The organism is Tritonibacter sp. SIMBA_163 (assembly GCF_046535935.1).
Classification (GTDB): domain Bacteria; phylum Pseudomonadota; class Alphaproteobacteria; order Rhodobacterales; family Rhodobacteraceae; genus Epibacterium; species Epibacterium scottomollicae.
Genome location: NZ_JAWJBP010000001.1, coordinates 341,952 through 397,377 on the forward strand (window position 1 = coordinate 341,952; position 55,426 = coordinate 397,377).

Annotated in this window: 53 protein-coding genes and 1 tRNA gene (1 of these 54 running past the window's edge); 34 read left to right on the top strand and 20 right to left on the bottom strand. The window is 62.6% G+C overall.

The features are described 5' to 3' along the window. The 3 genes from glpX to R0J92_RS01555 form a co-directional block, all read right to left on the bottom strand. A protein-coding gene (gene glpX / locus R0J92_RS01545) for a class II fructose-bisphosphatase (RefSeq protein WP_106162211.1) crosses the window boundary here: on the bottom strand, positions 1-139 show its start. 845 nt of this gene lie to the left of the window's left edge; the window shows 139 of its 984 coding nt (coding positions 1-139); the start codon lies at positions 137-139; its stop codon lies beyond the left edge, outside the window. A 179-nt stretch (positions 140-318) separates the two neighbouring features. Further along, a complete protein-coding gene (locus R0J92_RS01550) occupies positions 319-1,605 on the bottom strand; it encodes a homoserine dehydrogenase (protein ID WP_106162212.1) in 1,287 nt (428 codons plus the stop codon). Between the two features lie 96 nt (positions 1,606-1,701). Next, on the bottom strand, positions 1,702-2,010 hold the full coding sequence (locus R0J92_RS01555; RefSeq protein WP_317386865.1) for a hypothetical protein: 309 nt from the start codon (positions 2,008-2,010) through the stop codon (positions 1,702-1,704). Between the two features lie 119 nt (positions 2,011-2,129). Between R0J92_RS01555 and R0J92_RS01560 the strand changes: the two genes are divergently transcribed. Together R0J92_RS01560 and R0J92_RS01565 are read left to right on the top strand one after the other, a co-directional pair. After that, the gene (locus tag R0J92_RS01560; RefSeq protein ID WP_165798083.1) at positions 2,130-2,717 is read left to right on the top strand and encodes a TetR/AcrR family transcriptional regulator; all 588 of its coding nucleotides are present in this window, start codon (positions 2,130-2,132) and stop codon (positions 2,715-2,717) included. A 5-nt stretch (positions 2,718-2,722) separates the two neighbouring features. Beyond that, positions 2,723-3,211, top strand: coding sequence for a GNAT family N-acetyltransferase (locus R0J92_RS01565; RefSeq protein WP_411050500.1), 489 nt, complete (start codon positions 2,723-2,725; stop codon positions 3,209-3,211). A 363-nt stretch (positions 3,212-3,574) separates the two neighbouring features. On the opposite strand, the gene R0J92_RS01570 is transcribed toward R0J92_RS01565, so the two are convergent. The 3 genes from R0J92_RS01570 to R0J92_RS01580 form a co-directional block, all read right to left on the bottom strand. Next, positions 3,575-4,486 (bottom strand): pirin family protein, encoded by a 912-nt coding sequence (locus tag R0J92_RS01570; protein ID WP_411050501.1) that lies wholly within the window; start codon positions 4,484-4,486, stop codon positions 3,575-3,577. 258 nt (positions 4,487-4,744) lie between these two features. Then, entirely contained in the window at positions 4,745-6,202 is a 1,458-nt protein-coding gene (gene nhaC / locus R0J92_RS01575) for a Na+/H+ antiporter NhaC (protein WP_106162216.1), read from the bottom strand. Between the two features lie 387 nt (positions 6,203-6,589). Further along, entirely contained in the window at positions 6,590-7,870 is a 1,281-nt protein-coding gene (locus R0J92_RS01580; RefSeq protein WP_411050502.1) for a D-amino acid dehydrogenase, read from the bottom strand. 108 nt (positions 7,871-7,978) lie between these two features. On the opposite strand from R0J92_RS01580, the gene R0J92_RS01585 reads away from it, so the two are divergent. Both R0J92_RS01585 and R0J92_RS01590 read left to right on the top strand, forming a co-directional pair. Further along, positions 7,979-8,584 carry a helix-turn-helix domain-containing protein gene (locus tag R0J92_RS01585; RefSeq protein ID WP_411050503.1) on the top strand — a complete coding sequence of 202 codons (606 nt, stop codon included), beginning with the start codon at positions 7,979-7,981 and terminating at the stop codon, positions 8,582-8,584. Positions 8,585-8,754: 170 nt separating this feature from the next. Next, on the top strand, positions 8,755-9,246 hold the full coding sequence (locus R0J92_RS01590; protein WP_106162219.1) for a hypothetical protein: 492 nt from the start codon (positions 8,755-8,757) through the stop codon (positions 9,244-9,246). 31 nt (positions 9,247-9,277) lie between these two features. On the opposite strand, the gene R0J92_RS01595 is transcribed toward R0J92_RS01590, so the two are convergent. Continuing rightward, on the bottom strand, positions 9,278-10,225 hold the full coding sequence (locus R0J92_RS01595; protein WP_411050504.1) for an SRPBCC family protein: 948 nt from the start codon (positions 10,223-10,225) through the stop codon (positions 9,278-9,280). Positions 10,226-10,585: 360 nt separating this feature from the next. On the opposite strand from R0J92_RS01595, the gene R0J92_RS01600 reads away from it, so the two are divergent. Next, the gene (locus R0J92_RS01600; RefSeq protein WP_411050505.1) at positions 10,586-11,971 is read left to right on the top strand and encodes an MATE family efflux transporter; all 1,386 of its coding nucleotides are present in this window, start codon (positions 10,586-10,588) and stop codon (positions 11,969-11,971) included. Continuing rightward, entirely contained in the window at positions 11,968-12,423 is a 456-nt protein-coding gene (locus tag R0J92_RS01605; protein ID WP_106162222.1) for a glyoxalase superfamily protein, read from the top strand. The genes R0J92_RS01600 and R0J92_RS01605 overlap by 4 nt, the downstream gene beginning before the upstream one ends. Before the next feature lie 60 nt (positions 12,424-12,483). On the opposite strand, the gene R0J92_RS01610 is transcribed toward R0J92_RS01605, so the two are convergent. From R0J92_RS01610 to R0J92_RS01620, 3 genes are read right to left on the bottom strand one after another with little or no spacing between them, the layout of a single operon-like run. Continuing rightward, on the bottom strand, positions 12,484-13,092 hold the full coding sequence (locus R0J92_RS01610) for a TadE/TadG family type IV pilus assembly protein (protein WP_106162223.1): 609 nt from the start codon (positions 13,090-13,092) through the stop codon (positions 12,484-12,486). Between the two features lie 3 nt (positions 13,093-13,095). Continuing rightward, on the bottom strand, positions 13,096-13,638 hold the full coding sequence (locus R0J92_RS01615) for a TadE/TadG family type IV pilus assembly protein (RefSeq protein ID WP_106162224.1): 543 nt from the start codon (positions 13,636-13,638) through the stop codon (positions 13,096-13,098). Beyond that, complete coding sequence (locus tag R0J92_RS01620) at positions 13,635-15,344, bottom strand: pilus assembly protein TadG-related protein (RefSeq protein ID WP_411050506.1); 1,710 nt, start codon at positions 15,342-15,344, stop codon at positions 13,635-13,637. Before R0J92_RS01620 ends, R0J92_RS01615 begins: the two co-directional genes overlap by 4 nt. Before the next feature lie 372 nt (positions 15,345-15,716). Here R0J92_RS01620 and R0J92_RS01625 point away from each other — a divergent pair, with 372 nt between their 5' ends. Continuing rightward, a complete protein-coding gene (locus tag R0J92_RS01625) occupies positions 15,717-17,147 on the top strand; it encodes a Glu/Leu/Phe/Val family dehydrogenase (protein ID WP_106162226.1) in 1,431 nt (476 codons plus the stop codon). Positions 17,148-17,269: 122 nt separating this feature from the next. Here the strand turns inward: R0J92_RS01625 and R0J92_RS01630 are convergent, their stop codons facing one another. Next, positions 17,270-17,812, bottom strand: coding sequence for a winged helix-turn-helix transcriptional regulator (locus R0J92_RS01630; RefSeq protein ID WP_411050507.1), 543 nt, complete (start codon positions 17,810-17,812; stop codon positions 17,270-17,272). A 39-nt stretch (positions 17,813-17,851) separates the two neighbouring features. Between R0J92_RS01630 and R0J92_RS01635 the strand changes: the two genes are divergently transcribed. The 13 genes from R0J92_RS01635 (at position 17,852) to ribD (ending at position 31,572) form a co-directional block, all read left to right on the top strand. Continuing rightward, a complete protein-coding gene (locus tag R0J92_RS01635; protein WP_411050508.1) occupies positions 17,852-18,232 on the top strand; it encodes a VOC family protein in 381 nt (126 codons plus the stop codon). Between the two features lie 306 nt (positions 18,233-18,538). Beyond that, the gene (locus tag R0J92_RS01640; RefSeq protein WP_411050509.1) at positions 18,539-19,804 is read left to right on the top strand and encodes a sarcosine oxidase subunit beta family protein; all 1,266 of its coding nucleotides are present in this window, start codon (positions 18,539-18,541) and stop codon (positions 19,802-19,804) included. A gap of 66 nt (positions 19,805-19,870) precedes the next feature. Next, positions 19,871-20,149: a sarcosine oxidase subunit delta gene (locus R0J92_RS01645; RefSeq protein WP_411050510.1), complete on the top strand. Its 279-nt coding sequence runs from the start codon at positions 19,871-19,873 to the stop codon at positions 20,147-20,149. Further along, positions 20,146-23,091: a sarcosine oxidase subunit alpha family protein gene (locus R0J92_RS01650; RefSeq protein WP_411050511.1), complete on the top strand. Its 2,946-nt coding sequence runs from the start codon at positions 20,146-20,148 to the stop codon at positions 23,089-23,091. The genes R0J92_RS01645 and R0J92_RS01650 overlap by 4 nt, the downstream gene beginning before the upstream one ends. Beyond that, on the top strand, positions 23,084-23,641 hold the full coding sequence (locus tag R0J92_RS01655; protein ID WP_411050512.1) for a sarcosine oxidase subunit gamma: 558 nt from the start codon (positions 23,084-23,086) through the stop codon (positions 23,639-23,641). The genes R0J92_RS01650 and R0J92_RS01655 overlap by 8 nt, the downstream gene beginning before the upstream one ends. A gap of 38 nt (positions 23,642-23,679) precedes the next feature. Beyond that, positions 23,680-24,039, top strand: coding sequence for a hypothetical protein (locus R0J92_RS01660; protein ID WP_106162233.1), 360 nt, complete (start codon positions 23,680-23,682; stop codon positions 24,037-24,039). Between the two features lie 38 nt (positions 24,040-24,077). Then, entirely contained in the window at positions 24,078-26,096 is a 2,019-nt protein-coding gene (gene dnaG, locus R0J92_RS01665) for a DNA primase (protein WP_411050513.1), read from the top strand. Positions 26,097-26,261: 165 nt separating this feature from the next. After that, a complete protein-coding gene (gene rpoD, locus R0J92_RS01670; protein ID WP_317386846.1) occupies positions 26,262-28,262 on the top strand; it encodes an RNA polymerase sigma factor RpoD in 2,001 nt (666 codons plus the stop codon). Positions 28,263-28,518: 256 nt separating this feature from the next. Next, on the top strand, positions 28,519-28,812 hold the full coding sequence (locus R0J92_RS01675) for a hypothetical protein (RefSeq protein ID WP_411050514.1): 294 nt from the start codon (positions 28,519-28,521) through the stop codon (positions 28,810-28,812). A 104-nt stretch (positions 28,813-28,916) separates the two neighbouring features. Further along, positions 28,917-29,375: a hypothetical protein gene (locus R0J92_RS01680; protein WP_411050515.1), complete on the top strand. Its 459-nt coding sequence runs from the start codon at positions 28,917-28,919 to the stop codon at positions 29,373-29,375. A 13-nt stretch (positions 29,376-29,388) separates the two neighbouring features. Then, on the top strand, positions 29,389-29,808 hold the full coding sequence (locus R0J92_RS01685) for a secondary thiamine-phosphate synthase enzyme YjbQ (protein WP_411050516.1): 420 nt from the start codon (positions 29,389-29,391) through the stop codon (positions 29,806-29,808). Between the two features lie 148 nt (positions 29,809-29,956). Next, a complete protein-coding gene (gene nrdR, locus R0J92_RS01690) occupies positions 29,957-30,424 on the top strand; it encodes a transcriptional regulator NrdR (protein ID WP_106162239.1) in 468 nt (155 codons plus the stop codon). Between the two features lie 47 nt (positions 30,425-30,471). Continuing rightward, positions 30,472-31,572: a bifunctional diaminohydroxyphosphoribosylaminopyrimidine deaminase/5-amino-6-(5-phosphoribosylamino)uracil reductase RibD gene (ribD, locus tag R0J92_RS01695; RefSeq protein WP_411050517.1), complete on the top strand. Its 1,101-nt coding sequence runs from the start codon at positions 30,472-30,474 to the stop codon at positions 31,570-31,572. Between the two features lie 77 nt (positions 31,573-31,649). On the opposite strand, the gene R0J92_RS01700 is transcribed toward ribD, so the two are convergent. The 3 genes from R0J92_RS01700 to R0J92_RS01710 all read right to left on the bottom strand — a co-directional run bounded on the left by R0J92_RS01700 (position 31,650) and on the right by R0J92_RS01710 (position 36,221). After that, positions 31,650-33,689, bottom strand: a complete 2,040-nt coding sequence (locus tag R0J92_RS01700; protein WP_411050518.1) for a capsular polysaccharide biosynthesis protein — start codon at positions 33,687-33,689, stop codon at positions 31,650-31,652. A 6-nt stretch (positions 33,690-33,695) separates the two neighbouring features. Beyond that, positions 33,696-34,823, bottom strand: a complete 1,128-nt coding sequence (locus tag R0J92_RS01705) for a polysaccharide biosynthesis/export family protein (RefSeq protein WP_106162242.1) — start codon at positions 34,821-34,823, stop codon at positions 33,696-33,698. Between the two features lie 105 nt (positions 34,824-34,928). After that, complete coding sequence (locus R0J92_RS01710; RefSeq protein ID WP_411050519.1) at positions 34,929-36,221, bottom strand: capsule biosynthesis protein; 1,293 nt, start codon at positions 36,219-36,221, stop codon at positions 34,929-34,931. A 205-nt stretch (positions 36,222-36,426) separates the two neighbouring features. Between R0J92_RS01710 and R0J92_RS01715 the strand changes: the two genes are divergently transcribed. The 7 genes from R0J92_RS01715 (at position 36,427) to R0J92_RS01745 (ending at position 42,994) form a co-directional block, all read left to right on the top strand. Next, complete coding sequence (locus R0J92_RS01715) at positions 36,427-37,032, top strand: riboflavin synthase (protein WP_106162244.1); 606 nt, start codon at positions 36,427-36,429, stop codon at positions 37,030-37,032. Further along, positions 37,032-37,640 carry a hypothetical protein gene (locus tag R0J92_RS01720; protein ID WP_411050520.1) on the top strand — a complete coding sequence of 203 codons (609 nt, stop codon included), beginning with the start codon at positions 37,032-37,034 and terminating at the stop codon, positions 37,638-37,640. The genes R0J92_RS01715 and R0J92_RS01720 overlap by 1 nt, the downstream gene beginning before the upstream one ends. 667 nt (positions 37,641-38,307) lie before the next feature. Continuing rightward, entirely contained in the window at positions 38,308-39,432 is a 1,125-nt protein-coding gene (gene ribB, locus R0J92_RS01725; protein WP_411050521.1) for a 3,4-dihydroxy-2-butanone-4-phosphate synthase, read from the top strand. A gap of 14 nt (positions 39,433-39,446) precedes the next feature. Further along, a complete protein-coding gene (locus tag R0J92_RS01730; RefSeq protein WP_411050522.1) occupies positions 39,447-39,971 on the top strand; it encodes a 6,7-dimethyl-8-ribityllumazine synthase in 525 nt (174 codons plus the stop codon). A 24-nt stretch (positions 39,972-39,995) separates the two neighbouring features. Further along, a complete protein-coding gene (gene nusB / locus R0J92_RS01735; RefSeq protein WP_106162248.1) occupies positions 39,996-40,478 on the top strand; it encodes a transcription antitermination factor NusB in 483 nt (160 codons plus the stop codon). A 409-nt stretch (positions 40,479-40,887) separates the two neighbouring features. Next, positions 40,888-41,304 carry a universal stress protein gene (locus R0J92_RS01740; protein WP_106162249.1) on the top strand — a complete coding sequence of 139 codons (417 nt, stop codon included), beginning with the start codon at positions 40,888-40,890 and terminating at the stop codon, positions 41,302-41,304. Positions 41,305-41,344: 40 nt separating this feature from the next. Next, positions 41,345-42,994, top strand: coding sequence for a BCCT family transporter (locus R0J92_RS01745; RefSeq protein WP_411050523.1), 1,650 nt, complete (start codon positions 41,345-41,347; stop codon positions 42,992-42,994). A gap of 74 nt (positions 42,995-43,068) precedes the next feature. On the opposite strand, the gene R0J92_RS01750 is transcribed toward R0J92_RS01745, so the two are convergent. Further along, positions 43,069-44,619, bottom strand: coding sequence for an adenylate/guanylate cyclase domain-containing protein (locus tag R0J92_RS01750; RefSeq protein ID WP_411050524.1), 1,551 nt, complete (start codon positions 44,617-44,619; stop codon positions 43,069-43,071). Positions 44,620-44,787: 168 nt separating this feature from the next. On the opposite strand from R0J92_RS01750, the gene R0J92_RS01755 reads away from it, so the two are divergent. Beyond that, a complete protein-coding gene (locus tag R0J92_RS01755; protein WP_317386836.1) occupies positions 44,788-45,108 on the top strand; it encodes a hypothetical protein in 321 nt (106 codons plus the stop codon). Between the two features lie 419 nt (positions 45,109-45,527). Next, the gene (locus tag R0J92_RS01760) at positions 45,528-46,058 is read left to right on the top strand and encodes an MmcB family DNA repair protein (protein ID WP_411050782.1); all 531 of its coding nucleotides are present in this window, start codon (positions 45,528-45,530) and stop codon (positions 46,056-46,058) included. Positions 46,059-46,166: 108 nt separating this feature from the next. On the opposite strand, the gene R0J92_RS01765 is transcribed toward R0J92_RS01760, so the two are convergent. Both R0J92_RS01765 and R0J92_RS01770 read right to left on the bottom strand, forming a co-directional pair. Next, positions 46,167-47,201, bottom strand: coding sequence for a chemotaxis protein CheA (locus tag R0J92_RS01765; RefSeq protein WP_411050525.1), 1,035 nt, complete (start codon positions 47,199-47,201; stop codon positions 46,167-46,169). Positions 47,202-47,464: 263 nt separating this feature from the next. Further along, positions 47,465-47,653 (bottom strand): DUF6324 family protein, encoded by a 189-nt coding sequence (locus R0J92_RS01770; protein ID WP_106162254.1) that lies wholly within the window; start codon positions 47,651-47,653, stop codon positions 47,465-47,467. Between the two features lie 284 nt (positions 47,654-47,937). Between R0J92_RS01770 and R0J92_RS01775 the strand changes: the two genes are divergently transcribed. Next, a tRNA-His gene (locus R0J92_RS01775) sits at positions 47,938-48,014 on the top strand. 224 nt (positions 48,015-48,238) lie between these two features. Here the strand turns inward: R0J92_RS01775 and R0J92_RS01780 are convergent. Beyond that, the gene (locus tag R0J92_RS01780; protein WP_106162340.1) at positions 48,239-48,547 is read right to left on the bottom strand and encodes a DUF6476 family protein; all 309 of its coding nucleotides are present in this window, start codon (positions 48,545-48,547) and stop codon (positions 48,239-48,241) included. Between R0J92_RS01780 and R0J92_RS01785 the strand changes: the two genes are divergently transcribed. Beyond that, entirely contained in the window at positions 48,546-49,583 is a 1,038-nt protein-coding gene (locus tag R0J92_RS01785; protein WP_411050526.1) for an RluA family pseudouridine synthase, read from the top strand. The two genes, R0J92_RS01780 and R0J92_RS01785, sit on opposite strands and share 2 nt — an antisense overlap. 220 nt (positions 49,584-49,803) lie before the next feature. On the opposite strand, the gene R0J92_RS01790 is transcribed toward R0J92_RS01785, so the two are convergent. Next, positions 49,804-50,217 (bottom strand): hypothetical protein, encoded by a 414-nt coding sequence (locus R0J92_RS01790; protein ID WP_411050527.1) that lies wholly within the window; start codon positions 50,215-50,217, stop codon positions 49,804-49,806. Positions 50,218-50,315: 98 nt separating this feature from the next. Between R0J92_RS01790 and R0J92_RS01795 the strand changes: the two genes are divergently transcribed. Further along, positions 50,316-51,146, top strand: coding sequence for a LysR family transcriptional regulator (locus tag R0J92_RS01795; RefSeq protein ID WP_411050528.1), 831 nt, complete (start codon positions 50,316-50,318; stop codon positions 51,144-51,146). A gap of 181 nt (positions 51,147-51,327) precedes the next feature. After that, a complete protein-coding gene (gene rpoH, locus R0J92_RS01800; protein WP_106162258.1) occupies positions 51,328-52,224 on the top strand; it encodes an RNA polymerase sigma factor RpoH in 897 nt (298 codons plus the stop codon). Positions 52,225-52,991: 767 nt separating this feature from the next. Here rpoH and R0J92_RS01805 read toward each other — a convergent pair. After that, positions 52,992-54,164 (bottom strand): dipeptidase, encoded by a 1,173-nt coding sequence (locus R0J92_RS01805; protein ID WP_411050529.1) that lies wholly within the window; start codon positions 54,162-54,164, stop codon positions 52,992-52,994. A gap of 160 nt (positions 54,165-54,324) precedes the next feature. On the opposite strand from R0J92_RS01805, the gene R0J92_RS01810 reads away from it, so the two are divergent. After that, complete coding sequence (locus tag R0J92_RS01810) at positions 54,325-55,314, top strand: Gfo/Idh/MocA family protein (protein ID WP_411050531.1); 990 nt, start codon at positions 54,325-54,327, stop codon at positions 55,312-55,314. Positions 55,315-55,426: the final 112 nt, after the last annotated feature.

Consider the following 55,426-nt stretch of genomic DNA (forward strand, 5'->3'; position numbering starts at 1 on the left):
CGGCGGCCTGGTCGGCGGCCTTTTCGTCGCCGCGCCCGATCAGCGGGGCAGAGGCCAGGGCGGCCTGTTCGGCAACCCGGGCCAGGCCCAGGGACAGCAGGCGGTCGTGAAACGGCGCGTCGGCGGTGGTCGAAGTCATTCCCAGTATTCCTATCTCAAACTAGCGCGATCCCATTTGGCATAGCCCGGCCGCCCCCATCGGGGCAAGGCGCGGGCGAAGCTGGTGTCGCTAACAGTTACGCATATGGTTCGGTCTTGCGCGGGCTGCCGCCGAGGCGATCAGGGCCCGCGCGCTTTGCCCCCTATAGAGGGGAAATGTCACAGTTCTTCGATGCGCAGCGCCACCGGTGCGCCCTCGACAACGCCGGTTGCAGCCAGCCCCTCCAGTGCCTGTTCCAGCATTGCGGAGGTGCATTTGTGGGTCACGATCAGCACCGGCGCGATGGTGGTGGCATGGTCGTACTGGCGCATGCGGTGGATCGACACGCCCGCATCACCAAGCGCCGATGCCACCTTGGCCATGGCACCGGGCTTGTCCTGCAGCGCCATGCGCACGTAATGCGGCGCGGGCAGGCCGGTCTGTGCCGCCGGGGTCTCTTCCAGCGTTGCGGCAGGCTGGCCAAAGGTTGCGATGCGCAAGCCGCGCGCAATGTCCAGAACATCGCCCATCACCGCGCTGGCGGTGGGGCCTTCACCGGCACCGGGGCCGCGCAGCACCACCTGTTCGATGGCGTCGCCTTCGATCACCACCATATTGGTGCCGCCCTCCAGCTGGCCCAGCGGCGAATTCGCGGGCACCAGACAGGGGGTCATACGCTGCTCCAGCCCGCGGGCAGAGCGCTGCGCCACGCCCAGAAGCTTGATCCGGTAGCCCATGTCGGCGGCGTGGCGGATGTCCTCGATGGCGATGCGCTGGATGCCTTCCAGCTTCACATTGTCAAAGGCTGGTTTGGTGCCAAAAGCGATGGAGGCCAAGAGCGCCAGCTTGTGACCGGCATCGATGCCGCCCACGTCCAGCGTCGGGTCGGCTTCGAGAAAGCCCAGATCATCGGCCTCCTTGAACACGGTCGCATAGGGCAGGCCGGCGGTTTCCATCCGGGTCAGGATGTAGTTGCAGGTGCCGTTCATCACCCCCATGACGCGGGTGATCTCGTTGCCCGCAAGCCCCTCTGTGAGGGATTTGATCACCGGGATGCCACCGGCCACGGCAGCTTCAAAGCGGATCACGCGGCCATTGGCCTCGGCCTGTTCGGCCAGCGCCTGACCGTGAATGGCCAGAAGCGCCTTGTTGGCGGTGACCACATCCTTGCCCGCCGCCAATGCGGCCTCGGTGGCGCGTTTGGCGGCGCCCTCGTGGCCGCCCATCAGTTCGACAAACACATCCACGTCATCGCGGGTGGCCAGCGCCACCGGGTCGGTCTCCCAGGCGTAGTCCTTCAGCGAGACGCCGCGATCCTTGGTGGCGTCTCGGGCGGAGACGGCGGTAATCACCACCGGGCGTCCCGTGCGGGCCTCCAACAGGGCAGCATGGCGGCGGATGATTTTCACCACGCCCATGCCGACCGTGCCCAAACCTGCAATCCCCAGTCGAAGCGGTTCAGTCATAGTGGAGGTCCTTATTGTATTGGCGGTCTATGGGTTCGCAGTCGCCTTAGCGGCTCTGGCCCGCTGGTGCAATGTTCAACGCGGCCAAACCCTGCCTCAGGGCTGACGGCGGCGTAATTCCTCGGCCCGTCGGCGCAAACGGGCCGCACGGGCATCAAGCGTATCCGACAGCTCGGCGCTTTCCTCTTCGGGCAGCGGCTGCTGTGCCAGGGCGGTGTCGAGCGGCAGCAACCTGGGGTAGGGCTGTTGGCGCAGATCCGCAGGCAAGCGGTCCTCAAGCTGCGGCACGCGCGAACAGCCCGCCGTCAGGGCCAGCAGTGCGCAGGCCGACAGAACCACACGGCGCGCCGCCACAGGTGCAGGCGCAGAGAGCATCAGGGTGGTCAGTTTGGCGGGGATGGACATACCAAGCTTTCTGTCTGGAGTTTCGCCCTTGATGCACAAATGCGCCTGTGGGTACAAGTTAATCTGCGCGGGCTGCCATGCCGCTTTTATCTGAACAAATGTTCAGTTACCTTGGGCATATGGCACGTACTCAAGGTTCCCATTCCGACATCACCGGCCCCCGCATCCGTGCGGCCGCGCAGGAGCTGTTTGCCCGCCACGGCTATGCCGCCGTCTCCATGCGCCAGATTGCGGGTGCGGTGGGGGTGCAGGCAGGCGCGCTCTATAATTATACCGCCGACAAGCAGAGCCTGCTGTTCGATCTGATGCAGGCACATATGGAGGGGCTGTTGTCCGCATGGGCGACAGAGCAGGTGCCTGAGGATGTGATGGGGCAGCTGGAGGGATTTGTGCGGTTTCACATCCGCTACAACCTCGAACGCCCGGATGCGGTGTTCATCGCCTATATGGAGCTTCGCAATCTCACCGAGGAGAATTTTGCCCATATCGAGGACCGCCGCCGCGCCTATGAGGACCAGCTTGAGGGTATCCTGAAGGCCGGCGTGGCGCAGGGGCTGTTTCGGGTGCCGGATACCAAGATCGCTGCCTTGGCGGTGATTGCGATGCTGAACGGGGTATTGACCTGGTACCGCGACGGTGGGCGCTTGTCGCTGGTGGAGGTCGAGACGCTCTACTGGGACATGGTGCGCAAATCGGTGGGGGTGTAGGCCACATGGCACTGTTGGCCTTGCAGTCGGAACGGTTACGGGCGGTCCCCGTCGCGCGACTGTCGCCACAGGATCGCGACGCGCTGTTCGAGCCCGAAGTGGTTACCTATCTGCCGGATGGTTTTCAGGGGCTGGAGACGGATGCCGCACGTTGTGTGCTGCTGGACGGCGTGCAGCAGGAGGCCGAGGTGGTGGCGCTGTCAACCCGGGCCGGCGAGGTGATCGGACTGTTGATCCTGTCGCATGGGGCTGCGGGAGATCGCCTGCGTCATCTCGGGTATCTCTTTGTCCGAGCGACCTGGGGGCAGGGATACGCCAGCGAAATGCTGCGCGCGCTTCAGGACCTGTATCGTGGCCAGCCTGTGGTCCTATCCGGTGGTGTAATGGCGGACAACGCCGCCTCTGCCCGGGTTCTGCAAAAGAACGGCTTCGTGCGGGGCGCGCCGAGCGAGGCAGGTGAGGTCACCTATACCTGGGATGCGGAACGCGGTTGAGGGTGCCAAGCGGAGCGCTTCCGCGCGCTTTTATTCTGCAGGGGGCGAGGTGATGGCTGTTGGCGGGCGCGGTGTCTGGCGCTGGTGTTGTAAAACAGGGCTGCTGAGACGGTCCTGAGGGGCAGGTCTGCCCTCAGGAGCCGCGTTCAAGTTTTTTGAGGTTGGGCGCGTCAAGGGCACGCCGCCCGTGCCGGGCGGGGCCGTTGGCCCCCTTGACCCGATGGGCGGGTGTTGTGGGTGATTGCGACATAGAGAGTGAGCAGCGCTGGAGCGCCGCTCACAGGGAAAAGTGGGCACCGGTTTTCCCCGATCAGTGGGCGGGCCGCGCCGCTCACAGGGAAAAGTGGGTACCGGTTTTCCCGATCAGTGAGCGGGCCTAATAAACGTCCCGTTGCGCAGCTCGGCAAAGGCTTTTTGCAGCTCGGCCTGGGTGTTCATCACGATGGGGCCGTGCCAGGCCACCGGCTCCTCGATCGGGGCGCCGGAGATCAGCAGGAAGCGCACGCCCTCGGGGCCGGCCTGAACGGTGACCTCGTCGCCGGTCCCAAAGCGCACCAGCGTGCGGTCCCCGGACATGTCGCGGATGTTGACCTCGTGGCCTGCGACCTCCTTTTCCAGCAGCACGCCGGTGGGGCGGGAGGCATCGGCAAAGGCCGCCTGACCATTGAAAACATAGGCGAAGGCGCGGCGGTAGGTGTCGATCTTGAAGATCTTTTTCACGCCTGCGGGGATATAGACATCGAGATATTGCGGATCGGCAGCAATGCCGTCGACCGGGCCGCGTTTGCCCCAGAATTCGCCCACGATCACCTTCACCCGTGTGCCGTCGTCGTCGATGACCTCGGGGATGTCCTTGCCCTGCACGTCCTGATAGCGCGGTGCGCACATCTTCTGGCTGCCGGGCAGGTTGCCCCAGAGCTGAAAGCCATGCATCTGGCCCTTGGTGTTCCCGCTTGGCATCTCCTGATGCAGGATGCCGGACCCGGCGGTCATCCACTGCACATCGCCCGCGCCAAGGCTGCCGGTATTGCCGAGGCTGTCGCCATGCTCGACAGCGCCTTCCAGCACATAGGTGATGGTCTCGATGCCGCGATGGGGATGCCAGGGAAACCCCTGTTGGTAGAGCTCCGGGTGGTCGTTGCGAAAGTCGTCAAACAGCAGGAACGGGTCCAGCTCGCTGGGGTCCTGAAAGCCGAAGGCGCGGTGCAGATGCACGCCAGCGCCCTCCATCGTGGGTTGGGCGGCGCGTGTTTCCAGAATGGGGCGCAGTGACATGTGGATCTCCTGATGAGAGGTTTCATCACAGAAGATAGGCTGCGCGGGGCGATGGGAAAATCTGCGGAGGCTCACCGGGGCTGTGCGTATGCGCAGGGCTGGAGAGGTGCGTGGCGTCGCCGAAGCCATTGGGGCGCTGTTGATGGCCGGATCGGTGGCTGTGCCTGGCGATCGATGCCGGGGGCCGCGTCAGCAATCGCGGCTAGGTGGCCGCCCCCGGCCTGAACCGGGAGCAACCAATGATGGGTGTCGTGAGGGTTACTCTGCCGGACGTTCTGCCGCGTCGCCGGTGGCGGGCAGATCAGCCGGATCCGCCTTGGGTGTGAACAGGCCGGTCCAGGCGTAGAAAATGCCAAACACCGGGGCCAGCCAGCAGGCGAAGGACAGCGGAATATAGAGCAGGTTCTCCAGGTTGCCCTCGGAGATGCCCAGCGCCAGCGCCGAGATCACGAATGCACCGCCTGCGTTCCACGGGATCAGCGGCGAGATGATGGTGCCGCCTTCTTCGGTGGCGCGTGCAAGGTTCAGGCGCGAATAGCCCATACGGTCATAGACCGGCTTGAACATGCGGCCCGGCAGTGCGATCGACAGATAGGGGTCGCCCGCGACGGTGTTGGTTGCCATCGACGACAGGATCGCCGAGGTCTGCAGGCCTGCGATGGTCTTTACCCGTCTGGTCAGGACCTCGATGATCGCCGCCAGACAGCCGGTGCGCTCCAGCGCGCCACCAAAACCAAGCGCGATCAGGATCAGCGAGATGGTCCACATCATCGACTGGATACCACCCCGGTTCATCAGCGCATCCATCGCCTCGACCCCGGTTTCGACGGAGTAGCCGTAGTTGGCGTAGGTAAAGATGTCATGCACCGATGCGCCCTGCACGAAGATCGCGATCAGCGAGGCCACCACCACGCCGATGAACAGGGTCGGGATCGCCGGCATTTTCATCATCGCCAGCGTCACCACCAGCAGCGCCGGAAGCAGCAACCATGGGGTGATGTCAAACGATCCGTCCAGCGCGCCCTTGAAGCTTTCGATGCGCTCGAAGGAGGGCTTGCCCTCACCGAGGCTGAAGCCGACGATCGTGTAGATCAACAGTGCGATCAGCATGGCCGGAACCGTGGTGGGCAGCATGTTGCGAATGTGGTCGAACAGATGCGTATCCGTCACAGCAGGGGCCAAGTTGGTCGTGTCCGACAGCGGCGAGACCTTGTCGCCGAAGAACGCGCCGGAGACCACGGCGGCGGCGGTCCAGTAGGCCGGGATATCAAATCCCTCGCCAATGCCCATCAGCGCCAGGCCAACGGTGCCGACGGTCCCCCAGGAGGTCCCAAGCGCCAGTGACACGATCGCACATAGGATCATGCCGGCGGCCAGGAACAGCTGTGGCGATAGGATCGACAGGCCATAGTAGATCAGGGTTGGAACCGTACCCGACGCAATCCAGGTGCCGACGATCATGCCGACAAGGATCAGCACCGACACCGCCGGAAAGGAGACCGCGATGACGTGGAACGCGCCTTTTTCGATCTCGTCCCAGGTCAGACCCTCGATGAGCCCGACAACCGCGGTCAGCGCGATGCCGATCGCCAGCGGAATATGCGGCGTGAAATCCCCGAAGTAGAAGATCTGAACCGCAAGTATGCCCAGCGTCAGAATGATCGGCACCAGCGCCAGCCCGATCGATGGGCGGATATCTGTTTTTTGTAATGGCATTAAGTATGTCCTCTCTGTTGTTGTCCGACCCGGTGTCATCCGCAGATAAGACCGGAGCGGGATTGCGCGTTCTTGGCGTCAGTTTGTCCGGGGCAAGGCCGGTGTAGTCACGGAAACATCTTCAAAGGCTTGGCCCGCACGGTTGGCCGGGCGAACGTCGCCCACTGATGCGTGCTCTGCCCATGGCCTGCCGTCGCGGCGCCCTAAAGGCATCGCGCGCAAGAGTGCAGCGGCGTGCAGCGGCACCATGCTGTTACCATGGACCCCACTGGCCGATGTGTCCAATGTGCCTATTCGCGTGTCTCTGCGCGCAGCAGAGTGCGGGGCGCTGCGGGGCAGGTGCTGGCCGAAAATGTTCATCAGATCTTCCTCAGTCGTCGTGCCGGGTTAGGCGCTCTTGAGCCAGCTGGCTGTCTCGGAAACGTCGGATGGGGCAGGGCGCACGCCATCGACAAGGTCACTCAGCACCTGCGCGGCCCCCGCCGCCATGGTCCAGCCAAGTTGCCCGTGCCCGGCGTTGAGCCAGACATTTGGCGTGTTGCGCAACTGGCCGATATAGGGACGCCCGCTTGGTGTGCTGGGGCGCAGCCCGGCCCAGTGGCGGGCCCCGTCAAGATCCACGGCGCCGGTAAAATGCCGGGCCACGTAACCGTCCAGATGTGCTGCGCGGTCGGCCCGTGGGCTGCTGTCATGGCCCGCAAACTCGGCAATCCCCGTCACCCGCAGCCGATCCCCAAGCCGGGTCACCGCCACGAGGTTGGTTTCGTCCACAAAGGGGCGCTGCGGGATGCGGCTGTCGTCAAGGATTGTATAGGTGGCGGAGTAGCCCTTCACCGGGTAGATCAGCGGCCGCACGCCAAGTGATGAGGTCAGCGCCGGGGTGCCGGTCCCGGCCGCGACCACCAGCTGATCGCAGGCAATCTCGCCGGATGGGGTCTGGACCGCCTGCACCCGCCCCTCTGCGCGCCGATACCCGGTCACGGATGTTTCGTAGCAAAAGGTCACGGTGGTGTTCTGCTGCAACCATTCCGCCAGGGCCTGGGTGAAACGATGGCAGTCGCCCTTGCTGTCGACGGATGACACCAGCCCGCCCTGCAATGTGCCCTCAAAGGTGCGCAGGGCAGGGTCGCGCTGGATCAGCTCTGACGCGCTCAGCGGCACAAACCCCTGATCCCCGTTCGACAGGCTCTTGACCCGCGCATGATAGGCCGCGCGATCCCCGTACAGATAATACGCCCCGTCATGATCCTGATCGAAGTCCAGACCCGTGGCCTGTTCGAGATCTTGCAGCATCCGACGCCCATGGCGAGACAGCCGTGCCATGGCATTGGAATTGGTCGCATGGGCGCGGGCGGTGCAATGGCGCAGGAAGGCCAGCCCCCAACGCCAGAGGTCCGGGTCCAGCAGCTTGCTGATTTTCAAACTGGGCGCGCGCCCCAGTACCGCACCAAGCATCTGGCGCGGGGCCGCAGGCGCGGCCCAGCTTTCCGCATGGCCGACAGCGATGATCCCGGCATTGGCATAGCTGCAACCGGACGCCGGTGCCTCCGCCTGATCTATGACAGTCACCTGATGGCCTCGCATGGCAAGGTGGTAGGCGGTGGTCAGCCCCACAACGCCCGCGCCAATCACGGCAAAACGCTGGCCACTGTCCTGTTGGTCATGCATACTTTCATCCAAATCGCTCAGAGCCGGTGCATATAGGCAGTTTTTGGTAAAATAAGAAAAATCATGTCTCAAACAACAAAAAAAGACTCATCTTCTCTTTCAACTGCATTGGCCCCCTTGCTCGACGACAGTGAAAAAGAGCGCATCCGCAGCGAACTCGGCAGGCGTGTCAAAGGTTTACGCAGCTCGGCAGGGATGACGTTGGAACAGACCTCCGAACGCACCAGCCTTGCGGTTTCGACCATCTACAAGATCGAAAACGGCAAAGTGTCCCCCAGTTTTGAGAATCTCTTGCGACTCGCGCGGGGTTACGGCGTCGGCTTGGAGAAGCTGATCGCAGAGCCGGAGGATGAGGTCAGCACCACCCGTCTGACCGTCACCCGCGCGGGGCAGGGCCGGTCTGTCGAAGGCAAGGTCTACGACTACGAGGTGCTCTGCAACGGGCTGACAGGCAAGAAGATCATTCCGCTGATCGGCACCATCAGCGCCGCCGGAGACACATCGCCCGCGCATCTGGACCGCCATGACGGCGAGGAGCTGCTGTTTGTGCTCTCGGGCGAGGTCGAACTGCTGGTGGAGCATTACGAGCCGGTCATTCTGACCGCCGGGGACTGCGCCTATTACGACAGCACCATGCGGCACGGTGTGCGCAGCACCGGGCCCGAGGAGGCGCGCGTGTTCTGGGCCTGCACCCATATCAACGGTCTGGACTAAGGCGCGGCCCGGAGGGAGGTCGGATCTGCGCGGGCGAACCGATGCGGGCGGTCGCCCTCCATACCATGATCAGGCCGCTGAACGCGTATCGCCCGTACAGGCGCAAAAGGGCTGTTAGATCCGGCTGTTTTTCGCTAACCCTCCGTCATTGACCTGAGGGAGAGCAATCCATGACCAGCCTGCACGGCTCTGACGAGATTTTTGCCACGGTGGAGGCGTCACCGTCGCGCCGCGTGATCGGTGTGTCGCTGCTGGTCGGATTGGGGTTGATGACCCTCTATGTCGCCATGTCGAGCACGCCGGGTCTGGCTTGGCAGGCGTTCCTGCTGGCGGTTTCCGGCGGGTCGCTGTGGATGGGCTATCGCATGTGGCAGGCCACCGCCCACCGGATTGAGCTGACCGCCGAAGGGCTGCGCTGCTCTGACGGGACCGAGATCATCCGGATCAAGGACCTCGATGTGCTGGATCGCGGCTTCTTTGCGTTCAAACCCTCCAACGGGTTTCTGATGCGCAGCAAGATCACCGGCGAGCGCTGCTGGTACCCCGGCCTCTGGTGGCGCATGGGACGGCGCATTGGTATCGGCGGTGTAACACCGGGCTCGCAGACCAAAACCATGACCGAAATCCTCGCCGCGATGATGGTAGAACGCGACGCGGGCTGAGGGGCTGGTCGTTGCTGGCAGACCTGTCGGGTTATCCGGCCAAGCTGCGTTCCGTGCGCGCCTTGACCAACTCCAGGATCACGTCATGGAAATCGTCAAAGAAGAAGTTGTGCCAGAATTCCGCGTAAGCCCCCATGCCTGATCCATCATAGGTCCAGGTGGTCAAGGAAAGCCGCGTTTTGCCGCCGTGGTCTTCGAGGACATATGCGCCGCGCAGGACATCAAAATGCTGGCCGCCCACCTTTACATGCGGGTCTTCGATATCCTCGGGGGCCCAGCCGTCTGGAAACTCAAAATCCCATGCAATGCGCCGATCAGGTTCATATGCGGTGATCCGCTCCAGAAAATGAATGTCGTCTCCCCAGTGGGAATGCCGCACGGCACCGTCTGATCTCTCCTCCCAAACCGCCGCCGTGGGTTTGGGCACCCCAAGCAGATGTGAGCTGCGCGTGGGGATCTCGTTTGGCGAAATATCCGGAATGGATTTGAGCATCTGAAACACCACCGCAGGCGGCGCGTCGATCAGGATCGAGTCCGAGATCTCATATACAGTTGGACCCGTTGGCAGCATATCCAGCAGAACGATGGCCAAAACCGGCAGGCTTGCGGCGCTCAGGGTGCTCTTCGAGAATGTCTTCCAGCGGTCATAGCTGAGATATAAAACGCCCCCGAGCAACGTGCCAAACAGGATCGGGATCAGGGCCATTGTGATGCAGATCAGCCCCTCAAGACCGCTCACCAAAGAGCCGAGCAGGGACAGGAGCATGACGAACAACAGCCATGCGATCGACTTGCCAAACGTCTTGAGCGAATTCTTGGGGCGGAACCACATGATGATGAAGCCCGCCAGGGCGGGAAACCCCAAAAGATACGTAAAACCGACAGGGTTGATCATGACCACGGTAATGGCGGCAAGGCCCAATATGCCTGCGGCCAGCGCAATGGCGGGTGCCAGTATCCGGAGTGTATTTGACAGCATCTCTAATGCGAACTTTCTCTGACCTGCTGAAAACAGACATAAATTCATACGGTTCAATATACGCCCAACGCCTGAAATCAGCCCGGACTGAACGCGGCGGCCACCGTTCATGCATGTGTTAAACCAAAACCCATGAGGAGGGAACGCGACCTTTGGCGCGATCATCGGGACTTGACGCACGCCCGGACTCAGCCTAAGCGAGGCTTCAGGGGCGCAGACCCCCGCCGCCCGCTGGCCTTTGGCCTTGGTGAAGTTCTGCAGACATCTCTGTCTATCGATCATCCTCCACGCATTTCGCGCGGGTGGTAATGCGGGTCCCATCCTGTTCTTGCGCGACACCTGCAAGAGGAGATCGGGGATATGACATCTTCCCCCACCAACCATTTTCTGACCGGACGATTGGGTCCGATCTATGCCAAGACCGCTCTGCCCATCATTTTTGTGATGGGGATGAACGGCTGTCTGACCGTGGCAGATGCTTTGTTTCTGGGGCATTTCGTTGGGCCGGAGGCGCTGGCCGCCGTGACACTGATGTTTCCCGCCTACATGCTGGTCGTGGCGCTGGCGACGCTGGTGGCCAGCGGTATGTCCAGCCGCCTTGCCCGGCACCTCGGCGCGGATGAGACCGCGGCGGCGCAGGCGGATTATGCCGGCGCGCACGGTCTGGCGCTGGCGGTCTCGGTCGCGCTGATGCTGGCCTTTGTGCTCTGCGGCAATGCGGTGACGCAGGCCGCAGCCGGGGGCGATGCGGCGCTGGCCGCCATGGGCCACACCTACCTGCGCATCACCGTGGGCTGCACGCCGTTGTTGTTTGTGCTGTCGGTCAATTCCGACGCGCTGCGCAACGAGGGGCGCGCGGGGCTGATGGCGCTGATGAGCCTTGTGGTCTCGCTTTCCAACATCGCCTTCAACTACCTGCTGATTGCCGAGGCTGGGCTGGGCGTTGCAGGCTCGGCGCTGGGCACCGCCCTGGCGCAGGCCTTGGCGCTCGCCCTGATCCTGGTGTTTCGCCTGCGCGGCCAGTCCGTATTGACCCCCGCCGTGTTGCGACAGCAGAGCCTTCTGGCAGGCTGGGGGCGGATGCTGGCGCTTGGCGCGCCACAAAGCCTCAATTTCATCGGCATCGCGCTGGGGGCGGCGGCGATCATGGCGGCACTGCAATGGGTTGAGACGCCGGATTACGCGCAGATCGTCACCGCCTACGGGGTGATTACCCGGCTGCTGACCTTCAGCTTCCTGCCGCTTTTGGGGCTGTCCTATGCGATGCAAAGCATCACGGGCAATCTTTATGGCGCAGGCGCGCACGGGCGGGTGCGTCAGAGCCTCAGGCTCGCCTGCATGATGGCGCTGCTCTATTGCGCCACCATGCAGGCCACGCTCAGCCTCGGCGCGGCGCATATCGCGGGCTGGTTTGTCACTGACCCCGGCGTCATCGCGCAGGTTGCGCGCATCCTGCCCATTCTTGGCGGCTTGTTCACCCTCGCGGGGCCGCTGATGATGGTGGCGATGCATTTCCAGGCCATCGGGGACGCGGCGCGTGCGGCGCTGTTGGGACTGGCGAAACCCTATCTCTTCTCGATCCCGCTGACGTTTGTTCTGGCGGCACACTGGGGGGAACTGGGCATCTGGCTGGCCGCACCGATGGGGGAGGCGGCGCTGTTGCTGCTGACGCTTCTGGTGGTGCTGGACCTTCGCCGTCGTGGCAGAGTGCTGCCAATCAATCAAGCGCCGGAGGGCACCCCATGAGACAGGACTTGCCAACCCTTGCCCAAGCCAAGGCAACGGCGCGCGAATGGCGCCAAGAACGGGCGCAGCAGGGCGAAGCCCACAGCCACAGCGCAGCGCTTGAACATGTCGCACAACAATTGGGGTTTCGCGACTGGAATGCCTGCGTTGCCACATTGACCCAAGCGGATGCGCGCCAGTTTGCTCCGGGGGAGCGCGTCTCGGGCCGGTATCTGTCGCAGCCTTTCACCGCCCGGATCCTGCGCGCCACTCCGGCGCCGGGGCACCCCGGCTGGTTGCGGCTGGAGCTGCATCTGGACGTGGCGGTGGATGTGGTGACCTCGACGCGGTTCTCGAACCTGCGCCGTCGGGTCACCGGCGTGATTGGCCCCCAAGGCTTCAGCCAGGAAAAGACGTCGGACGGGCAACCGCATCTGGTGATCGACGCAAAAAGGCCTCAGCCCGACCCGTGATGATCACGGCCGGGCTGAGGCAGGACAGACCGCCGTTGCAGCAACAACGGCGGTCTGCTCTTAACTCTCGGCGTTGTCGACCACCTCGTCGTCATGGATGGTGCCATCGCTGACCACAGATCCCTCAAATGCGATCTGCGAGGCAAAGCGCGGGCGGGAGAAGACGAGATTGTAGATATTGCGTGTGCCAAGACCCACATTGAACGCCGGTTCCACGTCATTCCAGGTTTCGACAACGATGATCCGTTCCTCATCCGGCATCGTCGGCAGCTTGTCCTCGATGTCGACCACCGTCGCGTCGGTCCAGATGTCCATCTGCGCGCCACGTTCCACGGACCAGTCCACATAATAGCGCGCATCATCCGCGTCCCAGCGGATCACCGAGACCCGCATCGACATGCCAGAGTCGGCGCGTGCCATCATCCGCCCCAGCGTGTAGATGCTGTTGATGTATTCGTCGTTCAGCGCGGTGGTTTCACGCGAGATGAGGTCGGAGACCGTATAGGCGGCCTTGGTGTTCACGGTTTCCTGCCGGAACAGGTCGAACAGGGTAAAGGTGACTGCAAAGACGCCCAGCAGGAAGGGCAGGTAAATTGCAGTTTCGATCGCGATATTGCCGTCTTCGCGGTGCCGAAATCGACGCAGGGTATCTGATAGCATCTTGAACATGGCTTACTTTGGCTCCTGAACAAAGGCGCTGGAGGCAAACAGGCGGACCCGCCCGTCATCATCTTTCTGCATGCTGCCGCCCAGGCCCCAGAGCGGGAACAGCGGATCAAAGCTCATGCAGGCGCGCAGGAACATCAGATCGTTGGATGCGCCATTGACGAAGGTGTTGACCGGGTCGACCTGCTCGATCGAGTCCACGCAATCCGGGACCGACGTGACACCGGACCAATTGAACGGGTCCAGCTGGACCATCTCCAGCTTCAGCGACACCGCGCAATCGTCGATCATGCCGGTGCGGTCGCAGATGCGGTCACGAATGTCGTCGTGTTGCATGTTTCCACCCGTTCCGAGGCGAATATCGCGCACCGTCATATCCATGGCGCGGTCCAACATGACCTGACGCAGGGTGATCATGCCCAGTTCGACCGTGGCAAACAGGATCATCAGCATCAGCGGAAACAACACGGCAAACTCGACCGTTGCGTTGCCGTCCTCGTTGCGGCGGAAGGCCCGCAGGGTTTTTATGGGATTTGGCCAGTTCATCATTCCGTCAACCTCAGCTGGCGGATGGCGGTGGCGATGGACGCAAAGGCATCCGAGATCTCCAACCCATCCACGTCATAGTAATGCGAGGCGGAGCTTGCGCATTGCTGCAAGACCTGCTGGCCGCGCCAGGGTGCCTCGAAACCGATCGTGAAGACGACGATACCCTCGTCCTTGGCCGCGTCGCATACCGCCAACGTGCGGGAATCTTTGCTGTTTGAGCCGACGTAGGAATAGATGCGGTCATACCAGTAGTATCTGGCGTTGTTCATCCAGTCGCCGAAGAGCCTGTTGTAGACATACTTCAGAGAGGTGTCGGCAAAGAGCTCGTTGTAGGTCAGTTCTTCTGCCTGGCCCGGCTCTTCTACGGTCTTGGTCTGCCAGGACCCGTAATAGCAATTGCCGTAGTAAATTGTGCCGGTGCAGGTGGTCTCCTCATAGGTTCCGTTCCCATAGGCATGATCTTCCCATGTTCTGGTGTGGTCCCAAAAGAACCTGTCGTAGCTGCGGTTGGGATTATATGTGGAGTAGACGTCGGCATCTTCATTATACCAGACCGTCGACAGGCCATCGCGATAGCTGTTGTTGACGTAGTATTGCGAGGTGTTCTGCCCGTCGGTCATCATCACGATCACCTTCAGCGTTTCGGTGTCCGAGTATGCCACCGGGCGGTCGGCGTAGATCGAGTCGATCGACTGGTTCGGGTTCTCACTGTCGGCAAGCTGCGCGATGATCGGCTGCACAGATGGATCCAGCAGCGCGGTGCCCCATTTCATGCCCAGGTCGATGGATGTGTTCTCGGAGGGGCTGAAGCGATCAATGTAGTTCTGCAACTGCGCGACATTGTCCGACATCAGAAGCGCCGTGCGCTCCGGGTTGTCATCATGCGAGGCGCAGGTGGGTTGACGCACATGCTGGTTTCTGTCGCGATAATCACCGCTGTTCCAGATCGTGAAATGCATCGCGCGCTGATAGGTCTGCTGCAGATCAAGGTTCGCGGAGTTGAAGTCGGACTGGCCGAAGTTCAGGCAATGGGAATAGCGGTTCTCACCGCTGACCTGCATCCGGTCGAGAAAGGCCTCGGGCATCGACACCTGTGTCGAATAGGGCACGATGGAGATCGTCATATTGCCGTCTTCGGTGTTCTCGTCCATGGTCTGGACGAACTCCTTGGCGGCCCGTTTCAGGTTCACCAGCCGGGAATTGTTGCGCATCGAGCCGGACACGTCGAGCACCAGTGAGATTTCCACGTTGCCGATGCTCTCGATCGCAGTGGCGGCGGCGTTCAGCGGCAGGACGCTCTCGTAGCCGGCGAATTTCATCCAATAGGGATCAAAATCCGCGTCCACGCTTGCGGAAACGCGTCGAGACGAGACCGAGACCTCGGCGTCCACGGCGGTGGTATATTCGCCGAGACCGGATTTGGTCATGTAGTCGATCACCACCTCTTTGGCATCCAGCGGCTGATCCAGGTCGGCCGCCGCCAGCACGGAGCGGTCAAGCGTATATTGCAATTCGGTGCGATCCCGTTCCAGGCGCACGACATCCATGCCGATCCCGGCCACAGCAAGCATGAGCAACAGCGTCGCGACCATCGGCTTTGCCAGCACACCGCTTTCGTCTTCGCGAAAGCGCTTCAGTCGGCACATCAGACCCGACCGCGATTGCGGTCCGGTCAGAGCAGATGAATTCCAGAAGTTTACCTTCATAGTTCATTCGTTCCTTCGGTCCGATGCGCGCAGACTCAAACCTGAGAGGCCTGGGCACTTGTGGACATGAATATTCTCTTAATTTTTGTTGAGGAAGATGGCCGAACTTGGGCGGAACCACGCCTAACTTGGTGCTTCTTATGAAATTTTGATCTTAATCCGCGCCCGGCTGTCGCGGTTGTTCCACGCTTGGAAACAATCACGGTTGGGGCCATGCGCAGGCCCGCTCTGAACGATTCGTGATCGCTAACGTTCTTAAACTGCCAGTTTTTTGTGCAATTTCCGGGGATAAACGGTCGCAGTCGGTAACGTTCTCTGCATAGATGGGGAGCATACTCACTTGAGTCGTTTCAGAAGGACGGGGATTATCCCATGAGCAATCTCAAAGAACCCAGCTTCCGCGAAAGTGTGGATCTCATGTTCAACCGCGCGGTGGCGCTGATGGACCTGCCGCCCGGGCTGGAGGAGAAAATCCGCGTCTGTAACGCCACCTACACGGTGCGTTTCGGGGTCCGCCTGCGCGGCCAGATGCACACGTTCACCGGCTACCGTTCGGTCCATTCCGAACATATGGAACCGGTCAAGGGCGGCATCCGCTACGCCATGGGCGTGAACCAGGACGAGGTTGAGGCGCTGGCGGCGCTGATGACCTACAAATGTGCCCTGGTCGAAGCACCCTTTGGTGGGTCCAAGGGCGGTCTGCGCATTGACCCCCGCCAGTATGAGGAGCACGAGCTGGAGCTGATCACCCGCCGCTTTGCCTATGAGCTGGCCAAGCGCGACCTGATCAACCCCTCGCAGAACGTGCCCGCCCCCGACATGGGCACCGGCGAGCGCGAGATGGCGTGGATTGCGGACCAATATGCCCGCATGAACACCACCGACATCAACTCCCGCGCCTGTGTCACCGGTAAGCCGCTCAACGCGGGCGGCATCGCTGGCCGGGTCGAGGCCACGGGCCGCGGCGTGCAATATGCGCTGCAGGAATTCTTCCGCTACGAGGAAGACAAGGCCAAGGCCGGTCTCTCCGGCACCCTCGATGGCAAACGCGTCATCGTGCAGGGTCTCGGCAACGTGGGCTACCACGCGGCCAAGTTCCTCTCTGAGGAGGACGGCTGCAAGATCGTCGGCGTGATCGAGCGGGACGGTGGGCTGTTTGATGAAAACGGTCTCGATATCGAGGATCTGCGCGCCTGGATCGCCAAGCACGGCGGCGTCGATGGCTACCCCTCGGGGCAATATATCAAGGACGGTGCAAAGTACCTTGAGGAAGAATGCGACATCCTGATCCCGGCGGCGCTGGAAGGGGTGATCAACCTTTCCAACGCGGCCAATGTGAAGGCCAAGCTGATCATTGAGGCCGCAAACGGCCCGGTGACCGCCGGTGCGGACGAGATCCTGCGCAAGAAGGGCGTGGTCATTATCCCCGACATGTATGCCAACGCCGGCGGTGTGACGGTCTCCTACTTTGAGTGGGTCAAGAACCTGTCGCACATCCGCTTTGGCCGCATGCAGCGCCGTCAGGAAGAGGCGCGCCACCAGCTGGTGGTCGATCAGTTGGAAATGCTGTCGGAAAGCATGGGCAAGGCCTGGTCGCTCGATCCCAAGTTCAAGGAGAAATACCTCCGCGGCGCGGGCGAGCTGGAGCTGGTGCGCTCCGGTCTCGATGACACCATGCGCATTGCTTACCAGTCCATGCGGCAGGTCTGGCACGAGCGTGATGATGTCTCCGACCTGCGCACCGCCGCCTATCTGGTCTCCATCGACAAGGTGGCCTCCAGCTACCGCGCCAAGGGCCTCTGACGCGCCTGCACAGCAATCAACAAAAACGGCGGGTCTCCACCCGCCGTTTTTTGTTTTGTCTCCCAAGGGAGATGTGCCGTTGTCGCGCAATGGCGATATCCCCTCAACCCGGGCCCGCGCGTCTAAGCAAAACCCACGTCGGGCGCGATGACCTGACTGATCCGGCCCCCGGTGTTCACCGCGCTGTAGATGGATCTTGGCGGGCGGGCGACGCTATCAACGCTGCGGCAGACCCAGTCCCGGGCTTCCATTGATTTCAACGACTGCGACAGCGCCCGATCTGTAATCGTCGGCAGCTGTTGCTTGATCTCCGTGAAATGACTCGGCCGGTGCAGCGATGTCAGAACCGGCAACGTCCATGACCGGCGCAGCAGGGGCCAGTCTTCCTCTGTTGCAACATCGCGGATTCTATCGGCAAGGGCCGCGACCGTCTTTCCCAGAGGTGTCAGCCGGAATTCCGGACGCAGCGGGTGGCCGTAGCCCGGGTTTCGCTCAAGAAGGCCCAACTGGATCAGGTGATCCATGCTTTGCGCGAAGGCAGTCCTGCTGGCGCCAGTGGCAGCCAGCAGCGGCGCCTGCCGCCCGGCGACACCCGAATGCAGGCTCGACAATATCGGCAGTGCCCAGGCCCGTGAGGTGATGTTGACAAACAGCTTAATGTCCATAAAGTATAGTTAGTATATTTTGAATCATAAGGAAAGCCCATGTCACTCATTTCCGTCGATCAGACCATAACCCTCGCCATGTCCGTCACCGACCGTCATGCCAGCGCCAAATGGTACCAAAGCATGTTGGGGTTCGAGCTGCTCTATCATGCTGATGACGCGGGCTGGTCCGAGATCCGGACAAACACGCCCGGTGTTGTCATCGGGTTTGGCGAGCACACCAAGCCCGCACCCGGCAATTGTGTGCCGGTCTTCGGGATCGCGGATCTGGACGCGGCGCGGCAGAAGCTGGAACAGGCCGAGGTGACATTTGATGGCGAGACGGATGTCGTCGAGGGCATGGTCAAAACCGCGACCTTCTACGACCCTGATGGCAATGCGCTGATGCTGGCGCAGGATCTGACCGGTGGGAATGGGTAACACGCTGATGCTGTGTGGCATCCCTGCTGTGCCTTGGCCTTGCAGGCACGGCTTCATTTTCACCTGACGCGTGGCGCGGTACCTTCGGGTGTCGCGCCCTGCTGTATTGCCAGCGTCGGCAGGGGCGCGATGGTTTTGCTCTGAAATTGCACTGGACATAAGTGCCCAGTTCGTGGCCATCTGCGCAAGAGAATGCCGCGGTGCTGGAGGCGGGGCTATGACCGGGCGCGCAAACCCGCTAGCACTAGGGCGACAGGGCGTGCCATCGGGCGTGGTGCGGCGTGAAACACCGTTTGGGAGTGGGCCATGGGGATTTCGGATCGATTTTCGGGCTGGCGGGTGCTGAAGGAAGGGCTGACCGGCAACAAGGGCTGGACCTCGCATTGGCGCGACCTGGAACCGAAGCGCGACTATGATGTGGTTATCGTGGGCGGTGGCGGTCACGGGCTGGCCACCGCCTATTATCTCGCCAAGGAACATGGTCTGCGCAATATCGCGGTGCTGGAAAAGGGCTACCTCGGCGGCGGCAATGTCGGGCGCAACACCACCATTGTGCGCGCCAATTATTACCTGCCGGGCAATTCGGAGTTTTATTCCCATTCCCTGAAGCTCTGGGAGGGGATGGAGCAGGATCTGAATTATAACGCCATGATGTCCCAGCGCGGCATCTTGAATGTGTTTCACAACGATGGCCAGCGTGATGCCGCGGTGCGCCGTGCCAATTCCATCATCAATCAGGGCGACGATGCGGAGATCCTCTATCGTGATCAGCTGAAGACGCTGGTGCCTTTCCTCAACTACGACAACAACCGTTTTCCGATCATGGGCGCGCTGTTGCAGCGCCGGGCGGGCACCGCGCGCCATGATGCGGTGGCCTGGGGCTTCGCGCGCGGGGCGGACCAGTTCGGCGTTGATTTGATCCAGAACTGCGAAGTGACCGGCATCGATGTCGAGGGCGGCAAAGTGGTGGGCGTGCAGACCGCGCGCGGACCGATCCGGGCCAAAAAGGTGGCGCTGGCGGCGGCGGGCCGGTCGAGCCAGGTGGCGGCGATGGCGGGGCTGACCCTGCCCATCGAGAGCCATGTGCTGCAGGCCTTTGTCACCGAGGGGCTGAAGCCGGTGATCGACCATGTGATCACCTTCGCCGAGGGGCATCTCTACATCAGCCAGTCCGACAAGGGCGGGCTGGTGTTTGGCAGCTATCTGGATTTCTACAGTTCTTATGCGGCGCGGGGCAACCTGCCGATGCAGGAACACACGATGGAGGCGATTGCGGCCATGGTGCCCGCCGTCACCAAGGCGCGGCTGCTGCGCAGTTGGGGGGGCATCATGGACATGACGCCGGATGGATCGCCCATTATCGACCACACGCCGATCGAGGGACTCTACCTCAATGCGGGCTGGTGTTACGGCGGCTTCAAGGCGACGCCGGCCTCGGGGCATTGCTTTGCGCATTTGATCGCCACCGACCGCCCGCATGAGGCGGCCACGGGGTTCAAGCTGGACCGGTTCCACAGCGGCTATGGTCTGATGGATGAGGAGGGCACCGGTGCGCAACACAATCTGCACTAAGCGCCTGTCGCGCAGATGGGGAGCCTCCGGCGGAGGTATTTTTGAAAAGATGAAGGGGCGGTTGTCATGAGGATCACCTGTCCGCTGTGCGGCGCGTGCGATCGGCGCGAATTCACCTACAAGGGCGCGGCCTTGCCGGTGCCTGCTTTGGAGGCTGGGGTGGCGGAATGGGACGCGCATGTGCATCTGCGCGACAACCCGGCCGGGCCGTTGGAGGAGTTGTGGCAGCATGACATGGGCTGTGGGGCCTGGCTGAAGGTCACGCGCAACACCGCCACCCATGAGATGCTGGGCGTGGCGCTGGCGCAAGACGCGGGCCTTGCGATCAAGGAGGGCCAGTCATGAGGATTTCCGGCAAGGGGCTGGTGTCCGGCAATCGGACCGTCAATTTTTCGTTTAATGGCAAGGATTACATGGGGCTGGAAGGCGACACGCTGGCCTCGGCCCTCTTGGCCAATGACGTGCATCTGGTGGGGCGTTCGTTCAAATATCACCGTCCGCGTGGCATCCTGACCGCAGGTTCCGAGGAGCCCAACGCGCTGGTCAGCACCGGCAAGGGCGCGGCGCGAGATCCCAATATCCGGGCCACCCAGCAGGAGCTGTTCGAGGGCCTGGCGGCGCAGAGCCAGAACTGCTGGCCCTCGGTTGAGCGCGATGTCATGGCGGTGAACGATCTGGCCGCGCCCTTTCTTGGGGCGGGGTTTTATTACAAGACCTTCATGTGGCCCGCGCCCCTGTGGGAGAAGCTCTATGAGCCGATCATTCGGCGCGCGGCGGGGCTTGGGGCCTTGTCCGGGGCGGCCAACAAGGATCCTTACGAGAAGGCCTTTGCCTTTTGTGACCTGCTGGTGATCGGGTCTGGCCCGGCCGGGCTGATGGCGGCACTGACGGCGGGGCGTGCGGGGGCTGATGTGATCCTCGCCGAAGACGATAGCCGCATGGGCGGGCGTCTTCTGGCAGAGGTTGAGGAGATTGACGGCAAGCCCGCGCATGTCTGGGTGGCAGAGGCTCTGGCTGAGCTGGAGGACATGGACAACGTGCGCCTGATGCCGCGCACTGCGGTCACCGGCGTCTATGACCAGGGCACCTATTCGGCGCTGGAGCGGGTCTCGCACCACCTGCCGCCGAGCCAGTCGCTCAAGACCGCGCATCGCCCGCGCGAGTGTTTCTGGCGCATCGCCGCCAAAGCCTCGGTGCTGGCGGCGGGGGCGATCGAGCGTCCCATCGCCTTTCGCAACAACGACCGCCCCGGCATCATGATGGCGGGGGCGGTGCGGGCCTACCTTAATCGCTGGGGGGTGGCTCCGGGCGCGCGGATCACCGTGTTTGCCAACAACGATGACGCCCATCGCACCGCGCGGGATCTGGTGGCGGAGGGGGTGCATGTCACCGCCGTGGTCGACAGCCGCCATGACGCGCCCGACAGTGGCGAATTCCCCGTCATCAAGGGCGCGATGATTTGCGACAGCGCCGGGCGGCAGCGGCTGGAGAGCGTCACCATCCGCAGCGTCAATGGCGAGGAAAAGCTGCAAACCGATTGTCTGGCCGTATCTGGCGGCTGGAACCCCTCGGTGCATCTGACCTGCCACATGGGCGCGCGCCCGGAGTGGAACCGGGAGCTGGCGGCCTTCCTGCCAAAACCGGATGCGGTGCCGGGCATGGTGGTCGCAGGGGCCGCCAATGGGGTGTTTTCCACCCATGGTGCCTTGCAGGATGGCGCGCAGGCCGCCGTCACCGCACTGGCCAGCATCGGCACATCGGTTGATCCTGCGCCTCTGCCAGAGGCCACCGATGCGCCCTACCGGATCAGCCCCTTGTGGGCGGTGCCGGGCAAGGGGCGGGCGTGGCTCGATTTCCAGAACGACGTCACCGTCAAGGATGTGGCGCAGGCGGCGCGGGAGAACTTCCGCTCGGTCGAACATATGAAGCGCTACACCACCCAAGGCATGGCCACCGATCAGGGCAAGAACTCCAACGTGGCCGCATTGGCGGTGCTGGCCGATGCCACCGGGCGCAGCATTGCGGAAACCGGTGTCACCACCTTCCGCCCGCCTTTCGTGCCCACGTCCATTGCTGCGATGGGGGCAGGGGCCGAGGATCAGGGGTTTATGCCGCAACGCTATCTGACCTCGCATAAGGCATCGCTGCAGCGTGGTGCCGCCAATATCGAGGTCGGCCTGTGGTATCGCGCCAGCTATTTCGCCAAGGACGGCGAGAGCACCTGGCGGCAATCCTGCGACCGCGAGGTCACCATGGTGCGCAATGCCGTGGGCGTCTGCGATGTCTCGACACTGGGCAAGATCGACATTCAGGGACCGGATGCGGCAGAGCTGCTGGATCTCGCCTATACCAACCTGTTCTCTACCCTGAAGCTGGGGCGCGTGCGCTATGGTCTGATGTTGCGCGAGGATGGCTTTGTCATGGATGACGGCACCACCGCGCGGCTGGGGGAAAACCACTATGTGATGACCACCACCACCGCGGCGGCGGGGCAGGTGATGGCGCATCTGGAGTACCTCACGCAGGTGGTGCGCCCGGATCTTGATGTGCGCTTCACCTCTGTGACCGATCAATGGGCCCAGTTCTCGGTGGCTGGCCCCAAGGCGCGCGATCTGATCGACGCGCTGGTGGACGAGGACGTCAATAGTGAGACCTTCCCTTTCATGGCCTGCGGGGCGATCACCGTGTCGGGCGTGGCCGGGCGGCTGTTCCGGATCTCGTTCTCGGGCGAACACGCCTATGAGATCGCGGTGCCCGCGCGCTATGGCGACGCACTCTATCGCCTGCTGCTGGAGCGGGCTGAACCCCTCGGCGGTGGCCCTTACGGGATGGAGGCGCTGAATGTGCTTCGGATCGAGAAGGGCTTTATCACCCATGCTGAGATCAACGGCACCGTCACCGCCTTTGACCTCGGCATGCAGGGACTGGTCTCGAAAAAGAAATCCTGCTGGGGCAAGGCTTTGTCGGAACGAGACGGGCTGATGGATGACGACCGGATGCGGCTTGTGGGCCTCAAACCCGTGGGCGCGATGCAGGCGCTCAGCGCCGGGGCGCATCTGTTTGACCCCGATGACACCGTGGAGCGGGTCAATGACCTTGGCTATGTGACCTCGGTGGGGTTCTCGCCGACGCTGGGACATATGATCGGGTTGGCGATGCTGTCGGGCGGGCCGGACCGGATGGGCGATACCATCCGGCTGGTGGATCATACGCGGGGCATCGACACCCTGTGCGAAGTGGTGAACCCTGTGTTCTTTGACCCTGAGGGAGGGCGCGTTCGTGGCTGAAACTGAGATGCAACTTGCCGCACACTCCCCCTGCGCGGGGCTGCTGCCGCTGACCATTGGTGACGTGACCCTCACAGAGGACATGCCCGCCGCCATGACCCTGATCGCGCCCTACAAGGGGCAGGAAAAACCGCTGAGCGATGCGTTGAACGCCGCGCATGGCATGGGGTTTCCCGCGCCCAACCGCTCCACTGGCAAGGCGGAGGCTCGCGCGATCTGGTTTGGCCGGGCGCAGGCGCTGCTGGTCGGCCCCGTGGCCGATCCTAACCTCGCGGCACATGCAGCGCTCACCGACCTCAGCGATGGCTGGGCGGTGGTGCGGCTGGAGGGCGCGCGCGCCGAGGAGGTGATGGCCCGTCTGGTGCCCATTGATCTGCGGCCACAGGTGTTCAAACGCGGCCACACCGCGCGCACGGAGCTGAAACACATGATGGCGTCTATCACGCGGGTCGGACCAAAAGCCTTGCAAATCATGGTGTTCCGCTCTTTTTCGGCGACGCTTGTTCACGATTTGAAAAGAGCCATGGAAGCCGTGGCAGCACGGGGCTAGATTGACAGGGATCACGAAACTGATTCCGGAGCTGATCCATGATCCGCAACATCTTCGCAGCCGCACTTGTGGCCGCGCCCCTCTTCGCCACCCCCGCGTTCTCTGCCGCAGACCTCGGCAAGGAGGAAAGCTGCAAATATCAGGGGCAGGTGATGGCCGCCGTGCAAGCCGCGCGTCTGGACCGGGTGCCCGAGGGCAAGGTCGAAGAGACCATCCGCGCCGCCGAACCGGAGTGGCCGGAGAACTTCTCCAACGCCATCCCGCAGCTGACGCAACACGTCTATCAGATGAAGCGTCGCGACCTGAAGAACATCGACCTGGGCGAGATCTTCGAGACCCAATGTGTGGAAAACTGGGATCAGATTCAGGAAATGAAAAAGAACCTCTCCGGTAGCTGAACCAGCACCTGATGCGCCCCCTGACTGGAGAGATGTGAATGTCGTTGCCGCCCGGATTCCTGGATGAATTGCGCACCCGCGTCAGCCTGTCTGACGTGGTCGGGCGCAAGGTCATGTGGGACCAGCGCAAGAGCCAGCCGGGCAAGGGCGACCTGTGGTCCCCTTGTCCCTTTCACCATGAAAAAACCGCGTCTTTTCATGTGGATGACCGCAAGGGATTCTACTACTGCTTTGGCTGTCACGCCAAGGGCGATGCGCTGAAGTTCGTGCAGGAGACAGAGAATGTCTCCTTCATGGAGGCGGTGGAGATCCTCGCGGGCGAGGCCGGGCTGGAAATGCCCAAGCGCGACCCGAAGGCGGCCGAGAAACAGGACCGCCGCACCCAATTGGCCGAGGTGATGGAGCAGGCGGTGAACTACTTCCGCCTGCAGCTGAAGACCCAAGGCGCCAGCGAGGCGCGCGCCTATCTGGCACGCCGTGGTCTCGACCAGGCCGCACTGGACCGCTGGGAGATCGGCTTTGCCCCGGACGGCTGGCAGAACCTCTGGGATGCGCTGAAGGGCAAGGATGTCGCCGACGATCTGATCCTGGGCGCGGGGCTGGCCAAACCCTCGAACAAGGGCAAGCGGCCCTATGACGTGTTCCGCAACCGGATCATGTTTCCGATCCGCGATGCGCGGGGCCGGGCGATCGCCTTTGGCGGCCGGGCCATGGATCCCAATGACAACGCCAAATACCTGAATTCGCCGGAAACCGAGCTGTTTGATAAGGGGCGCAACCTTTACAACCACGGCCCCGCGCGGGCGGCCTCGGGGCGCGGCAGTACGCTGATCGTGGCCGAAGGCTACATGGATGTGATCGCGCTTGCGGAGGCCGGCTTTGCCTCCTCCGTGGCGCCCTTGGGAACTGCGGTGACCGACAATCAGCTGCAGTTGTTGTGGCGGATGTCCGACGAGCCGGTGATTGCGCTGGATGGCGACACCGCTGGTCTGCGCGCGGCGATGCGGCTGATCGACATGGCGCTGCCGCTCTTGGAGGCGGGCAAATCCCTGCGCTTTGCCATCATGCCGGAAGGCAAGGACCCGGACGACCTGTTGCGCGCCGAGGGCGTCGAGGCGGTGCAGGCGGTGCTGGATCAGGCGATCCCGATGGTGCGGCTGCTGTGGCGGCGCGAGACCGAAGGCCGGGTGTTCGACAGCCCCGAACGCAAGGCAGCGCTGGACAAATCCCTGCGCGAGAAGATCAAGCTGATCCGCGATCCCTCGATCCGTCAGCACTATGCCGAGGACCTGAAAGAGCTGCGTTTTCAGCTCTTTCGCGGCAATCGCGACGGCGGTGGTCGCGGCGGGCAGGGGGGCTCCGGCTATGGCCAGCGTCCCGGAGGCTACCAGCCGCGCTCCCGTGCCCAAGGCGGGTTTCGCGATGGCCGGCGGGCGCCATGGGGAGCCCCGCCAGCGCCGCGCAGCACCACACGCGCCTCGATTGTCGCCTCCGCCGAAGACCATGATTTCGCCCGGGTGCGCGAGGCGGTGATTCTGGCCACCGCCATCACCACGCCGACGGTGATCCCGGAGTTCGAGGTCAACCTGGAACGCATGCAGTGCCTGGACATGGATCACGCCCATCTGCGGGACCTGTTGCTGCGCTTCGGGATCGATGCACCAGAGCGACTGCGCGATGAAATTGCCTATGCTCTGGGGCCGGATGCTCTTGAAAACCTGCTGTCGCTGCGCCATGTGGCACTTAGCCCCTGCGTGCGAAAACCCGGCGATCTGGACATGGCCAGTCTGACACTGGCCGAAGAATTCGCAAAACTCGAAAGCATCGCGGGGCTCAATGCCGAACTGGCGGAGGCCGAAGAGGATCTGGATGGCTTGGCGGATGAGGCCCTGACCTGGCGATTGCGTCAGGCGGCAGAGGCCCGCAACCGGGCTGTGCGCAGCGAAAATGAGGACAAGGCAACTTATGACGTGGGTGAAAACGGGGCGCGGCTCAATCGGGATGAGCGCGATGCCTTCGGGGACCTGCTCAAGCGAATCGGCTTCACGGCAGAATGACGAATCACCGGTATTTTGCGTGGTAAACTGTGGCCACGACGCCGCGGTGTGACGTTTTGCTAAAGAAGCTTGGAGAAAAATTGGGTAAACCGGGTGACGAATCAGATGACCGCTCTACAGATTCGCATCAGCCGAATCGCCCGCAGCCCCTTAGAGGAGCATTGAATGGCCGCCAAAGATACCGACGACCGCAAGCCTGACGACCAGGAGCCGGAAATTTCGCTCGACATGAGCCAGGCCCAAGTCAAGAAGATGATCGCTGAAGCTCGTGAGAAGGGCTACATCACCTACGATCAGCTGAACCAGGTTCTGCCGCCGGATCAGGTCTCCTCCGAACAGATCGAGGACGTCATGTCCATGCTGTCGGAGATGGGCATCAACATCATCGAGGACGAAGAGGCCGAGGAGGAGGAGAACAAAGGCTCCACCGAACTGGTCTCCACCGAAGCCAACCGCGAAGTTGCGGTGGCCGGTGCTGGGTCCGAGAAATTGGACCGTACCGATGATCCGGTGCGCATGTATCTGCGCGAGATGGGCTCGGTCGAGCTGCTGTCCCGCGAGGGCGAGATCGCGATTGCCAAGCGCATCGAGGCTGGTCGCAACACGATGATCCTCGGGCTGTGCGAAAGCCCGCTGACCTTCCAGGCGATCACCATCTGGCACGACGAACTTCTGTCCGAGGATATTCTCCTTCGCGACGTCATCGATCTGGAAACCACCTTTGGCGACCAGATGGACGAAGAGGGCGGCGTGGGCGAACCGGTGGTGGATACCTCTGCCGTGGCGAGTGCGGCCAAGCCGGAAAAAGACAAGGACTCCGGCCCGGAGCTGGATGCCGACGGCAATCCGATCCTCAACAACGACGACGATGACGACGACGATGACGAACAGGCCAACATGTCCCTCGCGGCCATGGAAGCGGCGCTGAAGGATCGCGTGCTGGAAACGCTGGAGCGGATCTCCAACGATTTCGCGATGTTGTCGGAAATGCAGGATCTGCGGATCTCGGCCACCCTCAACGAGGATGGCTCCTTCTCGCAGAGCGACGAGGCGAAATATCAGCAGCTGCGCTCCGAGATCGTCGAACTGGTGAACGGTCTGCACCTGCACAACAACCGCATCGAGGCGTTGATTGACCAGCTCTATGGCATCAACCGTCGCGTCATGCAGATCGACAGTGCCATGGTGAAGCTGGCCGACCAGGCCCGCATCAACCGCAAGGAATTCGTCGAGGCCTATCGTGGCCGCGAGCTGGATCCGAACTGGTTGTCGGAAATGGGCGACAAGCCTGGCCGTGGCTGGAAAATGTTCATCGAACGCTCCACCGACAAGGTTGAAGAGCTGCGCGCCGACATGGCGCAGGTGGGCCAGTATGTCGGTCTCGACATCTCGGAATTCCGCCGCATCGTGCAGCAGGTCCAGAAGGGCGAAAAAGAGGCCCGTCAGGCCAAGAAGGAAATGGTCGAGGCCAACCTGCGCCTCGTGATCTCCATCGCCAAGAAGTACACCAACCGTGGCTTGCAGTTCCTTGATCTCATTCAGGAAGGCAACATCGGCCTGATGAAGGCCGTGGACAAGTTCGAATACCGCCGTGGTTACAAGTTCTCGACCTACGCCACCTGGTGGATCCGTCAGGCGATCACCCGTTCGATCGCCGATCAGGCGCGCACCATCCGTATTCCGGTGCATATGATCGAGACGATCAATAAACTGGTCCGCACCGGCCGTCAGATGCTGCACGAGATCGGCCGCGAGCCGACCCCGGAAGAGCTGGCTGAAAAGCTGCAGATGCCGCTGGAGAAGGTCCGCAAGGTGATGAAGATCGCCAAGGAGCCGATCTCCCTCGAAACCCCCATCGGGGACGAGGAAGACAGCCAGCTGGGCGATTTCATCGAGGACAAGAATGCCGTGCTGCCGCTGGACAGCGCCATTCAGGAAAACCTCAAGGAAACCACCACCCGCGTGCTGGCGTCGCTGACGCCGCGTGAGGAACGGGTTCTGCGCATGCGGTTCGGCATCGGCATGAACACCGACCACACTCTGGAAGAGGTCGGCCAGCAGTTCTCGGTGACCCGCGAACGGATCCGTCAGATTGAGGCCAAGGCGCTGCGCAAGCTCAAGCACCCGAGCCGCTCGCGCAAACTGCGCAGCTTCCTCGATCAGTAAGCACACTGTGTTGCCATGATTTTGAGGGCGTCCCACGCGGGGCGCCCTTTTTCGTTGGTGATTTGCGCGCGGGTGCGCCTGGTGGCGCCCTCATGTGATGCCATGTGAGGGCTGCGCGCCTCAGGTCGGGGCGGGGAGAGCAGCGCGCGGCGCGTTAACCAATCCGGCCTTCTGCATATTGATTAAATCTTTCGATAAATTAACTTCTGTTCGTGGGAGCAGTCGATACACTTGCGCCAAGCACCGGGGGGTGAACATGAGTAGCAGCACTGAATTGACGCGCGCCGTGGAGGCGCTCGATGAAAAACTTGATGCGCTGGACACGATGACGGAGGTGAATTCCTTCCTCGTGGCAGCTTTGCGTGACCATGAGCAGGACCTGAAGCGGATGAGCCCGCAGGAAACCCGCGCGATGTTGCGCCGTAAGGCGCGCGAAAAATACCGCGCGGACGGAGGCGAGGCGCCAAACCCGGCAGCTCTCGACCTGCTGGAAGAGACCCTTGGCACCGGCCATACCGCAGATGTGATTCCCTTCCCGCAGTCGCGCTGACCTGATTTCGGCGCGTTTGTGTCGCGGTGCGGCGCTGCGGCTTGTCCCTCCGGGAGAGCTACACTACATTTTGGGCAACCGGCTTCGGCTACAAGGATATTCCAATGCCCATTCGTCCTCGCATCTTTTCTCGTGTCTTCGTCCTGCCGTTGATTGCCGCGACAGCTGTCCTCGCGGGGTGCAGCGTGCCGCAAGGCTTGGGCCCGCAAGCAGATTACTTCTCCTCGCGCGCGATGGCCCGCATCTACGCGCTGGAGGATGGCAGTTTTGAGGTGGTGCCGGAAATCGGCGCGGAGGGCGCCGCCTACTGGTGTGCCGCCTCGGAATACGCCCGCCGTGCGCTTGGGGCAGGGTGGTCGCAGGACATCTATGTCGCCAAAGGACGCGCGCCCAGCACGGTCAGCGGTCGCATCGACAGTGTGACCTTCACGCTCGCCCCTGTGGCGCGAGAGGGCGGCCCGCGCCCGTTCATCAGTACCTTTGGCTTCAAACCGGGCGATAACTTCAGCGTCTCCAGTGGCGACAGCTTCTGCCGCGATATCGAACCGCTGCCGTTCTTCTGAGATTGCCCCGGTGATGCAGCAACAGGAGCTTGAGGTCGCGACGCGCGGGCAGGGGCTCTATGAGGTAACCCGTGACGTGCAGCGCTTCGTGGCGCACAGCGGCGCTGCGCAGGGCCTGCTGACGCTCTTTGTGCGGCATACCTCCTGTTCGCTACTGATCCAGGAAAACGCCGACCCGGAGGTGCAAACGGACCTTCTGGCCTATTTCGCGCGATTGGTGCCGCCCTCCAGCCACCCCGACATGGGCTATCTGCGTCACACCTACGAGGGGCCGGATGACATGCCCGCCCACATCAAGGCGGCGATGATGCCGGTCAGCCTGTCGATCCCGGTGTCGGAGGGGCAGATGGTGCTGGGCACCTGGCAGGGCATTTACCTGTTCGAGCATCGCGACGCACCGCACAACCGCCGGATCTTTGCCCATCTGTCGTGATAAAGAGGGCGCTCGCGCTCCGGATCGCGCCAAGGTCTTGCGGTTGAATTTCCCCTCTACCCAAACCCTAGCTGCTCCCCTATAGTTGTGGATAACTGCGCAAGCCTGCGCACTAGAACGATTTATCTCGAGGGAAGGGAGCCGGCGGATGCGCTGCCCATTTTGCGGAAATGTCGACACGCAAGTGAAGGATTCGCGCCCGGCGGAGGATCACGTCTCGATCCGGCGGCGTCGGTATTGCCCGGCCTGTGACGGGCGGTTCACCACCTATGAACGGGTGCAGCTGCGCGATCTCGTGGTGATCAAGACCAACGGCAAGCGCGAGGATTTTGACCGCGACAAGCTGGAACGCTCGATCCGCATCTCGATGCAGAAACGCCCGGTTGATCCCGAGCGCATCGACCAGATGATCTCCGGCATCGTGCGTCGGCTTGAGAGCATGGGCGAGACGGATATCGGCTCCAAGAAGATCGGTGAAATCGTGATGGAGGCGCTGGCCCGCATCGACACCGTGGCCTATGTCCGCTTTGCAAGCGTCTACAAGAATTTCCAGGCGGCGGATGACTTTGAGGACTTTGTCCACGAGCTGCGTCCACCGATCCAGCCCGAGACGTAACGCCCGGCCCCGCGGCCTGCCAACAGCCTGGGGAAAGGTCTGATCCAGTGAGCACTCGCGACCATCGTTTCATGGGACTTGCCCTGTCGCTCGGGCGGCGTGGGCAGGGCCGAACATGGCCAAATCCTGCGGTGGGCTGTGTCATCGTGAAGGATGGCCGTGTCGTGGGCCGGGGCTGGACCCAACCCGGCGGGCGCCCCCATGCCGAAGCCATGGCTCTGGCACAGGCGGGCGAGGGCGCGCGCGGCGCCACGGCCTATGTCAGCCTTGAACCCTGCTCCCACCACGGCAAGACGCCGCCCTGCGCCCAGGCGCTGATCGATGCGGGCATTGCCCGCGTGGTCGCCGCCATCGAGGATAGCGACCCCCGGGTCAGCGGTCAGGGCTTTGAAATGCTGCGCGCCGCCGGCGTCACCGTGACCAGTGGCATCCGCGCAGATGAGGCCGGCTTTGATCACGAGGGATTCTTTCTCAAGACAGAACAGGGCCGCCCCTTCGTGACGCTGAAACTGGCCTCCAGCTTTGATGGGCGCATCGCCACTGGATCGGGGCAGAGCCAATGGATCACAGGCCCGGAGGCCCGTCGTGTGGTGCATGCGATGCGCGCCCGCCATGATGCGGTGATGGTCGGGGCCGGGACGGCGCGGGCGGATGATCCCTCGCTCACCGTGCGCGATCTCGGCATCGACGATCAGCCAGCTCGAGTGGTGGTCTCGCGCCATCTTGACCTGCCCTTGATGAGCAAACTCGCCCGCAGCGCCAGGGAGGTCCCGCTCTACCTTTGCCATGGCACTGGTGCCGATGCGGAACGGCTGCGCGCCTGGGAGGGACTGGGCGCGACGCTTTTGTCCTGCAGCGCGCTTGGCACCCAGATCGACCCGCATGACTTGCTGCAACAACTGGGCAGCGCCGGTTTGACCCGGGTGTTCTGCGAGGGCGGCAGCGCGCTGGCCGCGACGCTCCTGGCGCATGATCTGGTGGACGAGCTGGTCGGCTTTACCGCCGGCCTCAGCATCGGCGCCGAAGGCCTGCCCTCGATCGGTGCGCTTGGCATTGGCCGCCTCGCCGAGGCCCCGAGGTTTGAGCTGGTGGAGACCCGCGCCATCGGCGCTGACATCCTGCACCGCTGGCGCCGCCCCCAAAGCTAACGTCATAGCGCCCCCGGCGCCCTCTTCATCTTTTTGAAAATACCTCGGAGCGCGAGGCAGAGCCTCGCATCCTGCGCTCAGCGCCAGAGCGGCGCAAAGGAGGCCAGAAGTCCCTGCAGTTTCGACAAGCTGCGGTTCACGCCACCGGGCGCGGGCAGATCCCCGGCGATCAACCGATCCACCGCAACCTCCGGCGAACAGGGCAGGTTGGACAGGGGGTCAAAATAGCGCGGATAGTCAATCAGCGCTGCGTGGGCCAGGCTCAGGATGCCGGGGCGCACATCGCGCCAGTGCGGCGCTTCCAGCCGGTCGCGGGTCAGCCCCCAGCCGGCATAGAACGGCAGGCCGACGCAGGTCACCGGCACCCGGCGCAACAGCGCCTCGAACCCCAGGAGCGAGGTCATGGTCCAGACCTCATCCACGCTGTCGATCAGCGCCGCCGGATTGGCCTGTTCGGCCACCACATCGGCCCAGCTCTCAGCGGACTTGATGCGCCCCTTGCGCAGGCCCGCCTCTACATCGGGGTGCGGTTTGTAGATCACCACCGCGTTGGGCCGCGCCGCGCGCACTGCTTGCAGCAGCTTCATATTGGTGTTGATCTTGCCCGCGCCAAGCCGGATCGAGGCGTCATCCTCCACCTGACCGGGCACCAGCACCCGGTGGCCCTTGGGCAGATCCGGCAGGTCACCGTCGAGGTTGTATTTCGTCACCTCATGTTTGATCAGCCGCATCACCAGTGTTTCCACTCGCCGCTCCTGCTGCGGCGTCAGGCTCACGCGTTCGCGGATCAGATCGTCCAGATCACTCTGCCGGGTGGGGTCGTAGTAAATGCCCTGCCGGTCCAATACCAGCGACAGCGGCGGCACCAGCTCCGCCCCCAGCCCGCGTGAGCGCAAAAAGCCGTCCTCCAGGTGATGCGCGCCAGCGTGGTCCTTGGTGGCCTTGCTGGCCCAGACCATCCAGTTCTTGCCGCTCTTCCTTGCGGTCTTGGTCTTTTCGGTGAAGGTCATGCGCTTGTGCTGACCAAAGAAGTGCTGCAACGGCGCACGTTTCCACAGCCGCATCTCGGAGGCCGCCCAGCCCGCACGATCCTCGCGCCAGGCGCGCACCTGCGCCTCCAGCGAGTCGATTACCAGCTCCAGCGGGCAGAGCCGGTCGTGATGGGGATCATACCATGTGGGGTAGAGGATCATTGCGGCGGCAAACAATTGCGCGCGTGTCAGGCGGCGGTTCCGGCCGGGCGGGGGAAACTCGTCCTGCGTCAGCCCCCAGCCCGCATAGAAGGGCTGGCCAAAGATGCGCGGCCGATGCCCCGAAAGAATCGCCTCGAACCCCAGCTGCGACGACACGGTGTAAACGCCCACCGCACCCTCCAGCAGCAGATGGGGCGAGACCGGCGCGTCGAACAGCTCCACCCGGTCATTGGCATGGCGGGCATCGAAATAGCCCTCGCGGTGGCCCTGCGAGGTCTCCGGATGGGTCTTGATGAGGATACGCGCACCGGGGTTTTCCTCCTGCGCGAAGGCCAGCATTTCCTGAAACCGCCCCTGATCGGCGCCGGGAAAGGGGATCGAGGCCCTGACCGAGGCATCCTCGCGCAGCTGATCCACCACCAGCACATAACCAGGTTCGGGCGGCGGTACATCCGGGTGAAAGGCGTTGTATTTGCTCAGGTGAGCGTCCTGCAGGCGGGCCATGCAATCCCGCGCCCGTTTCATCAGGGCGCTGTCATCGAGCGGGTGGTCTTTCAGCAGCGTGACCAGGTCGCTCGACAGTGAGGGATCAAAATGCACGCCGGTGCGGTCGATCAACAGGCCCAGCGGCGGCTCGCCCCTGCGGCCCGGATAGACCGAGCGCAAAAAGGCGTCCTCGATCCGCACCAGCGGCGCGCCATGCTCTTCGGCGATCTTGCGGCCCCGGTGGGCGGTGGGACTGTCGCCCCAAATGCCGACCTGATCGCCCTCCTTGGGCAGGCCAAGGCTGATGTCGTACCCGGCGAGATCAAGGATACGCCGGACACGCTTTTGGGTCAGAAAGCCGCCGTTATAGACGAACAACCGGGAGCGTTGGCTCCCGGTTTCTGTGGTGTCTGGATGCGGCGAAGGCGCGTGCATCATGCTGGCTTAGCTGCCGCCGAACAGGGTCTCGACACTGGCGGCGGTGGACAGCGGGCTGGTCAGCAGCGACAGCGTCTTGGTCCACTGCGCATAGGGCGCTTCGGTCACATAGATGGTGTCGCCATCGCGGATCACGAAGTCCCGCGCGATGAACAGACCGTTCGGCTGGGTGAGGTTCAGCACATAGACCATCCGCTGCGCGCCGATCAGATCGTCGCGTCCCAGCACCTGGTTGGAGATCTCTGGCGCCTCGTTGCGGAACACAAACACGCCGGTGGGATCGGAGGCGGTGGCAATGAGCCCGCCAACCTGTGCGATGGCCTCGAGTGCGGAGAGGTTCTGGCTGTCGAAGGGCACACGCGCCTGTGCGGCGGTGGCGCCAAGTGCGGTGAAGGAGCGGGTATCGCCCTCAACCAGGATCTTGTCACCGTTGCGCAGCGCGATATCGAGTTCCGGGTGATCGTAGAGATCCTCGAACCAGATGGTGCCGGTATGGCCGCCGCGAATGACGGAAACCTGTGCAATCTCGGGTTCGATCGCCACACCACCGGCCTGCGCCAGCATGGTGGCCAATGTGCGGGTGGGGCGTTCGATCGGGTAGACGCCCTGTGCGCCAACGGCGCCGGTCAGGCTGACAGTGGCGCCATCACCGGCGAGGCGACGAACCTGCACCTGCGGGTCTGGGGTCTGATCCTCGAGCTTCTTGGTGATCGCTTCACGCAGCTGTTCCGGGGTGTTGCCGGAGGCGCGTACACGACCTGCGTAGGGCACAAAGATATTGCCCGCGCCATCGACCTGCACTTCTTCGAGCAGGGTGGCGTTGGCGCCGGTGCTGGCCAGAAGGCCGTCATCGACGTTTTCCCAGATCGTCAGGCCGAGGATATCGCCGGGACGAATGATATCGGAGGTCAGCACCGATGCATTGGTGAACTGATTGGAAAATCCAAGCGCCGGCACGACGGCGGTTGCGCGGGCGACGCGGTCATTCACGGCGACGACAAAGGCGTCGCCCTGTTTTTGCACGGAGCCTGCAAAGATCTGGCGTTTGCTGGGGCCTACCTTGGGCAGGCCGCATGATGCTGCGAGGGCAACCGCAGCCAGCAAGGCCACGGGGCGCGCCCATCGAAAATGCATGGGTTTCACTGCTCGGTCTCCTCGACCTATTTTTATTTTGCCTCAAGTTTTGAGTGTAAGGTAGCCGAGTGTCACGCGAAAATCCAGCACGACCTGTAGCCGAGGTCAGGTCACGAGGCGCAAGTGTTGCCGTGGCGCTGCTGTGCCGGTGAGGAACGCGTCATAGGGGTCCTCGGACGAGAGCATCATATCGACCACCTGCCGCAACAGCTGTCGCCGTCCGGAGCGCGAGTAGAAGCCGCCGGGAAACTGTGAGGTTTCCAACAAATAGCGGCGATACTGCCGGTAGGCCGGGCCGTCCGGGCGTTTCGGCGCGCGAAAAAACTCCGGCAGGGGCTGGGTGGAGACGAAGTCCGGCTTGTCATAGACCGCGCGGCCAAACACCTTCAGCGGCAATCCACGCCAGAGCACCTGCTGCCCGGCAGTGGAATTCACCGTGACTGCCGTGCGGGCCTCGTTCAGGAGCGCGGCGAGTTTGCCACCGCGCACATAGTGGACTCGCCCCTTGATCCCGTGCTGCGCGGCAAGGCGGCGAAGCTCGCGGCGGATCGGGGTGCGACCATCTTCCAGCGGATGCGCCTTGATCACGAGGTGATGATGCTGCGGCGCGCCTTCGGCAAACCCCGATATCACCAGGTCCAGAAACTCGGTCATGGTGGAGAAGGGCGAATGGGCCTGAAAGGCGCTGTCATGCTCCAGCTGCAGAAGGGCCAGGTGATAGGGAAAGCCACCGCCGGTGATGCGGGCCGTCGCGATCCGACGGTCCAGCGCATGCAGGGGCATCAGCAGCAACCGTTTCAGGTAGAGCTGAAATTCCTTTGTCACCGACAGGGCACGATGGGGGCGGAAGTTCCGGTATCCCCGGTTCCAGAACATCACGAACCAGTGGTAGAGCGCGCCATACATCACATGCTGGCGGGTATCCCCCCAGCGGGCGGGGGGCAGGGGCGTGTCCATCGCGCTTTGGGCCAGCGCCTGTTCCATCTGCGCCACCGGCATCTCCATCAGGCGCGAGTTGCCGTTGGAGCCGTCACGCTCATAGGTGACCCAATAGGGGCGCAGATAGCCTTCTTCGAAGACATGCAGAGTAATGCCGCGGGCGCGCGCGATCTTCGCCGCCTCGGCGTGCACGGGGCGGGTGTCGCCATAGAGCACGATATCAGTGACCGCATGCGTCTGCAGCAGCTCGGAGAGCCGCGCGGGCCATTCGGTCAGCGGATCAGTATAGGCGATGTAGCTCTTGCGGTCCGGCCAGAATACCCGGTCGCCAGCGTTGAAGCCGACCCGGTGCACGCTGCAGCCTGCGGATTGCAACATGCGGCCAAGCGCGCCGAAGAAGGGTCCATGCGGGCCTTGCAGGAACAGGAAGCTGCGTGTTGGGCGCGGGTCTTGCGACATCTGTGCTCGATCTGGCCTCTTGGCGGGCTGTGGGCGCTGCTGAATTTGGCAGCATGGTTAGGGCGGTTTTAACCGCAATCTAGGGTGAAAGTATGACCATATGCTTTCCTTGGGCAAGCAGGCTCTTGAGCCGGGGGCGGGCAGGGGCTAGCTACTTTGCAAGAAGCGCCCGAGGATGGGCGCGCGACGTTGAAGGAGACCGCCCATGTTCACCGGGATCATCACCGATGTGGGAACCATCACCGAGCTGGAGCAGGAGGGCGACCTGCGCGCCCGCATCCGCACCGCCTATGACACCAGCGGCATTGACATGGGCGCCTCGATCGCCTCGGACGGGGTCTGCCTGACCGTGGTGGCGCTGGGGGCGGACTGGTACGATGTGCAGATCTCGGCCGAGACCACCTCCAAGACCAATATCGACGCGGCGGGCAACCACAAGGGCTGGTATGTCGGCAAGCGGGTCAATCTGGAACGCGCCCTCAAGGTGGGCGACGAGCTGGGCGGCCATATCGTCTCCGGCCATGTGGATGGCGTGGCGGAGGTCGTAGGGCTGCGCGACGAGGGCGACAGCACCCGGGTGACCCTGCGCGCGCCCAAGGAGCTGGCCCGGTTCATCGCACCCAAGGGCTCGGTTGCGCTCAATGGCACCTCGCTGACGGTGAATGAGGTGGAGGGCTGCGATTTCGGCATCAACTTCATTCCGCACACCAAGGAAGTGACCACCTGGGGCGATGTCAGCCTGGGGGATCTGGTCAATCTGGAGATCGACACGCTGGCGCGCTACGTGGCGCGGCTGCAGGAGAGCCTCTGATGGCGTCTGGCTCGGGTGCGGGCGCTGGAGTGGGCACAGGATCGGTGCCGGGGCTGGGGCATAATGGCGGCCCGAGCATGGAGCCGGGCATGATCTGGCGCACCCATGCCTGGCGGTCGGCGCAGAAGAAGCTGATGCCCAATACCATTCCCAAGCTGGTGCTGCAAATGCGCCTGAAACGGGCCGCCGAGCTGGGCATGGATTACAAGACCTATGCCAAGGTGCGTCAGACCTCTGGGCAGGATGTGCTGGGGCTGTTGTTCTCCGCCAACGCGCTGGGCCTTCTGCGCGATCCGCATCTGCCCGAGGGCAAGGGCGCGGCGCTGGCGCGGGTGGCGCATGCCGGGCGTCTGGCGCTGGTCTATCGCCCGCTGGCCGCAGAGACGGTGGCCCGCGTGAACACGCAGCTGGACGCAGTGGGTCCGGCGCCGGTCTTCACCGAAGGCTGGGGCGCGATGCGCGAGAAGGTGCAGGGTGTGATGCGCCAGCGCGGCCTGTCCGGTGCCTCGGTGGTGGTGATCGGGGATGCGCCGCTGGAGCGGGAATGGAGCACCGCGGGTCGCGCGGCGGCCTATCTGACCGCAGCGGAATATTTCGGCGCCGCCTGAACCGTATGCGCGGACAGGCATTTGGGCGGGAGCGCTTTGTGGCGTCCCGCTGTGGTCATGAGGTCTGCGATCTGCGCTCATTGTGAAATTAAAGAGGCTGGATCGTCGTGAAGGTCGGCCTTCTGATAGGTGACCTATCTATGGGTGGCCTAAACTATGTGGCCTGTCGAATAAGGATGGCGGCGCCGCCACAATGGGCGGAGGTGGCCGGGAATATCTTCCCGCGTGCTCAACGTTATCTCTGCACTGCCCCCAATATCAGGGAGCCGGTTCCTGGGTGTGGCCGGGGATTTTACACCCGGCAAATGATCGCGATCCGGTCCACTTTAGCCCGCCGGTCTTGATATGCTGCCACCAGGGCGCGCGCCGCCTGCGCAACGGGATGCGAGGCTCTGCCTCGCGCTCCGAGATATTTCTGAAAAGCTGAAGAGATCTGAGCCCCGCCGACGTCCTGCGGCAGATAGCACAGGGTGCAGAGGTCGACGGGCGAGGCGTGTTTTATCAAAAATCCAGGCGATTTGGTGCGCTGTTGCGCCGGTGACGTGCGCGCATGTGCCGTTTGTGGGGCTGGTGTTTGAGGCGTCTGTCCGCTATTCCGACCGGCACAACAGTGGCGCGGGAGGGCCGATCCGACCGCGCGCCCTCTCGAGCGAAAGGCCTGCCGCCCATGAGCTATGAAACGCCCGGTCCCGTCGAAGCTGAACTGCGCGACGCCATCAGCCCCATCGAAGAGATCATCGAGGAAGCCCGCAAGGGCAAGATGTATATCCTGGTGGATCACGAAGATCGCGAAAACGAGGGCGATCTGGTCATCGCGGCGGAGTTTGCCGATGCGGATGCGATCAACTTCATGGCCACCCATGGACGTGGGCTGATCTGCCTGCCGATGACCGCCGAACGGGTTGATCATCTTGGCCTGCCGATGATGGCGGTGAACAATTCCTCGCGCCATGAGACGGCCTTTACCGTGTCGATCGAGGCGCGCGAAGGGGTCTCCACCGGGATTTCTGCCGCCGACCGGGCGCTGACCGTGGCCACCGCCATCAACGAACAGAACACCATGGCGGCGATTGCCACGCCGGGCCATGTGTTCCCGCTGCGTGCCAAACGTGGTGGAGTGCTGGTGCGCGCCGGTCATACCGAGGCGGCGGTGGATATCTCCCGTCTGGCGGGGCTCAAGCCCGCCGGGGTGATCTGCGAGATCATGAAGGAAGACGGCACCATGGCGCGGCTGCCGGATCTGGTGGCCTTTGCCAAGCAGCATGACATGAAGATCGGCACCATCTCCGACCTGATCTCCTATCGCACCAAGAACGACAATCTGGTGGATGAGACCGGGCGCTCGACCGTCACCTCGGAGCATGGTGGCGACTGGGAGATGCGGTTGTTCACGGATCAGACCCATGGCGTTGAGCATGTGGTGCTGATCAAGGGGGACATCACCACCGACGCGCCGGTTCTGATCCGCACCCATGCGCTGCATGAGGCGTCTGATCTGCTGGGGCTGGGCCCCAAGCCCGCCGGCGAGCTGCCGCGGGCGATGGAGCTGATCGCCGAGGAAGGCCGCGGTATGGTCTGCCTGTTCCGCCAGCCGCGCAACGCGCTGTATGCTGCCGAGGATGACGGGCCGCGCACGATCAAGCAGACCGGCCTTGGGGCGCAAATTCTGAACAAACTGGGAGTGGAAGAGCTAATTTTGCTCACCGACTCGCCTGAAACCAAATACCTTGGCCTGGATGCCTATGGGCTGTCGATCGTCGGCACCCGTCCCATCCTGTCCACTGACAGCTGAAGGAGGCCTGCACCATGGCCGGACAAGAAAACCACTACATCCTGCCGCGCCCGGAATTCGACAAGCCGGTTAAGCTGCTCATCGTCGTCTCGCCCTATTACAAGGACATCGCCGACAATATGGTCGCCGGGGCCGTGGCCGAGATCGAGGCGGTGGGCGGCACATATGAGCTGGTCGAGGTGCCCGGCGCGCTGGAGATCCCCACCGCGATCGGCATTTCTGATCGCGCGTCGAACTTTGACGGGTTCGTGGCGCTGGGCTGTGTGATCCGCGGTGAGACCACCCATTACGACACGGTCTGCAATGACAGCTCGCGCGCCATTCAGCTCTTGGGTCTGCAGGGCCTGTGCATCGGCAATGGCATCCTGACGGTGGAAAACCGCAAACAGGCCGAGGTGCGCGCTGATCCTGCCGATCAGAACAAGGGGGGCGGTGCGGCCGCTGCAGCCTTGCATCTGATCGCGCTGGCGCGTAAATGGGGCGCCCAGACCAAGGGAGTCGGCTTCAAGCCTGCGTCCGACTCCTATCGGCTCGCTTAATCTCAAAAACGGATCACCCTCGCCATGACCTCGACAGACGCCCCGAAACCGGGAAAGAACAAGACGCAGGCCCGCTCTGCGGCCCGGCTCTATGCGGTACAGGCGCTGTTCCAGATGGAGCATAGCGACCAGTCCTTCGACAAGGTGATCGCGGAGTTCGAAAACCACCGGTTCGGAGCCATCTATGAGGAAGGCGAATTTGCCGAGGGCGACAGCAAACTGTTCCGCAAGCTGCTGAAGGATGCGGTCAACCATCAGGCCAAGATTGACCAGATGACCGACCGGGCGCTGGTGGCAAAATGGCCGATCGCCCGTATCGACCCGACATTGCGGGCGCTGTTTCGCGCCGCAGGGGCCGAATTCGTCGAGAGCGATACGCCGGTGAAGGTCGTCATCAACGAATATGTCGACATCGCGCGTGCCTTCTTTCCCGAGGGAAAAGAGCCGAGCTTTGTCAATGCGGTGTTGGACCACATGGCCCGCGAGGCGAAGCCGGAGGCGTTCTGACGCGCCGCTCACGCTGCGCGGTTTGCTCTGTCTGTTCTCGAAACATTTGCACAACTTGATCCAAGAGCGCGCGCTGGCGCGCTCTTTTTGTTTGTGGCGTCATTGCAGGGCGGTGGCAGGGGAGTGCGCCGGGGCAAGACGCACCTGGCGCTGCGTTCTGACATCCGTGTCGGTCGGTGCGGCGCGCATTGATGATGCATTAATGCGACGGGTTGTTGACGCTTTGCGACGCGCGGACGCGCTACTGGCCCGCCAACACGCATATTATCCACAGTAAACAACCAGTTGTTTGCTTTGCCCCGCAAAACCTGTCAGCTTATAGGCCAAGGACAGTCGTTCCAATTGCGGGAACCGACTGCCGACCCGGAAACAAAAACGCCCACCGGGGCTGCCAGAAACAGGAGGGGAAATGTTTCAGAAAATAGTCGTGCCAGTGGACCTGGCGCATGAAGCCGCATTGCAGAAAGCGCTGCAAGTGGCGGTAGGGATGGCGAAGGCCCATTCGGCCGAGCTGTGTTATGTCGGAGTGGCCTCGGCCACTCCGGGCGGTGTTGCCCGCACGCCGGAGGAATATAAGGAAAAGCTGGAGAAATTCGCCGAAAGCCAGTCCGCCAACCATGGGGTGCAGGCCAGCAGCCACGCCATCATGACCCATGATCCCTCGACGGATCTCAACAAGGCGCTGGAGCAGGCGATTGCCGACCTCAAGGCGGATCTTGTTGTCATGGCCACGCATGTTCCGAATATCTCGGATTACATCTGGGCCGGTCACGGTGCCCATGTTGCTGCCCATAGCACCGCGTCGGTGCTGTTGGTGCGGGATTGACTGACATCGAATTGAAACTCCGAAACGAAAGGCGGTACACATGACCGACCAAACGCCGGAACCATCTGACGGCATCCCGAGCCCGGATGGCGCGTCACATATCATCGACACGGAATATGAAATCGGCCAGGACAATGTTGAAGGGTCAGTTGGCCCGTTTGGATTTGACATCCACAACCCTGTCTTTGCGATCTCTGGCATGGCCATCGTGGCCTTTGTCTTCTACACGCTGGCCCTGCCAGAGCAGGCGGGCTCAGTGTTCAGCTGGCTGTTCAGCTCGGTGACCAAGGGCTTTGACTGGTTCTTCCTCGGTGCCGCGAATATCTTTGTGATCTTCTGTCTGTTCCTGATCGTGACGCCTTTTGGCAACGTGCGACTGGGCGGCACCGAAGCAGAGCCCGACTACAGCTACATCGGCTGGTTCGCGATGTTGTTCGCCGCAGGCATGGGCATTGGCCTGATGTTCTACGGCGTTTCCGAGCCGCTGAGCCACTTTGGCACCTCCATGGGAGGGATCAGCGAAGAAGGCGGCGTGCGCACCGACTGGGCGCCGCTTGGCGGGGCTGCGGGCAATGAGGCCGAAGCGATGCGTCTGGGCATGGCCGCGACGATCTTCCACTGGGGTCTGCACCCCTGGGCGATCTACGCTGTTGTGGCACTGGCGCTGGCCTTGTTCAGCTATAACAAGGGTCTGCCGCTCACCATCCGCTCTGCCTTCTACCCGATCTTTGGCGATGCGGTCTGGGGCTGGGTTGGTCACGTGATCGACATCCTGGCGGTGTTTGCAACGCTCTTTGGTCTGGCGACGTCGCTTGGCTTTGGCGCGACGCAGGCCAACGCAGGCCTGAATGAGCTGTTCGGCATTGCGGTCAACTCCACGACCGAAGTGATCCTGATTTCCGCCATTACCGCGATCGCACTTGTGTCGGTGATGCGGGGCCTTGATGGCGGCGTGAAGGTCCTGTCCGAGATCAACATGGGTCTGGCCTTCGTGCTGCTGATCTTTGTGCTGCTGGTGGGGCCGACCGTGTTCCTGCTGTCGCTGTTCTGGGATTCGCTCTTGGCCTATCTTCAGTATCTGCCGGCGCTGTCGAACCCGGTGGGGCGTGAGGACGTCAACTTCAGCCAGGGCTGGACCTCGTTCTACTGGGCGTGGTGGATCTCCTGGTCGCCGTTTGTGGGCATGTTCATCGCCCGCGTCAGCCGTGGCCGCACCGTGCGGGAGTTCATCACCTGCGTGTTGTTGATCCCGTCGATGGTCTGCGTGCTGTGGATGAGCGTCTTTGGCGGCACCGCAATGTTCCAGGTGATCAACGATGGCTACACAGCTGCTCAAGAGGCTGACCTGCCGGTGAAGCTGTTCAAGATGCTCGACGTGATGCCGCTGGCCGGGATCACCTCGCTGGTGGGCATCGTGCTGGTCATCGTGTTCTTCGTGACCTCCTCGGACTCCGGTTCGCTGGTAATCGACACGATCACTGCGGGTGGCAAAGTCGACGCCCCGGTGCCGCAGCGTGCCTTCTGGTGCATCTTTGAGGGTGCGGTTGCGATCGTGCTTCTGCTGAGCGCAGGGGGCCTGCAGTCGCTGCAGTCGATGGTGATCTCCACCGGTCTGCCGTTCACGGTGGTGCTGCTGGTGATGTGCTACGCGATCCTGCGGGGCCTGATGAGCGAGCGCAAGAACACCTGAGCCGCGACGCTTTTGTGAAACGAGAAACGGCGCCCCGGATCGGGGCGCCGTTTTGCATTGCTGGTGGGGTGGGGTCAGCTTTTGGCCGGCTTGTCCAGAAGCGCCTGCAACTGGCTGCGCGTCGCCTCGTCCAGCCGGTCCAGATGCACCGTCAGGCTTTTGCCGTCGGTGCTGGTCTCGGTGGGCGGCAGGTTGCCCGCACGGCCCGGCGCGATGGCATAGGGGTGCACGTCGCGGGTGATTCCCTTGAATTGCATTGGCGGCATCGGCTCGGCGGCCACGAAGTCGCGCACATGGGCGTAGGTTTCATGGCTCATCACGATGCCGCCGGGCTCCGCCGCCGCTTCCAACCGCGCCGCAAGGTTCGCCTCGGCGCCGATGATGGTATAATCCATCCGCGCCTCCGAGCCGAAGTTGCCGACGTTGCAATAGCCGGTGTTGATGCCGATGCGGGCGCGGAAGGGGCGGTCGATGCCGCGGGCGCGCCACTCCTGTTCCAGTTTCGCAAGCCGCTCCTGCATCTCCAGCGCCATGCGCACGCAGGCGCGGGCGTCTTCGGCAGTGCCCAGGGTTTCCGGATCGCCGAAGAAGGCCACGATGGCATCGCCGATGAACTTGTCGATGGTGGCGCCATGCCGCGCGGCAATCGTCGACATCTCGGTGAAATACTCGTTGAGCAGCGCCGTCAGCTCTTCGGGCTGCAGCGTCTCGGCGGTCTGGGTGAAATCCTTGATGTCGGAAAAGAACACCGTGAGCTTCTTACGCTCGGTCGAGATCGAGGCGTCCTTCTCGCCGGAGAAAATCGACCGGTAGACCTGCGGTGAAAGGTAGCGCGAGATCTTCATGGAAATGCCGGCGAGGAATTCATTGTTGGAGGTCAGCTCCTCGCTGATCTTGCGGAAGCGCTGTGCCAGTCGCAGCTGATGCAGGGCGAACAGGATGCCAAGCCCGCCGACAATCAGCATGTAGAGCAGCAGGTGGCTGAAGGAGAGCAGGCTGGTCGCCACCTGTTGGCCGATGTTGTAGGATTGGATGCCGCGGATATCGCCCACCTGCCAGTCGGTCTTGGTGCTGTCGGGGTGACTGTTGTGGCAGGACACGCAGGTTTCTTCCATCACCACCGGCGTCACCATGGTCAGATTGTGAGAGAACAGACCGGCCTGTTCGTTACGAAAGAACAGCATGGGGTCGGTGGCGCCAGTCCGATATTGCTCGAGCGCGCGTTGTTCTGCCGATGTCAGCGTCACCGCCTGTCGTCCCGCGAAAGGGTAGTCCGAGGCGAAGCGGTAAGAGACGTTGAGGCCGCGATCGGCGATCTCTTCTCCCAGCTCGATCGACATGGTGGCCGGGATCGGGATCGCGCCGTTGCGATCGTGGTAGTCATGGGTGGCAAGGGTCGGTGCCTCCGCATCCAATCGGGCCACCACGTTGCGGCTGTAATAGCCGCGCACGGTGTCCAGAACCGCATCCAGCGTCTTGCCCTGACGCCGCAGCGACTGATCGGTGATTGCCATCAGGTCCAGCCAGACCACCACTGGCAGGGCGTGGATCGCCAGTGCAAGCGCCCAGTTGATCAGGTGAGGCCGGGCGATGAACAGGCGCCCGAACTGGCGTTTGAGTGACATTTCTGGATATTCCTTGCACGACTGGCGGATTGCGGCGGCGCCTGAAACGCAGGCGGTGTTTCGAGTTATACGGCAGCGCCCGGTAAAATCGTCGCAGTTTCTTTGCAGGACTGGACCAAACCATAGGTACGCCCTAGATTTTAGGGCACACAAGCAGTGGAGGATGCCATGCCGGAACTGATCAAGCTTTATATTCGCAGCGCTCTCTGGGGGCTGGTTCTGGCGGCCATCTTTGTCGCTATTTTGCTGTGGTTCAACGTCGCGAACCTCGGCGCGTTGGTGTTTGGATCCGATGCGGGCATTCTTGCGGTGCTCGTGCTCTGGATCTCTAACGCGGTGGTGTTTGGTGGGGTGCAGTTCGGTTTCAAGATCATGGCGATGGCGGAACGGGACGACACGCCGCGGGGTGGCATGTCCATCGGTCCCGAATTGAAGCCAGTGTTGGTGCCTGCCAAATCGGCCAAGCCGGGCAAGGCGCGCCGCGCCTGACAGGTGCCGGATGTTGCGCGCGTGCGCGATGGCGCGAGACAACGCGGGTGATGCACTTTCAATCCATCAAAGGCCGCGCTTCGGGCGCGGCTTTTTTCTACTGTGCTCTTCTTGGACTGGGGAAAGCGGCGGGAACCACCAGTCAACCGTGCGGCTTTGATTCCCGGGGACCTGTATGTACAGGTGGGCGCCAGATAAACGGACCAGGGTCCGAACAGAGCCAGCTCCCTTGGGATTGCTTAAGGCCACTGGAATGCTGCCTGTCACGAGAAGGGCAGAACCCGCCTGACCGTCTACCTAGTGCGCCGAGGGGCGCGGCACAAGGGGCAGGGGCATTTCGAGGACTTGATTTTCGTTCATGAATTGTTCACCCTTGCGGCATGACAGATCCATATGCGGAACAGGACGCGTTTGACGCCATGGCGGCGCAGGACGCAGAGCGGGCCGATCCGGCGACGGATGGGCCGGAGATCGCGCTCCAGCCGGGGCAGCGTCTTGCGCGGGGCGTCTGTCGCTACCTGCTATCCATGGGCTTTGCATCGGTCGAGGAGTTTGTCCCTGAGCGCGGCCTGCGCGTCGACGTGATGGCGCTTGGCCCGAAAGGGGAGCTGTGGGTGGTAGAGTGTAAATCCAGCCGCGCGGATTTTCAGGGCGATGCGAAATGGCAGGGCTACCTGGAGTGGTGTGATCGCTATTTCTGGGCCGTCGATGTGGACTTCCCGACGGAGCTGTTGCCGTCGGACACCGGCTTGATCATTGCCGATGCCTATGACGCCGAGGTGGTCCGTATGGGGCCGGAGCACAAGGTTGCACCGGCCCGGCGCAAGAAGATGATCCAGAAATTTGCCATGGATGCAGCGCGCCGCCTGCAGCGCCTGCGGGACCCGCGTCCGGGGCGTGATGGTGCGCTGTTGATGGCGATGCCGGACCCCGAGGCGGGGAGCCACTGAGAGCACCGCAGACAGAACCACTGACAGAACCGCATTGCTCCGCGGCATCCTCCCGGGGGAGCGCGCGCTCAGGCGGCGATAACAGCCGCCCGTAGCGGACGCGATCTGTCAGGCTGTCAGATCCATTGCAGCCTTGGCCGGGGGAACGATGTAGATAATGTCGCTATGACCATCAAGCTGCAGCGCCATGATCTGTTGTTGCTCTGCGGCGGCAGCCGCCTCGCGGGCCGGATCGCGTTCAAATGGCTTTGGCGCAGCGGTCAAGGAGGACGCGGGATCCGTCGCGGGGCCAATATCGGGGCGCTCGGCAGGGTCAGACATGACCATGCGCGGGACCGGCGCGCGGTCGCCACGCGTCGAGGTTTGCGCAGCAGCGGTGGCGTCAGACAGCGCTCCTGTCAGCCCGACGCTCTCATCCGAAAACAGCGCTGCGCCCTGCGCGTCGCGAGAGGCCTGTTGCTGCGCGTAGGCCTTTTGGGCCAGTGCGATCAGTTCGGCACTGGCACGCTGCTGATCTTCGGTCAGGGGCAGGCTTATCACGGCATTCGATGTCATGTGGTCTCCTGAAGGTCGGGTTTGCGCAGGCGAAGACCGGTCGAAGCCAGTGGCATCTGCGCCATTCCGCGCCGGGGCGGCTGTATCCTGTGGCGGGCGTCCGACGATGATCACGCCATCATCCATGACATAGATCACCCGCGGCGCACTGGCGTATGAGGCATCCGATGCGGTGGTTGCAGCCGTCGGGGATTCTGCCTCCGACGGACGGCTGTCCGGCATACTGCCAGACTGCTGCATTGCCGTGCCGGATGGGAACACCGCGAGGGCGTCCATGTTCTCCACCGGCTTGGCAGGCAGGTCGGCGGACTGAGACCGCAGAAAGCTGAGCACCTTCTCCATCTGGTCTACCGTATCCGAAATCTGGTTCATCGCCGAACGCCAGCCGGGCTCCGGCGGTTTTGACACCTGGTCGATCAGTTTTTCGCGCGCCCGGCGGGCCTGCGAGACATGGTTTTGCAGCTGATTGGTGGTCAGGCTCTCCGAGTCTGACAGAGAGAGCGCGGCGGCATGCGGCCCGTTGGCCGACGCGATCGCGCCGGGCAAGGTCACCATGAGGCCCATCGGCGGGGTCGTAAAATGATACATTACACACGCTCCAAGTAGAAACTTGACGTTTCTTAATCATTTGGATGTGGAGGTTAACACAGGCCTAACTTCCGTAAACGGAACCGGTAAAATTGAACGAATTAAGTCGCTTATAGCGGGCTGTTAGCCAGTTAACCCAAGCGGCTATCGGTAATTTTGCGGTCGGTTTTGTGGCGGCGAGACGGCATGGAGCGGACATGAAAAAGCCGGGCACCTGGCCCGGCCATCTTCCGACCACATCTCGGCGCCGCACTGGCCTGTTGTCAGGAGCTGACGGACCGGGCTGCATGTGCTGCCGCACGAATTTCGTCAGCAATTTCCTCGGCTTCTTCGGGCTCGAAGTCCATCGGAACCTCCACGCCGTCGGCCTCGATGAAAATCCGGACCATGCCTGCATCGGTGGGGCCGATCTGCATGTTCGCCTCAATGTCACGTTCGGTGTTGATACCCATCTGCGGCTCCTTTGGGCGGCGTTTTGTAGTGAGGACCTGTGCTAGACTGCAGACCCTTAAAAAGCAAGATGTTGCCCGGCTTCGGGCACAGCTGTCCACTGCTTTGCCGATTGGCGCGCGTGCTGAGGCAGGGAATCACCTCAGCTGGCCTCCGCATTCTGCGCTGGCAGGGAGGGGTGGTCAGCTCTGCGAACATGCTGACAAACCAGAATTCCTCTTTGTGCAAAAAACTTGTGACATGGGCTCTTGCGCTCCGATTTTCTGTGTTGTAAATGGCCCTCAGTGCCGCCTTAGCTCAGTTGGTTAGAGCGCTTGATTGTGGATCAAGAGGTCCCTGGTTCGAGACCAGGAGGTGGTACCATACTCCCCCCAAAAAAAACACACACAGACGCGAAGATGTACTGCTGAGTGTAGCGTTCGGCTGCTTTTTGTGTGGGTCTTGCGGGCGTTTATCATGGTGTGACCGGCGGCGCCTTGGGGCGAGCCGGGATGCCGCGCTACACACAGCCACGGCACGGCTTGCGACGCGCATGTCTCGCACCGGACATACATCGGGCGCTGATGGCTGGGGTCGTTGGTTCCGGATCAGTCGAGCGTCAGGCTCTGACGCACGTCGCCGCTGGTGGCATCCAGGATCAGGATCTGGTCATCCGTGGTCACCACGGCGATCCAGCCGCTGCCGAAGGTGACAGCCCGTGCGGTCGTGCCTTCGGGCAGGGAAATCTCTGCCGGTAGCTGCGGTCTGTCCGGTTCATCCGACAAACGGATGACAAGCAGTGCGATTACCACTAGAACCCCGCCCACCATGATCACGGTCAGCGTGGTCACGAGACGCCGCAGAAACTTCAGCTGCGCCGGTTCGTCTTGGTTCTCAGGCTCGGAAGGAAGTGTCATGGCCAGCCGCCGCATTGAATTTGTGATCGCGGACAACCCGCCCAAGCGGCTTGATAAAGCCATTGCACGCGATGTGCCAGAGGAAGCGAGCCTGTCGCGCACCCGATTGGCGCGATTGATCGAAAGCGGCGGTGTCGCGGTGGACGGTCAGGCGGTCACGGAGCCCAAGGCGCGGGTGGCCGAGGGGGCCGAGATCGTGATCACCGTGGAGGAGGCCGAGGACAGCCATATCGGCCCGGAGGACATCCCGCTCGACGTGATTTATGAGGATGACGATCTGATCGTCATCAACAAGCCGGCGGGCATGGTGGTGCATCCGGCGCCGGGCAGCCCCTCGGGAACATTGGTCAACGCTTTGCTGCATCACTGCGGCGCGGATCTGTCCGGTGTCGGGGGCGTGAAGCGGCCGGGCATCGTGCATCGCATCGACAAGGAGACCTCCGGGCTGCTGGTGGTTGCCAAATCGGATGTGGCGCATCAGGGGCTGGCGGCGCAGTTCGAACGCCACACCGTGGAGCGGTACTATCAGGCGCTGTGCTACGGGACGCCGGATGGCAATGATCCCCGGCTGCGCGGGGTGCGGGGTGCCAGCTTTGAGCCGGGGCATATCCTGAAGATCACCACCCAGCTGGCGCGTCACCGGACGGACCGACAACGCCAGGCGGTCTTTTTTGAGGGCGGGCGTCACGCGATCACGCGGGCCCGCATCATTGAGGCCTTTGGCACGCCGGCGGTGGCCTCGCTGGTGGAGTGCTGGCTGGAGACGGGGCGCACCCATCAGATCCGGGTGCATCTGGCGCATGCCGGACATAGCCTGCTGGGCGATCCGACCTATGGTGGCAAGCGCAAGATTTCCCCCAAGGCGCTGAGCGCGGCAGGTGTGGCGGCGGTCGACGGGTTCTCCAGGCAGGCGCTGCACGCTGCGGTGCTCGGGTTCAAACACCCGGTGAGCGGAGAGATGCTGCGTTTCGAGGCGCCCTTGCCGGATGACATGCAGGGGCTGATCACGGCGTTGCGCTTGCCGATCTCGCGCTGAGGTCATCATCGGCGTCGACCTGACGCCCCTGTGGAACCCGGTAAATACTGACTGTGTAAATGAGGTGTTTCGCTTCGGGCTGTGCCCGAAGCGACCCGCGCCGCGTGCCCAATGGGCACGCGGCGCGGGCGTCATCAGCCTGATTGTAGCGTCTCGCCGCGCGGTTACGAGGATGCGCGGTGCGTGTCCTGATTGGGTTCTGTCGGCTGCCTGTGTCGGATCAGACCGGGATGGCACCCGTGACCGTCTCGCGGAAATAATCCAGCTTTCCGTCAGTCTCATGCGAAATTATATAGGTCAGGCTGGTCACGGTGCAGTCTTTGAGCCCGTAGAAGAAGCGCTGATGAAAACGGGTCAGGTGCCACCCGTCGGCAAGGGGCTGGACGTCTATGTCCAAAGCCTCCGTGCCCTGAGGGAAGATATCAGTGCCGAGCCGGGTCAGGATCGCGCCCATGCTCTCAAGACCTTTGCCCGCCTGCCAGCTGACATCCACATCGTCGGCATAGTGGTCGATGCGAAAGTCGATGTCATTGGCCATATGCTCCATCAGGCCGGGGTCGCCCGCCACAAATTTCTGCAGCACGGATTGTATGGCGGGCTGGGACGGGGCGGGTGTGTTTGAAACTGCGGTCACGGATCTCTCCTGAGTTGAATTATGCGTGACCCATCGATGGCGCGGATGCATAAAATAATATAGACCGATGCTAACTTTGCATTACATAGAGAATGACTATGTTAGAGATCACCCCGCTGCGGTACTTTCTGAGTGCCTATGAAACCGGCTCCATCAGTCGCGCGGCTCAGGTCAATGCGGTGAGCCAGCCCAGCGTGTCCGCCGCGATCCAGCGGTTGGAGCGCGAGTTGGGCGGTTCGCTCTTCCTGCGGTCCCGGCGCGGGTTGGTCACCACACCGCTGGGGGAGCAGCTCTACCGGGAGGCCGCGCCAAGCGTGACGCATCTGGCGGACCTGTCGACCCGGCTGCGCCCGCATCCGCGACAGCGTCTCAGGATCTACTGTCACCCGGATGTGCTGCTCTCGCCCTTCTCGGTGCCGTTGCAGGCGCTGGTGCGGCGACGGCAGGAGCTGCTGCCGGAGTTCTGCGATCAGGCGGAGGTCTGCGATATTGCATGCGTGGCCGAAAGCTGTGCCCCGTCCGGATATGCGTTTCTGCCACTTTGGGAGGAGGGCTACGGGGTTGCGCTGCCCACTGGGCACAGGCTTGCGCAGGCGGGCGTGTTGCGGCCCGAAGACATCGCGGTAGAGCCACGCATTCACCGCCCGTATTGCCCGAAGGCGGATGTTCTGCATGAGGTCGAGGCGGGCAGGGGGATGCCGCCACCGCATGGCGCGGCGGCTGTCAACGACCAGCAAGTGCTGGACCTGGTGGCGGCAGGCCTGGGCATCGCGCTGGTGCCACTGCGCCATGCGGGCTGTCATCCGGGGGTGGCCGTGCGTCCCCTGACCGAGGTGCCAGAGGTGCGGCGCACCGTCGGACTGGCGTATCGCAAAACGGTGCTCGCCCGCGAAGTCGCGGCGGAGCTGGCGGCGGAGGCAAAGGAATAATCGAGGCGAAACAAAGTGCTAACGAAAAGGTGAGTTTTTTTCTGGCTTTTTGTGACGCACTTCACAGAGGACATGCGTTGTCCTTTGTATAACACTGAGCAAGAGGTCACTTGAAAACCGTGATCGCAACAACCAAATGGGCTGATGTTAAGTCCTTACACATTCGAAAGGGACAGATCTGATGGCAAATTATGCAAACCTGCCCGCCCCATCTCCCGAAGGTGGCCTGAACCGCTACATGCAGGAGATCCGGAAGTTCCCACTGCTGGAGCCGGAAGAAGAATATATGCTGGCGAAGCGTTGGGTCGAAGAGCAGGATACTGAATCCGCGCATAAGATGGTGACGTCGCACCTGCGTCTGGCCGCGAAAATTGCCATGGGCTATCGCGGCTACGGTCTGCCGCAGGCCGAGGTGATCTCTGAGGCGAATGTGGGTCTGATGCAGGCGGTGAAGCGGTTTGATCCCGAAAAGGGCTTTCGTCTGGCGACTTATGCCATGTGGTGGATCCGGGCCTCGATCCAGGAATATATCCTGCGGTCCTGGAGCCTGGTGAAGCTGGGCACCACGTCGGCGCAGAAAAAACTCTTCTTCAACCTGCGCAAGGCCAAGGCCCGTATTGGTGCGCTTGAAGATGGCGATCTGCGTCCCGAGGTGGTCAAGAAAATCGCCACGGATCTTGGCGTGACCGAGACCGAGGTGATTTCGATGAACCGGCGCATGTCCGGTGGTGACGCCTCGCTGAACGCCATGGTGGGCAGCGATGGTGACAGCACCATGCAGTGGCAGGACTGGCTGGAGGACGAAAGCGCCGATCAGGCGGGTGACTACGAGGCCCGCGATGAACTGGAAGCGCGTCGGGAGCTGTTGGCCGAAGCCATGAGTGTTCTCAACGACCGTGAGAAGGACATCCTTTCGCAGCGCCGCCTGGCTGATCAGGCCAAGACGCTGGAAGAGCTGAGCGGCCAATATGACGTCAGCCGGGAGCGCATTCGCCAGATCGAGGTGCGTGCCTTTGAGAAGCTGCAGAAGAAGATGCGGGATCTGGCTGCAGGCAAGGGCATGTTGCAACAAGCCTGATCTGCTGCGTCCGCAAGATGTTTGTCACTGGCGCCTTTCTCCCTCGGCGTTGACAAATCAGGGGTCACCGAATGGTGGCCCCTTTGTCGTTTCCGCACTGGGCGCACCCGGCTTGGAGACATCGTGGGCGCGCGACGGTGACGTGACTGCGAGAGAGGGAGGACTGATGCCATGGACGAGGCGTCTGTCTGCGCGAGGCGCAGGAGAGAATACATCCGCGCGTCGTCGGGCAGGGGGCGATGAGTCGGGCAGAGGGCGAAGCTGGCTGGCGCGCTCCGAAATCGGCGCGGCGGGCGGGCAAAACAGCCCATGCAGTTCAGATGTTATCGTGGTGGATCGCGCGTGCTGCTGGGTTTGACATGCCGCAATGCGGCTAAAACCTGGCGTGGCTGGCATGTGATTTGCCTGGATGGCGCTGCGGATGCTGGCTGCGAAATGGCGGAGCGGGCGACAGCGCGACACTACTATTGCTGGCTTGATGACGTGGGGAGCTGGCGTGGCTTGCGATCTGGCTGAGATCCATCTGGATCTTGGCTGGAGGGCTTGCTACTGGCGGCCTGATCATCTGGCTTGCTGCAGTTGAGATCTTTCTAATGCGAGTGCGATCCGGCGTCAATGAAAAAAACGAGTAAAATCAAATACTTGACTGATGTTGTCGGGTATTTATTCCGACTGTTGCGGTCAGGTTTCGCGCCTGCCAAGAAAAAACGCGCACCATCAATGGGGTGCGCGTTCTTGAGGCGTCAGAGATGGGGCCGGAGCCTGGGTTAGTCGAGGCGGGCGCGGATCACCCGGAGCATGTTCTCGCCTGCTACTTTGCGGATCTGCGACTCCGAGAGGCCTTCGTCGAGCATCGCCTGGGTCAGTGCCGCCAGTTCGGAGGTGTCGAAGGTGGTTTCGACAGAGCCGTCAAAGTCGGATCCGAGGGCCACGTGATTCGCGCCGACCACCTCGATCGCACCGCGGATCGCGCGGGCGATCCCGGCCGGGGAGGCATCACAGACCGCATCGGCCCAGTAGCCGATGCCAATGACGCCCCCTGTTGCGGCAATCTCCTGCATCAGCGCATCGGGGAGGTTCCGCTTCACCGGGCAGACCTTTTGAATGCCGCCGTGAGACAGAACGATGGGCACATCTGTCATCTCGATCACGTCGCGCACCACCTGCGGGCTGGAATGCGCCACGTCCAGGATCAACCCCTGCGCGACGGAGGCCGCGACGACATCACGCCCGAACTCGGTCAGGCCTTGATCGTTGCTGCCGTGGAGGGAGCCGCCAAGGGCGTTGTCAAAGAAGTGCTGTAGCCCGATGAGGCGGTAGCCCGCGTCCACCAGCCCCTGCAACTTGTCGATGTCACCTTCCAGCGGATGGGCCCCTTCGATGCCAAGCAGCCCGCCGACCACATCATCGCCCGCTGCTTTGAGCTCAAGCAGCGCGTCGAGGTCCGCCTCGGTGCGGATGATCCTGAGGCGCCCCTCGGACCGCTCCTGAAAGCGATGCAGTTTCTGCGCCTGATAGAGCGCACGTTCATAGAGCGACGACCAGGTGGGCAGTGGCCACAGCTGGCCGACCGCCAGCAGCGTGATGTTGTCCATCGCGTCGGTCTCATTGTGATCGTAGTTCTGACCGGCAGGGGATTTGGTGACCGCGGTAAAGACCTGCAGGGCGACGTTGCCCTCGATGAGGCGGGGAATATCCACATGTCCGCGGGTGCCACGCTCGGTCAGATCGCGCTTCCACAGGAGCGGATCGGCGTGCAGATCGCCGATCGTCAGACTGTGGTGGAGCGCCTGAGCCGTGGCGCTGACGTCATAGGGGGCATGTTCGACGACGCGATTGCGGCTTTTCTCCACATAGGCAGGGGCAAAGAGCAGGAAGGCGACCACTGCGAGGCCGCAGAGTATCACGAGCCGTCGAAGCCATCTTGCGAGTGTTGCCATTGTCCTGATCCTCCATCTGCTTTTTCGCGCAGGCTAGGCGAGGACACTGACAACGCAAGAAGAAAGCGTGCGGGGGTGGATGGTCGGCAAAATTTGCCCCGCCGTCACGTCAGAGCTAATGTGAGCGCAAACAGGATTCCCTGAACGAAGGAGAGAAGTCATGACAAACCCGGTCCGGTGGGGCGTCCTAGGGGCGGCCAAATTCGCGCGCGAACATATGGCGCCCGCCATTCATGCGGCAGAGGGGGCGGAACTGGCCGGGCTGGCAACCTCCAGCGCCGAGAAGGCGGTGCCGTTTCAGTCCTTTGCGCCCGGGATCACGGTGCATGAGAGCTATGAGGCGCTGCTGGCGGACCCGTCGATTGACGCGGTCTATATCCCGCTGCCCAACCACCTGCATGTGGAATGGGCAGTGAAGGCGATGCAGGCGGGCAAGCACGTGCTGGTAGAAAAACCCGCAACCTTGCAGGAGGCTGAATTTGATCAGTTGATCGCGGCGCGGGACGCCGCGGGCGTGCTGGCGGCAGAGGCCTATATGATCGTGCATCACCCGCAGTGGCAGCGGGTGCAGGAGCTGGTCCAATCGGGGGCGCTTGGGCAGCTCCGGCATGTGTCGGGCAGGTTCTCCTTTGACAACCGGCAGGATGTGGACAACATCCGCAACCGCCCCGAAACCGGCGGTGGCGCGCTGCGCGACATTGGCGTCTATGTCTTTGGCTCGGCCCGGTTTGTGACCGGGGAGGAGCCGGTGGAGGTCAGCGCCCAGATCGAATGGGAGAATGGCGTCGATGTGTTGTCGAACGTGCAGGCGCGGTTCCCGGGGTTCCTCTACACCGCCTATGTCAGCACCCGCATGCAGCCCTATCAGGAGATGCTGTTTCACGGCGACAAGGGCGTGCTGCGCCTCACGGCGCCCTTCAATCCACGCGTCTTTGGCGAGGCACGGTTGGAGCTGCACCAGACATCCCATGCGGCAGGGACCGGTCAGGTGATTGCGGAGCGGTTCCCGCTGGCGGATCACTACAAGCTGCAGGTGGAGGCTTTTGGTCGATCACTGCGCGAGGGCGTGCCCTATGCCTGCCCGCTGGAGTTCTCCCGTGGCACGCAGGCGATGATGGATCGGGTGTTCGAGGTCGCAACGGACCTCTGATCAGGGAGGTCGAGGCGTAAGGGGGGGGGGCGCTCCCGCGCGTCCCCTCTGCATGGAACATGCAGATCGGCCCCTTGGGCCGGGCAGGCCGCGCCGGAGGCGCGGCCTGCCG

Bases quoted from the DNA above. Each gene is read 5' to 3' on its own strand.
- R0J92_RS01805 (WP_411050529.1), bottom strand. From the start codon at position 54,164: ATGGCAACACTCGCAAGATGGCTTCGACGGCTCGTGATACTCTGCGGC.
- ribB (WP_411050521.1), top strand. From the start codon at position 38,308: ATGAGCTATGAAACGCCCGGTCCCGTCGAAGCTGAACTGCGCGACGCC.
- R0J92_RS01625 (WP_106162226.1), top strand. From the start codon at position 15,717: ATGAGCAATCTCAAAGAACCCAGCTTCCGCGAAAGTGTGGATCTCATG.
- R0J92_RS01675 (WP_411050514.1), top strand. From the start codon at position 28,519: ATGAGTAGCAGCACTGAATTGACGCGCGCCGTGGAGGCGCTCGATGAA.
- R0J92_RS01810 (WP_411050531.1), top strand. From the start codon at position 54,325: ATGACAAACCCGGTCCGGTGGGGCGTCCTAGGGGCGGCCAAATTCGCG.
- R0J92_RS01555 (WP_317386865.1), bottom strand. From the start codon at position 2,010: ATGTCCATCCCCGCCAAACTGACCACCCTGATGCTCTCTGCGCCTGCA.
- R0J92_RS01565 (WP_411050500.1), top strand. From the start codon at position 2,723: ATGGCACTGTTGGCCTTGCAGTCGGAACGGTTACGGGCGGTCCCCGTC.
- R0J92_RS01570 (WP_411050501.1), bottom strand. From the start codon at position 4,486: ATGTCACTGCGCCCCATTCTGGAAACACGCGCCGCCCAACCCACGATG.
- R0J92_RS01610 (WP_106162223.1), bottom strand. From the start codon at position 13,092: ATGTTCAAGATGCTATCAGATACCCTGCGTCGATTTCGGCACCGCGAA.
- R0J92_RS01720 (WP_411050520.1), top strand. From the start codon at position 37,032: ATGGCGTCTGGCTCGGGTGCGGGCGCTGGAGTGGGCACAGGATCGGTG.
- R0J92_RS01770 (WP_106162254.1), bottom strand. From the start codon at position 47,653: ATGGGTATCAACACCGAACGTGACATTGAGGCGAACATGCAGATCGGC.
- rpoD (WP_317386846.1), top strand. From the start codon at position 26,262: ATGGCCGCCAAAGATACCGACGACCGCAAGCCTGACGACCAGGAGCCG.
- R0J92_RS01590 (WP_106162219.1), top strand. From the start codon at position 8,755: ATGACCAGCCTGCACGGCTCTGACGAGATTTTTGCCACGGTGGAGGCG.
- R0J92_RS01755 (WP_317386836.1), top strand. From the start codon at position 44,788: ATGCCGGAACTGATCAAGCTTTATATTCGCAGCGCTCTCTGGGGGCTG.
- R0J92_RS01605 (WP_106162222.1), top strand. From the start codon at position 11,968: ATGAGACAGGACTTGCCAACCCTTGCCCAAGCCAAGGCAACGGCGCGC.
- nhaC (WP_106162216.1), bottom strand. From the start codon at position 6,202: ATGCCATTACAAAAAACAGATATCCGCCCATCGATCGGGCTGGCGCTG.
- R0J92_RS01615 (WP_106162224.1), bottom strand. From the start codon at position 13,638: ATGATGAACTGGCCAAATCCCATAAAAACCCTGCGGGCCTTCCGCCGC.
- dnaG (WP_411050513.1), top strand. From the start codon at position 24,078: ATGTCGTTGCCGCCCGGATTCCTGGATGAATTGCGCACCCGCGTCAGC.
- R0J92_RS01705 (WP_106162242.1), bottom strand. From the start codon at position 34,823: ATGCATTTTCGATGGGCGCGCCCCGTGGCCTTGCTGGCTGCGGTTGCC.
- R0J92_RS01635 (WP_411050508.1), top strand. From the start codon at position 17,852: ATGTCACTCATTTCCGTCGATCAGACCATAACCCTCGCCATGTCCGTC.
- R0J92_RS01630 (WP_411050507.1), bottom strand. From the start codon at position 17,812: ATGGACATTAAGCTGTTTGTCAACATCACCTCACGGGCCTGGGCACTG.
- R0J92_RS01700 (WP_411050518.1), bottom strand. From the start codon at position 33,689: ATGATGCACGCGCCTTCGCCGCATCCAGACACCACAGAAACCGGGAGC.
- R0J92_RS01620 (WP_411050506.1), bottom strand. From the start codon at position 15,344: ATGAAGGTAAACTTCTGGAATTCATCTGCTCTGACCGGACCGCAATCG.
- R0J92_RS01660 (WP_106162233.1), top strand. From the start codon at position 23,680: ATGATCCGCAACATCTTCGCAGCCGCACTTGTGGCCGCGCCCCTCTTC.
- nusB (WP_106162248.1), top strand. From the start codon at position 39,996: ATGACCTCGACAGACGCCCCGAAACCGGGAAAGAACAAGACGCAGGCC.
- R0J92_RS01650 (WP_411050511.1), top strand. From the start codon at position 20,146: ATGAGGATTTCCGGCAAGGGGCTGGTGTCCGGCAATCGGACCGTCAAT.
- nrdR (WP_106162239.1), top strand. From the start codon at position 29,957: ATGCGCTGCCCATTTTGCGGAAATGTCGACACGCAAGTGAAGGATTCG.
- R0J92_RS01600 (WP_411050505.1), top strand. From the start codon at position 10,586: ATGACATCTTCCCCCACCAACCATTTTCTGACCGGACGATTGGGTCCG.
- R0J92_RS01715 (WP_106162244.1), top strand. From the start codon at position 36,427: ATGTTCACCGGGATCATCACCGATGTGGGAACCATCACCGAGCTGGAG.
- R0J92_RS01740 (WP_106162249.1), top strand. From the start codon at position 40,888: ATGTTTCAGAAAATAGTCGTGCCAGTGGACCTGGCGCATGAAGCCGCA.
- R0J92_RS01780 (WP_106162340.1), bottom strand. From the start codon at position 48,547: ATGACACTTCCTTCCGAGCCTGAGAACCAAGACGAACCGGCGCAGCTG.
- R0J92_RS01595 (WP_411050504.1), bottom strand. From the start codon at position 10,225: ATGCTGTCAAATACACTCCGGATACTGGCACCCGCCATTGCGCTGGCC.
- R0J92_RS01730 (WP_411050522.1), top strand. From the start codon at position 39,447: ATGGCCGGACAAGAAAACCACTACATCCTGCCGCGCCCGGAATTCGAC.
- R0J92_RS01640 (WP_411050509.1), top strand. From the start codon at position 18,539: ATGGGGATTTCGGATCGATTTTCGGGCTGGCGGGTGCTGAAGGAAGGG.
- R0J92_RS01580 (WP_411050502.1), bottom strand. From the start codon at position 7,870: ATGCATGACCAACAGGACAGTGGCCAGCGTTTTGCCGTGATTGGCGCG.
- R0J92_RS01765 (WP_411050525.1), bottom strand. From the start codon at position 47,201: ATGTATCATTTTACGACCCCGCCGATGGGCCTCATGGTGACCTTGCCC.
- R0J92_RS01750 (WP_411050524.1), bottom strand. From the start codon at position 44,619: ATGTCACTCAAACGCCAGTTCGGGCGCCTGTTCATCGCCCGGCCTCAC.
- R0J92_RS01645 (WP_411050510.1), top strand. From the start codon at position 19,871: ATGAGGATCACCTGTCCGCTGTGCGGCGCGTGCGATCGGCGCGAATTC.
- R0J92_RS01760 (WP_411050782.1), top strand. From the start codon at position 45,528: ATGGCGGCGCAGGACGCAGAGCGGGCCGATCCGGCGACGGATGGGCCG.
- R0J92_RS01785 (WP_411050526.1), top strand. From the start codon at position 48,546: ATGGCCAGCCGCCGCATTGAATTTGTGATCGCGGACAACCCGCCCAAG.
- R0J92_RS01795 (WP_411050528.1), top strand. From the start codon at position 50,316: ATGTTAGAGATCACCCCGCTGCGGTACTTTCTGAGTGCCTATGAAACC.
- R0J92_RS01710 (WP_411050519.1), bottom strand. From the start codon at position 36,221: ATGTCGCAAGACCCGCGCCCAACACGCAGCTTCCTGTTCCTGCAAGGC.
- R0J92_RS01745 (WP_411050523.1), top strand. From the start codon at position 41,345: ATGACCGACCAAACGCCGGAACCATCTGACGGCATCCCGAGCCCGGAT.
- R0J92_RS01685 (WP_411050516.1), top strand. From the start codon at position 29,389: ATGCAGCAACAGGAGCTTGAGGTCGCGACGCGCGGGCAGGGGCTCTAT.
- R0J92_RS01680 (WP_411050515.1), top strand. From the start codon at position 28,917: ATGCCCATTCGTCCTCGCATCTTTTCTCGTGTCTTCGTCCTGCCGTTG.
- rpoH (WP_106162258.1), top strand. From the start codon at position 51,328: ATGGCAAATTATGCAAACCTGCCCGCCCCATCTCCCGAAGGTGGCCTG.
- R0J92_RS01560 (WP_165798083.1), top strand. From the start codon at position 2,130: ATGGCACGTACTCAAGGTTCCCATTCCGACATCACCGGCCCCCGCATC.
- R0J92_RS01550 (WP_106162212.1), bottom strand. From the start codon at position 1,605: ATGACTGAACCGCTTCGACTGGGGATTGCAGGTTTGGGCACGGTCGGC.